The sequence below is a fragment of the Geodermatophilus sp. SYSU D00758 genome (assembly GCF_054049955.1).
This window is the reverse complement of record NZ_JBJGYK010000027.1, coordinates 1-53,331: the sequence shown is the minus strand read 5'-3', so window position 1 is coordinate 53,331 and position 53,331 is coordinate 1. Positions and strand designations below refer to the sequence as shown.

General features: G+C 76.2%; 47 protein-coding genes and 1 pseudogene. 16 read left to right on the top strand and 32 right to left on the bottom strand.

Annotated elements, in window-relative coordinates:
• Positions 1–91 precede the first annotated feature (91 nt).
• The gene (locus ACI8AC_RS18130) at positions 92–643 is read left to right on the top strand and encodes an alpha/beta hydrolase (RefSeq protein WP_456899227.1); all 552 of its coding nucleotides are present in this window, start codon (positions 92–94) and stop codon (positions 641–643) included.
• A 76-nt stretch (positions 644–719) separates the two neighbouring features.
• Here the strand turns inward: ACI8AC_RS18130 and ACI8AC_RS18125 are convergent.
• Both ACI8AC_RS18125 and ACI8AC_RS18120 read right to left on the bottom strand, forming a co-directional pair.
• A pseudogene (locus ACI8AC_RS18125) lies at positions 720–929 on the bottom strand (DUF2254 family protein); the annotation flags it as partial.
• A 274-nt stretch (positions 930–1,203) separates the two neighbouring features.
• Complete coding sequence (locus tag ACI8AC_RS18120; RefSeq protein WP_456899226.1) at positions 1,204–2,628, bottom strand: NAD(P)/FAD-dependent oxidoreductase; 1,425 nt, start codon at positions 2,626–2,628, stop codon at positions 1,204–1,206.
• 120 nt (positions 2,629–2,748) lie between these two features.
• Between ACI8AC_RS18120 and ACI8AC_RS18115 the strand changes: the two genes are divergently transcribed.
• From ACI8AC_RS18115 to ACI8AC_RS18085, 7 genes are all read left to right on the top strand, one after another.
• A complete protein-coding gene (locus ACI8AC_RS18115; protein ID WP_456899225.1) occupies positions 2,749–3,426 on the top strand; it encodes an alpha/beta fold hydrolase in 678 nt (225 codons plus the stop codon).
• Between the two features lie 28 nt (positions 3,427–3,454).
• Positions 3,455–4,621 carry an ROK family protein gene (locus tag ACI8AC_RS18110; protein ID WP_456899224.1) on the top strand — a complete coding sequence of 389 codons (1,167 nt, stop codon included), beginning with the start codon at positions 3,455–3,457 and terminating at the stop codon, positions 4,619–4,621.
• A gap of 114 nt (positions 4,622–4,735) precedes the next feature.
• A complete protein-coding gene (locus ACI8AC_RS18105) occupies positions 4,736–6,301 on the top strand; it encodes a sugar ABC transporter ATP-binding protein (protein ID WP_456899223.1) in 1,566 nt (521 codons plus the stop codon).
• Entirely contained in the window at positions 6,298–7,476 is a 1,179-nt protein-coding gene (locus ACI8AC_RS18100; protein WP_456899222.1) for an ABC transporter permease, read from the top strand. The genes ACI8AC_RS18105 and ACI8AC_RS18100 overlap by 4 nt, the downstream gene beginning before the upstream one ends.
• Positions 7,477–7,576: 100 nt before the next feature.
• On the top strand, positions 7,577–8,635 hold the full coding sequence (locus tag ACI8AC_RS18095) for a substrate-binding domain-containing protein (RefSeq protein ID WP_456899221.1): 1,059 nt from the start codon (positions 7,577–7,579) through the stop codon (positions 8,633–8,635).
• Between the two features lie 65 nt (positions 8,636–8,700).
• Positions 8,701–9,870, top strand: a complete 1,170-nt coding sequence (locus tag ACI8AC_RS18090; protein ID WP_456899220.1) for a Gfo/Idh/MocA family protein — start codon at positions 8,701–8,703, stop codon at positions 9,868–9,870.
• Between the two features lie 2 nt (positions 9,871–9,872).
• Positions 9,873–10,880, top strand: a complete 1,008-nt coding sequence (locus ACI8AC_RS18085) for a sugar phosphate isomerase/epimerase family protein (protein WP_456899219.1) — start codon at positions 9,873–9,875, stop codon at positions 10,878–10,880.
• A gap of 34 nt (positions 10,881–10,914) precedes the next feature.
• On the opposite strand, the gene ACI8AC_RS18080 is transcribed toward ACI8AC_RS18085, so the two are convergent.
• From ACI8AC_RS18080 to ACI8AC_RS18070, 3 genes are all read right to left on the bottom strand, one after another.
• Positions 10,915–11,448: a cupredoxin domain-containing protein gene (locus ACI8AC_RS18080; RefSeq protein WP_456899218.1), complete on the bottom strand. Its 534-nt coding sequence runs from the start codon at positions 11,446–11,448 to the stop codon at positions 10,915–10,917.
• A gap of 82 nt (positions 11,449–11,530) precedes the next feature.
• The gene (locus ACI8AC_RS18075; RefSeq protein ID WP_456899217.1) at positions 11,531–12,454 is read right to left on the bottom strand and encodes an alpha/beta hydrolase family protein; all 924 of its coding nucleotides are present in this window, start codon (positions 12,452–12,454) and stop codon (positions 11,531–11,533) included.
• 23 nt (positions 12,455–12,477) lie between these two features.
• Complete coding sequence (locus ACI8AC_RS18070) at positions 12,478–12,825, bottom strand: hypothetical protein (RefSeq protein ID WP_456899216.1); 348 nt, start codon at positions 12,823–12,825, stop codon at positions 12,478–12,480.
• Between the two features lie 76 nt (positions 12,826–12,901).
• Between ACI8AC_RS18070 and ACI8AC_RS18065 the strand changes: the two genes are divergently transcribed.
• The gene (locus ACI8AC_RS18065; RefSeq protein WP_456899215.1) at positions 12,902–13,444 is read left to right on the top strand and encodes a helix-turn-helix domain-containing protein; all 543 of its coding nucleotides are present in this window, start codon (positions 12,902–12,904) and stop codon (positions 13,442–13,444) included.
• 6 nt (positions 13,445–13,450) lie between these two features.
• Here ACI8AC_RS18065 and ACI8AC_RS18060 read toward each other — a convergent pair whose 3' ends face one another.
• The 3 genes from ACI8AC_RS18060 to ACI8AC_RS18050 form a co-directional block, all read right to left on the bottom strand.
• Positions 13,451–13,876 carry a hypothetical protein gene (locus ACI8AC_RS18060; RefSeq protein WP_456899214.1) on the bottom strand — a complete coding sequence of 142 codons (426 nt, stop codon included), beginning with the start codon at positions 13,874–13,876 and terminating at the stop codon, positions 13,451–13,453.
• Between the two features lie 79 nt (positions 13,877–13,955).
• A complete protein-coding gene (locus tag ACI8AC_RS18055; protein ID WP_456899213.1) occupies positions 13,956–15,557 on the bottom strand; it encodes a DEAD/DEAH box helicase in 1,602 nt (533 codons plus the stop codon).
• Between the two features lie 246 nt (positions 15,558–15,803).
• Positions 15,804–16,838: a GlxA family transcriptional regulator gene (locus ACI8AC_RS18050; protein WP_456899212.1), complete on the bottom strand. Its 1,035-nt coding sequence runs from the start codon at positions 16,836–16,838 to the stop codon at positions 15,804–15,806.
• 72 nt (positions 16,839–16,910) lie between these two features.
• Here ACI8AC_RS18050 and ACI8AC_RS18045 point away from each other — a divergent pair, with 72 nt between their 5' ends.
• Entirely contained in the window at positions 16,911–18,239 is a 1,329-nt protein-coding gene (locus ACI8AC_RS18045; RefSeq protein ID WP_456899211.1) for an MFS transporter, read from the top strand.
• Positions 18,240–18,293: 54 nt separating this feature from the next.
• Here ACI8AC_RS18045 and ACI8AC_RS18040 read toward each other — a convergent pair whose 3' ends face one another.
• The 7 genes from ACI8AC_RS18040 to ACI8AC_RS18010 all read right to left on the bottom strand — a co-directional run bounded on the left by ACI8AC_RS18040 (position 18,294) and on the right by ACI8AC_RS18010 (position 27,280).
• Positions 18,294–19,283, bottom strand: a complete 990-nt coding sequence (locus ACI8AC_RS18040; RefSeq protein ID WP_456899210.1) for a hypothetical protein — start codon at positions 19,281–19,283, stop codon at positions 18,294–18,296.
• An 825-nt stretch (positions 19,284–20,108) separates the two neighbouring features.
• Positions 20,109–20,855 carry a hypothetical protein gene (locus tag ACI8AC_RS18035; protein WP_456899209.1) on the bottom strand — a complete coding sequence of 249 codons (747 nt, stop codon included), beginning with the start codon at positions 20,853–20,855 and terminating at the stop codon, positions 20,109–20,111.
• A complete protein-coding gene (locus ACI8AC_RS18030) occupies positions 20,852–22,504 on the bottom strand; it encodes an FAD-binding dehydrogenase (RefSeq protein ID WP_456899208.1) in 1,653 nt (550 codons plus the stop codon). Before ACI8AC_RS18030 ends, ACI8AC_RS18035 begins: the two co-directional genes overlap by 4 nt.
• Before the next feature lie 10 nt (positions 22,505–22,514).
• Positions 22,515–23,042, bottom strand: a complete 528-nt coding sequence (locus tag ACI8AC_RS18025) for a hypothetical protein (RefSeq protein ID WP_456899207.1) — start codon at positions 23,040–23,042, stop codon at positions 22,515–22,517.
• Between the two features lie 54 nt (positions 23,043–23,096).
• Positions 23,097–23,546 carry a hypothetical protein gene (locus tag ACI8AC_RS18020; protein ID WP_456899206.1) on the bottom strand — a complete coding sequence of 150 codons (450 nt, stop codon included), beginning with the start codon at positions 23,544–23,546 and terminating at the stop codon, positions 23,097–23,099.
• A 102-nt stretch (positions 23,547–23,648) separates the two neighbouring features.
• A complete protein-coding gene (locus ACI8AC_RS18015) occupies positions 23,649–25,508 on the bottom strand; it encodes an ABC transporter ATP-binding protein (RefSeq protein WP_456899205.1) in 1,860 nt (619 codons plus the stop codon).
• Positions 25,505–27,280 (bottom strand): ABC transporter ATP-binding protein, encoded by a 1,776-nt coding sequence (locus ACI8AC_RS18010; protein ID WP_456899204.1) that lies wholly within the window; start codon positions 27,278–27,280, stop codon positions 25,505–25,507. Before ACI8AC_RS18010 ends, ACI8AC_RS18015 begins: the two co-directional genes overlap by 4 nt.
• A gap of 105 nt (positions 27,281–27,385) precedes the next feature.
• On the opposite strand from ACI8AC_RS18010, the gene ACI8AC_RS18005 reads away from it, so the two are divergent.
• Positions 27,386–27,985, top strand: coding sequence for a TIGR03085 family metal-binding protein (locus ACI8AC_RS18005; protein WP_456899203.1), 600 nt, complete (start codon positions 27,386–27,388; stop codon positions 27,983–27,985).
• An 18-nt stretch (positions 27,986–28,003) separates the two neighbouring features.
• On the opposite strand, the gene hisF is transcribed toward ACI8AC_RS18005, so the two are convergent.
• The 4 genes from hisF to ACI8AC_RS17985 are packed head-to-tail and all read right to left on the bottom strand — an operon-like array spanning position 28,004 to position 30,850.
• Complete coding sequence (gene hisF, locus ACI8AC_RS18000; RefSeq protein ID WP_456899202.1) at positions 28,004–28,798, bottom strand: imidazole glycerol phosphate synthase subunit HisF; 795 nt, start codon at positions 28,796–28,798, stop codon at positions 28,004–28,006.
• Positions 28,795–29,187 carry a RidA family protein gene (locus ACI8AC_RS17995; RefSeq protein WP_456899201.1) on the bottom strand — a complete coding sequence of 131 codons (393 nt, stop codon included), beginning with the start codon at positions 29,185–29,187 and terminating at the stop codon, positions 28,795–28,797. The genes hisF and ACI8AC_RS17995 overlap by 4 nt, the downstream gene beginning before the upstream one ends.
• Positions 29,184–29,915 carry a bifunctional 1-(5-phosphoribosyl)-5-((5-phosphoribosylamino)methylideneamino)imidazole-4-carboxamide isomerase/phosphoribosylanthranilate isomerase PriA gene (gene priA / locus ACI8AC_RS17990; protein ID WP_456899200.1) on the bottom strand — a complete coding sequence of 244 codons (732 nt, stop codon included), beginning with the start codon at positions 29,913–29,915 and terminating at the stop codon, positions 29,184–29,186. Before priA ends, ACI8AC_RS17995 begins: the two co-directional genes overlap by 4 nt.
• 20 nt (positions 29,916–29,935) lie before the next feature.
• Positions 29,936–30,850, bottom strand: coding sequence for an SDR family oxidoreductase (locus ACI8AC_RS17985; RefSeq protein ID WP_456899199.1), 915 nt, complete (start codon positions 30,848–30,850; stop codon positions 29,936–29,938).
• Between the two features lie 105 nt (positions 30,851–30,955).
• Here ACI8AC_RS17985 and ACI8AC_RS17980 point away from each other — a divergent pair, with 105 nt between their 5' ends.
• Both ACI8AC_RS17980 and ACI8AC_RS17975 read left to right on the top strand, forming a co-directional pair.
• A complete protein-coding gene (locus ACI8AC_RS17980; protein ID WP_456899198.1) occupies positions 30,956–31,555 on the top strand; it encodes a nitroreductase family protein in 600 nt (199 codons plus the stop codon).
• A 36-nt stretch (positions 31,556–31,591) separates the two neighbouring features.
• Complete coding sequence (locus ACI8AC_RS17975; protein ID WP_456899197.1) at positions 31,592–32,356, top strand: SDR family NAD(P)-dependent oxidoreductase; 765 nt, start codon at positions 31,592–31,594, stop codon at positions 32,354–32,356.
• A 372-nt stretch (positions 32,357–32,728) separates the two neighbouring features.
• On the opposite strand, the gene hisH is transcribed toward ACI8AC_RS17975, so the two are convergent.
• The 5 genes from hisH to hisD form a co-directional block, all read right to left on the bottom strand.
• The gene (gene hisH / locus ACI8AC_RS17970) at positions 32,729–33,364 is read right to left on the bottom strand and encodes an imidazole glycerol phosphate synthase subunit HisH (RefSeq protein WP_456899196.1); all 636 of its coding nucleotides are present in this window, start codon (positions 33,362–33,364) and stop codon (positions 32,729–32,731) included.
• Positions 33,365–33,549: 185 nt separating this feature from the next.
• Complete coding sequence (locus tag ACI8AC_RS17965) at positions 33,550–33,726, bottom strand: hypothetical protein (protein ID WP_456899195.1); 177 nt, start codon at positions 33,724–33,726, stop codon at positions 33,550–33,552.
• Positions 33,727–34,338 (bottom strand): imidazoleglycerol-phosphate dehydratase HisB, encoded by a 612-nt coding sequence (hisB, locus tag ACI8AC_RS17960; RefSeq protein ID WP_456899194.1) that lies wholly within the window; start codon positions 34,336–34,338, stop codon positions 33,727–33,729. It abuts the gene before it with no gap.
• 5 nt (positions 34,339–34,343) lie between these two features.
• Positions 34,344–35,450 carry a histidinol-phosphate transaminase gene (locus ACI8AC_RS17955; RefSeq protein WP_456899193.1) on the bottom strand — a complete coding sequence of 369 codons (1,107 nt, stop codon included), beginning with the start codon at positions 35,448–35,450 and terminating at the stop codon, positions 34,344–34,346.
• The gene (gene hisD / locus ACI8AC_RS17950; RefSeq protein ID WP_456899192.1) at positions 35,447–36,751 is read right to left on the bottom strand and encodes a histidinol dehydrogenase; all 1,305 of its coding nucleotides are present in this window, start codon (positions 36,749–36,751) and stop codon (positions 35,447–35,449) included. The genes ACI8AC_RS17955 and hisD overlap by 4 nt, the downstream gene beginning before the upstream one ends.
• Before the next feature lie 141 nt (positions 36,752–36,892).
• Here hisD and ACI8AC_RS17945 point away from each other — a divergent pair, with 141 nt between their 5' ends.
• Positions 36,893–37,705 (top strand): LON peptidase substrate-binding domain-containing protein, encoded by an 813-nt coding sequence (locus ACI8AC_RS17945; protein ID WP_456899191.1) that lies wholly within the window; start codon positions 36,893–36,895, stop codon positions 37,703–37,705.
• A 60-nt stretch (positions 37,706–37,765) separates the two neighbouring features.
• Here ACI8AC_RS17945 and ACI8AC_RS17940 read toward each other — a convergent pair whose 3' ends face one another.
• From ACI8AC_RS17940 to lspA, 6 genes are all read right to left on the bottom strand, one after another.
• Positions 37,766–38,461, bottom strand: a complete 696-nt coding sequence (locus ACI8AC_RS17940; RefSeq protein ID WP_456899190.1) for a DUF2567 domain-containing protein — start codon at positions 38,459–38,461, stop codon at positions 37,766–37,768.
• 132 nt (positions 38,462–38,593) lie between these two features.
• Positions 38,594–42,160 (bottom strand): DNA polymerase III subunit alpha, encoded by a 3,567-nt coding sequence (gene dnaE / locus ACI8AC_RS17935; RefSeq protein ID WP_456899189.1) that lies wholly within the window; start codon positions 42,158–42,160, stop codon positions 38,594–38,596.
• 248 nt (positions 42,161–42,408) lie between these two features.
• On the bottom strand, positions 42,409–42,840 hold the full coding sequence (locus ACI8AC_RS17930; protein WP_456899188.1) for a GNAT family N-acetyltransferase: 432 nt from the start codon (positions 42,838–42,840) through the stop codon (positions 42,409–42,411).
• Positions 42,837–43,625, bottom strand: coding sequence for a CPBP family intramembrane glutamic endopeptidase (locus tag ACI8AC_RS17925; RefSeq protein WP_456899187.1), 789 nt, complete (start codon positions 43,623–43,625; stop codon positions 42,837–42,839). The genes ACI8AC_RS17930 and ACI8AC_RS17925 overlap by 4 nt, the downstream gene beginning before the upstream one ends.
• Positions 43,626–43,633: 8 nt before the next feature.
• Positions 43,634–44,581: an RluA family pseudouridine synthase gene (locus tag ACI8AC_RS17920; protein ID WP_456899186.1), complete on the bottom strand. Its 948-nt coding sequence runs from the start codon at positions 44,579–44,581 to the stop codon at positions 43,634–43,636.
• A 93-nt stretch (positions 44,582–44,674) separates the two neighbouring features.
• The gene (gene lspA / locus ACI8AC_RS17915; protein WP_456899185.1) at positions 44,675–45,331 is read right to left on the bottom strand and encodes a signal peptidase II; all 657 of its coding nucleotides are present in this window, start codon (positions 45,329–45,331) and stop codon (positions 44,675–44,677) included.
• Positions 45,332–45,514: 183 nt separating this feature from the next.
• Here lspA and mqo point away from each other — a divergent pair, with 183 nt between their 5' ends.
• Complete coding sequence (gene mqo, locus ACI8AC_RS17910; protein WP_456899184.1) at positions 45,515–47,005, top strand: malate dehydrogenase (quinone); 1,491 nt, start codon at positions 45,515–45,517, stop codon at positions 47,003–47,005.
• Between the two features lie 45 nt (positions 47,006–47,050).
• Here mqo and ACI8AC_RS17905 read toward each other — a convergent pair whose 3' ends face one another.
• Together ACI8AC_RS17905 and ACI8AC_RS17900 are read right to left on the bottom strand one after the other, a co-directional pair.
• Positions 47,051–48,160 (bottom strand): ABC transporter ATP-binding protein, encoded by a 1,110-nt coding sequence (locus ACI8AC_RS17905; protein ID WP_456899183.1) that lies wholly within the window; start codon positions 48,158–48,160, stop codon positions 47,051–47,053.
• 142 nt (positions 48,161–48,302) lie between these two features.
• Positions 48,303–49,814 (bottom strand): potassium/proton antiporter, encoded by a 1,512-nt coding sequence (locus ACI8AC_RS17900; RefSeq protein ID WP_456899182.1) that lies wholly within the window; start codon positions 49,812–49,814, stop codon positions 48,303–48,305.
• A gap of 115 nt (positions 49,815–49,929) precedes the next feature.
• On the opposite strand from ACI8AC_RS17900, the gene ileS reads away from it, so the two are divergent.
• On the top strand, positions 49,930–53,148 hold the full coding sequence (gene ileS / locus ACI8AC_RS17895) for an isoleucine--tRNA ligase (protein ID WP_456899181.1): 3,219 nt from the start codon (positions 49,930–49,932) through the stop codon (positions 53,146–53,148).
• The last annotated feature ends 183 nt before the right edge of the window (positions 53,149–53,331 follow it).

Genomic DNA, 53,331 nt, shown 5'->3' with positions numbered 1-53,331 from the left:
CCCCCCCGCCCCGCCCCCGGCCCGCCCCCCCCCCCCCCCCCCCCGCCCCCCCCCCCCCCGCCCGCCCCCCCGCCCCCCCCCGCGGCTGGCCGTGCCGCCCGGGCCGGCGCGGCCCCGCCCGCTGCTCGTGTTCTTCCACGGCGCCGGCGGCTCCGCGGCCTCCGCCCTCGACGCGGTCGGGGACCCGGCCGGCGAGCGCGGCGCCCTCCTGCTCGCCACCACCTCGGTCGCCGCGACCTGGGACCTCGTGGCGGGCGGTCTCGGCCGGGACGTCGCCGTCCTGGACGCCGCCCTCGAGCAGGTCCTGGCCCGCCACCCGGTCACCGGGGTGGCGCTGGGCGGCTTCTCCGACGGGGCGTCCTACGCGCTGTCGCTGGGCCTGGCCAACGGCGACCTCGTCGAGCACGTCCTCGCGTTCTCGCCGGGCTTCGCCCTGCCGCCCCGCCGCCAGGGCCGCCCGCGGGTGTGGGTGACGCACGGGACCGCCGACCGGGTGCTCCCGGTGGCGCGGTGCGGGCGGCGGGTGGCCGCCCAGCTGGCCGGCGAGGGCTACGACGTCGTCTACGAGGAGGTGCCCGGCGGCGGGCACGAGGTGACGCCGGGCCTGGCCGGCGCCGCCTTCGACGCCTGGCTGGGCAGCTGACCGGGTCGGCCGCCCGGGCCACCTCGGCGCGCTGGTTCTCGTCCCGGCAGGCGCGGGTGACGTCCCGCAGCATCCGCAGCAGCGCGATGAGCACCGAGGGTTCCCCGGCACCGAAGCGGCGCAGCTGCCCGCAGCACAGGTCCGGGCAGTAGCGCAGGTCCCGGTCGGGGACGACGACCCGCCCGACGCCGTCCTCGTCCTCGTGCAGGGTCGGGCCCAGGCGGTAGCCGGTCAGCCGCACCAGCAGATGGGCCATGTGGCCGACCGCGGCCGCGGCGGTGGCCACGCCGGACACGGTCGGCCAGGGCCACAGGGGCGTGTGGCCGCGCTCGGCGCTCCCGCCGGGGGTGGTGGTGGTCACCTCGTGCCGACTGCCGGCGTGGGTGGGTGGGAACGGCTCGCGGGGTCTCCAGGTGGCGGCGCGTCGACGCGGTCCCGGATCGACGGCAGCGCCGCGCCCTCGTCTCGAGCGCTCCACGGCCCCGGTGCCCGCACCTCGCGGCACCCGCACGTGCTCCCGCGCCCGTCCTCCGGTCGGGGGACAGGTGCGGGATGGCCCCTCAGGCGGACTCGCGCTCGGTGACGTCCTCGCCGGTGTCGACGGCGTCCTTGGGGCCGCCGGTCTTGGAGGCGGAGAACTCCGGCCCGAGCTTCTCCAGCGCCAGGCGCCCGTAGACCTGCTGCTGGGTGGCGACCCGCTGCGAGCGGCCGCGGCCGAGGAAGCTGACCGCCCAGTGCAGCACGGTGGTGACCCGGCTCTTGAAGCCGATGATGTAGAAGAGGTGCACGACCAGCCAGAGCACCCAGGCGACGAAGCCCTCGAACTTGGCGCCCTTGATGTCGGCGACGGCGGAGAACCGGGAGATCGTCGCCATGTTGCCCTTGTCGCGGTAGCGGAAGGGCCCCTGCGCGGGCTTGCCCTCGATGCGGCGCGTGATCGCCTCGGCCGCGTACCGGCCGCCCTGGATGGCGACCTGGGCCACGCCCGGCAGCTTGTCGAGGCTGGCCATGTCACCCACGACGTGGATCTCGGGGTGCCCGGGCAGGGTGAGGTCGGGCTGCACGCTGATGCGCCCGGCACGGTCGACCTCCGCCCCGGTCTGCTCGCCGAGCAGCCGACCCAGCGGTGAGGCCTGCACCCCGGCCGCCCACACCTTGGTCGCCGCCCGGATCCGGCGGACCTGCCCGTCGGCGTCCTTGACCTCCAGGCCGTCGGCGTCGACGTCGGTGACCATCGCCCCGAGCTGGACCTCGACGCCGATCCGGTTGAGGTGCCGGCGGGCGCGGTCGCCGAGCTTCTCCCCGAAGGTGGGCAGCACGACGGGGGCGGCGTCGAGCAGCACGATCCGGGCCTGGGTCGGGTCGATGCTGCGGAAGTCCCGCCGCAGGGTCCGGTGGGCCAGCTCGGCGATCTGCCCGGCCATCTCGACCCCGGTGGGGCCGGCGCCGATCACGACGAAGGTGAGCAGCCGGTCGATCTCCTCCGGGTCGGTGGCGAGCTCGGCCAGCTCGAAGGCGCCGAAGATCCGGCCGCGCAGCTCCAGGGCGTCGTCGATGCTCTTCATGCCCGGGGCGAACTCGGCGAAGCGGTCGTTGCCGAAGTACGACTGCCCGGCACCGGCGGCGACGACGAGCTCGTCGTAGGGGTGCACCGTGGTGCGACCCAGGATCGTGGAGGTGACCGTGCGCGCGGCCACGTCGATGTCGGTGACCTCGCCGAGCACGACCCGTGCGTTCTCCTGGCGGCGCAGCACCTCACGGGTGGGCGGGGCGATCTCGCCCTCGGAGAGGATGCCCGTGGCCACCTGGTAGAGCAGCGGCTGGAACAGGTGGTGGCCGGTCTTCGCCACCAGGGTGACGTCGACGGGCGCCCGCTTGAGGGCCTGGGCGGCGAACAGGCCGCCGAAACCCGACCCCACGATGACGACCCGCGGCCGTCCGGACGGGGCGGTGCCGACGGGCGCGGTCTCAGGTGATGTCGTCATGATGAATCCAGTCTCCCACTCCGGCGTCTCCCGACCGAGTGCAGCCCGGGCGACCCGGGCCACAACCAGGCCTCCTACCCGCGCGTGCGCGGCTCACGCGGCGCGGTGCACCCTGCGGTCGTGTCCTCCGATGTGGTGCTGGTCCCCGGGCTCGGCCTGGACGGCCGGTCCGCGGCCGGGCTGCGCGACCTGCTGCCGGCCCACCTGCTGCCCGTCGACGTCCTCCTCCTGCCGGGGGCGGGCCTGCGGGCGCCGGTGCCCCCGCTGCCGGACCTGGCCGCGCGGGTGCGCGCCGCCCTGGGGCCGGGCCCGGTGGTGCTGGTCGGCCACTCGCAGGGCTGCCAGGTCGCCGCCGCGGCCGCCGGCGACCCGCGCGTGGCGGCCCTGGTGCTCCTCGGGCCGACGACCGCCCCGGGGCTGCGCTCACCCCTCCGCCTGGCCGCGCGCTGGATCGCGACCGCGCTGGGCGAGCCGTGGTGGCAGGTGCCGCGGCTGGTCACGCAGTGGCTGACCACCGGTCCGCGGGCCATGCGGGCGCTGTGGCGGGCGGCCTCACCGGACCGGCTCGACGCCCGGCTGCGGGGGATCGGGGTGCCGGTGACCGTCGTCCGCGGCACCCGCGACCGGCTCTGCCCGCCGGGCTGGGCCGCCGCGCTCGCCGCGGCGGCACCGCGGGGGCGGCTGGTCGAGCTGCCCGGTGCCGGGCACATGGCGGTCCAGACGCACCCGGCCGCGGTGGCCGCCGTGCTGCGCGCGGTCCACGCCGACGTCGCGCCGCCGGGGGACGACAGGCGGTGAGGGCGGCCCGGCGTGTCACCATGGCGCCGTGCCCTCCGCGTCCACCTCGGCCGGCGCGCTGCTGCGCCACGTGCGGACGGGGCGTGCGCGCAGCCGGGCGGACCTCGTCGCGCTGACCGGTGCCTCGCGCAACACCGTCAGCGCGCGGGTGGACCAGCTGATCGCGGCCAACCTGCTCGAGGAGGGCGGCCGCGGGTGGAGCACCGGGGGCCGCCCGCCCACGCTGCTGCAGTTCAACGCCCGGGCCGGCTGCGTGCTCGCCGTGGACCTCGGGGTCACCAGCGTGGACGTCGCCGTCACCGACCTCTCCGCGCGGGTCCTGGCGACCGCCGGTCACCCCATCGACATCGCCGTGGGCCCCGAGCCGGTCCTGGCGGAGGTCGACCGGCTCGGCCGGCTGGTGCTGGAGGAGGCCGGCCTGGACGCGTCCGCGGTCCGCGCGGTCGGCGTCGGGGTCCCCGGGCCGGTCGAGTTCTCGACCGGCCGGCCGTCCCACCCGCCGATCATGCCGGGCTGGCACGACCACCCCATCCCCGAGGCCTTCGCCCGCTACGGCTGCCCGGTCGTCGTCGACAACGACGTGAACGTGATGGCGCTCGGCGAGATGGGCGTGGCCGGCTCCGAGCAGGACGTCCTCGTGGTCAAGGTCGGGACCGGCATCGGCTGCGGGGTGATCGTCGAGGGGCGCGTCTACCGGGGGGCGCAGGGCAGCGCCGGCGACATCGGGCACATCTACGTCGCGCCGCCGGACGGGCGGACCGTGATCTGCCGGTGCGGCCAGGAGAACTGCCTGGAGGCGATCGCCGGCGGGGGCGCGCTGCTGCGCGACGCCCGGGCCGCCGGTCTGCCGGTGCGCACCACCCGGGACGTCGTCGAGCTGGCCGCCCAGGGTGACGGCCCGACGCTGGAGCTCGTCCGCGGTGCCGGCCGGACGATCGGCACCGTGCTGGCCGCGCTGGTCAACTTCTTCAACCCGCACCGGATCGTGATGACCGGCGGGGTGGCCCGGGCCGGGGCCCCGCTGCTGGCCGGCATCCGCGAGGCCGTCTACGGGCGGTCGATGCCGCTGGCCGCGCGGGCGCTGGAGATCACGGTGAGCGACGCCCCGGACCTCTCCGGCCGGGTCGGTGCCGCGCTGATGGCGATCGAGGAGTTCCTCGGCGAGGACGCCGTCCACCGCGCGCTCACCCGCTGACCGTCTCGTTTCGGTAACCCCCGCCCTCCGTTCTTGACCTGACGTGACGCCGGACATACGTTCTCGCCTGATCGGACTTGTGGTCAGTGCTGAGCAGAAGTCGGGAGGTGGCCGGTGACCGCGCCGCTGCTGGAGATGCACGGGATCGTCAAGACGTTCCCGGGCGTCCGCGCGCTCGACGGCGTGGACCTCGACGTCCGGGCCGGCGAGGTGCACTGCCTGCTCGGTCAGAACGGCGCCGGGAAGTCCACGCTGATCAAGGTGCTGGCCGGGGCCCACCAGCCCGACGCCGGGCAGATCAGCTGGCGCGGCGAGCCGGTGCGGCTGAGCACCCCGCAGGCGGCCATGGGGCTCGGCATCGCGACCATCTACCAGGAGCTCGACCTGGTCTCCGGGCTCACCGTGGCCGACAACGTGTTCCTCGGCCGGGAGCCCGCCCGCCTCGGGCTGACCCGCGCCGCCCGGGCCAACCGGGCCACCGCGGAGCTGCTGGCCCGCCTCGGCCACGACGAGATCCGGCCCTCGGCGGAGGTCGGGTCGCTGCCGGCCGCCGCGCAGCAGATGGTCAGCATCGCCCGGGCCCTGTCGCAGGACGCGAAGCTGATAATCATGGACGAGCCGTCGGCCGTCCTGGACACCGAGGAGGTCGAGCGGCTCTTCGGCGTCGTCCGGGACCTCACCGCCGACGGCGTCGCCGTCGTCTACATCTCCCACCGGCTCGAGGAGATCCGGGAGATCGGCGACCGGATCACCGTGCTGAAGGACGGCCGCACCGTCGCCACCGGCCTGCCGGCCCGCGAGACCCCCACCCGCGAGGTCATCACCCTGATGACCGGCCGGGACATCGAGTACGTGTTCCCCGACCGCCCGGCCCCCCGCGCCGGGGCCGCCCCCGTGCTCGAGGTCGAGGGCCTGGCGCTGCGCGGCCGGTTCTCCGGGGTCTCCTTCGACGTGCGCCCCGGCGAGATCGTCGGCCTGGCCGGGCTGGTCGGCTCCGGGCGCTCGGAGATCCTCGAGACCGTCTACGGGGCGCGCCGTCCCTCGGCCGGCACCGTCCGCGTCGACGGCAAGCGGCTGCGCCCCGGGGACGTGGCCGCGGCCGTGGCCGCCGGCGTGGGCCTGGCCCCCGAGGAGCGCAAGAGCCAGGGGCTGCTGCTCGGCGACTCCGTCGCCCGCAACATCGGCATCGCCAGCCTGGCCCGCTTCGCCCGCGCCGGCTTCCTCTCCGGTGCCGCCGAGCGCGCCGCCGCCCGCGAGCAGGTGGGCGCGCTGGACGTGCGGCCGGCCGACGAGACCCGCGAGGTCCGCACGCTCTCGGGCGGCAACCAGCAGAAGGTCGTCCTGGCCCGGTGGCTGCTGCGCGACTGCCGGGTGCTCCTGCTCGACGAGCCCACCCGCGGCGTGGACGTCGGTGCCCGGTCGGAGATCTACGCGCTGGTGCGCGAGCTCGCCGACCGCGGGGTCGCCGTCGTCGTGGTCTCCAGCGAGATCCCCGAGGTGCTCGGCCTGGCCGACCGGGTCCTCGTCATCGGTGACGGCCGGGTGCTCACCGAGCAGCCCGCCACCGAGCTCGACGAGCACCGCGTGCTCGACCTGGTCATGGAGGACGCGGCCGCCCACTCCGGGACCCACCGCACATCACGAGCAGCGCACGGACAGCACGAAGGGGACGTGGCATGAGCGGCAGCACGACCGCGACGACGGGGGCCGGTGCCCCGGGGACCACGGCGGCGTCCGGCCGCGGCACCGGGCGGGGTCCAGGGCTCCTGGCCGGGCCGGTCGGGCGCAACCTCGGCCTGGTCGTCGCGCTGGTCGTCCTCTGCGTCATCGGCACGGTCACCGCCCCCGAGCGCTTCGTCGACGTGGACAACGTCCTCACCATCCTCCGGCTGGCCGCGGTCATCGGTGTGGTGAGCATCGGCATGACGTTCGTGATCATCGGTGGTGGCATCGACCTGTCGGTGGGCGCGCTGGTCGCCCTGTCGTCGGTCTGGGCGACGACGCTGGCCACCCAGCAGATGGCCGAGGACGTCCACTGGATCGTCATGGTCTTCACCGCGCTGGCGGTCGGCGCCGGGGCGGGGCTGGTCAACGGCGTCGTCATCGCCTACGGGAAGCTGGTCGCCTTCATCGCGACCCTGGCGATGCTCGCCTCGGCCCGCGGGCTGGCGGAGATCATCGCCAACCGGCGCACCCAGATCGTGCAGAACCGGGACTTCCTGGCCTTCTTCTCCGGTGACGTCCTCGGCGTGCCCACCCTGGTGATCATCTTCGCCCTGGTCGCCGTCGCCGGCTGGGTGCTGCTCAACCGGACGACGTTCGGCCGGCGCACCTTCGCCGTCGGCGGCAACGCCGAGGCCGCCCGGCTGGCGGGCATCCGGGTGCAGCGGCACACCATGTGGCTCTACGTGCTCTCCGGGGTCACCTGCGGGATCGCCGCGGTCATGCTCATGGCCCGCACCACCACCGGCAGCTCCACGCACGGCACGCTCTACGAGCTCGACGCGATCGCCGCGGTGGTCATCGGCGGCACCCTGCTCATCGGCGGCCGCGGCACGATCGTCGGCACCGTGCTCGGCGTGCTGATCTTCACCACGCTCGGCAACGTCTTCACGCTGAACAACCTGTCGAGCTCGGCCCAGGCGGTGGCCCGCGGCGTGATCATCGTGATCGCCGTCCTCCTGCAGATGCGCCTGGCCACCGGCAGCTTCAGCCTCCGCCGGCTCGGCAGGGGACCGGGTCCCGCCGGCCCCGCGGCCCCCGGGTCGCCCGCCGGCGCCGTCGCCGGCGGCGCGGCACCCGGCGCGCCCGGGGGCGACCGCCCGGGCGCGCCGGGCACCGGCAAGCGGCTCTGACCCGCGCCCGCCCGAGAGGCACCACCCCGAACCGCACCACCCCGCACCACCCCGTCCGATCTCCCGGCGACCGCCGGGGAGGCGACCCCGAGGAGAGAACATGTCTGCAGCGAGGCAGCGCCCCTTCCGCCGCCTGACGTCCACCACGGTGGCCCTGCTCGGCGCCGGCGTCCTCATCGCCGGGTGCACGAGCAACACCCCCGAGAGCTCCGGTGGCGGCGGGGGCGGGGGCGGCAACGCCGCCAGCTCCAACGACGAGCCCGGCGAGACCGTGCGCATCGGCTTCTCCGCCCCGGCCGCCGACCACGGCTGGATGGCCGGCATCACCGAGGCGGCCCGGGCGACCGCCGAGCAGTACGAGGACGTCGAGCTCACGGTGGCCGAGGGGACCAACGACGTCAGCACCCAGATCAGCCAGGTCGAGACCTTCATCAACGAGGGCGTCGACGCCATCGTGCTGCTGCCGTTCGACGGCGCCGCGCTCACCCCGGTGGCGCTGCAGGCGATGGAGGCGGGCATCCCGGTCATCAACGTCGACCGCGAGTTCAACAGCCCGTTCGCCGCCCGGGCCACCATCCTCGGGGACAACTACGGCATGGGGGTCTCGGCCGGCCGCTACATCTGCTCGCAGCTGGGCGACCAGCCCGACGCCGTCGTCGCCGAGATCGCCGGCATCGACTCGCTGCCGCTGACCCAGGACCGCAGCCAGGGCTTCGCCGACGCGCTGTCGGAGTGCGGGCTCAACGTCGACAACCGCGTCGCCGCGGAGTTCACCGTGGAGTCCGGCGAGGAGGCCGCGGCCAACCTGCTGCAGGCCGCGCCGCAGATCGACGCCCTGTGGAACCACGACGACGACCAGGGGGTCGGCGTCCTGGCCGCGATCAACAACGCCGGCCGCGACGAGTTCATCATGGTCGGCGGCGCCGGCTCGGCGAACGCGATGCGGGAGATCCAGTCCGGCGAGTCGGTGCTCGAGGCGACGGTCATCTACCCGCACACCCAGGCCGCGGACGGGATCGCGCTGGCCCGGCTGATCGCGCAGGACAAGAGCATGTCCGACCTCGTCTCCCAGGCGGTGCCGCAGCGGATCGTGCTGAACGCGCCGGTCGTGACCGCGGAGAACGTCGACCAGTACATCGACGCCGCCTTCGAGTCCTGACCCGCTGACACCGGTGGCGGGGGAGCGGACGACGCTCCCCCGCCACCCCACCCCTGGAGAGACCCGTGACCCGCTCCCTCGGTGTCGGCCTCGTCGGCCACGCCTTCATGGGCGCCGCCCACTCCCACGCGTGGCGGACCGCCCCCCACTTCTTCGACCTCCCCCTGCGCCCGGAGCTCGCCGTGCTGGCCGGCCGCGACCCCGGCCGCGTGGCCGAGGCCGCCGCCCGGCTGGGCTGGGCGGCCACCGAGACCGACTGGCGGCGCCTGCTCGAGCGCGACGACGTCGACCTCGTCGACGTCTGCACGCCGGGGGACACCCACGCCGAGATCGCCATCGCGGCGCTCGAGGCCGGCAAGCACGTGCTGTGCGAGAAGCCGCTGGCCAACTCCGTCGCGGAGGCCGAGGCGATGGCCGAGGCCGCGGCCCGCGCCGCCGCGCGCGGGGTGCGCTCCATGGTCGGCTTCACCTACCGCCGGGTGCCGGCGATCGGGCTGGCCCGGCAGCTGGTCGCCGAGGGGCGCATCGGCGAGGTCCGGCACGTGCGCGCCCAGTACCTGCAGGACTGGATCGCCGACCCGGCCGCGCCGATGTCGTGGCGGCTGGAGAAGGACAAGGCCGGCTCGGGCGCCCTCGGTGACATCGGGGCGCACGTCGTCGACCTCACCCAGCACATCACCGGGCAGACGCTGACCGGGGTCAGCGCGGTGCTCGAGACGTTCGTCAAGAAGCGCCCCCTGCCGGTCTCCACCGGCAGCCTCTCCGGGGTCGGCGGCACGGGGACCGGCGAGGTCACCGTGGACGACGCCGCGGCCTTCCTCGGCCGGTTCTCCGGCGGCGCGATGGGGGTCTTCGAGGCCACCCGGTTCGCCCTCGGCCGCAAGAACGCCATCCGCATCGAGGTCAACGGGTCGGCGGGCAGCCTGGCCTTCGACTTCGAGGACATGAACGTCCTGCACTTCTACGACGGCACCGAGCCCGCGGCCACGGCCGGCTTCCGCCGGATCGTCGTCACCGAGCCCGAGCACCCCTGGGTCGCCGCCTGGTGGCCGGCCGGGCACGGCCTCGGCTACGAGCACGGCTTCACCCACCAGGTCGTCGACCTGGTCCGCGCCATCGCCGCCGGGGAGGACCCCGCACCGTCCTTCGCCGACGGGCTGCAGGTCCAGCGCGTGCTCGACGCGGTCGAGCGCAGCGCGGCGGACCGCTCCACCTGGACCGAGATCAAGGAGTAGCGATGCCCCGTCCCGTCACGCTGTTCACCGGCCAGTGGGCCGACCTGCCGTTCGAGGAGGTGTGCCGGCTGGCCTCCGAGTGGGGCTACGACGGCCTGGAGATCGCCTGCTGGGGCGACCACCTCGACGTCGAGCGCGCCGCGAACGACGACTCCTACGTGGCCGAGCGCCTGGCGCTGCTGGACAAGTACGGCCTGAAGGTCTGGACCATCTCCAACCACCTCAACGGCCAGGCCGTCTGCGACGACCCGATCGACGAGCGGCACCGCGGCATGGTGCACCCCCGGGTGTGGGGCGACGGCGACCCCGAGGGGGTGCGGCAGCGGGCGGCCGAGGAGATGAAGACCACCGCCCGGGCCGCGGCGAAGCTGGGGGTGAAGACCGTCGTCGGGTTCACCGGCAGCAAGATCTGGAAGACCGTGGCGATGTTCCCGCCGGTGCCCGAGTCGATGGTCGCCGACGGCTACGCCGACTTCGCCGCCCGGTGGAACCCGATCCTCGACGTCTTCGACGAGGTCGGCGTGCGGTTCGCCCACGAGGTGCACCCGAGCGAGATCGCCTACGACTACTGGACCACGGTGCGCACCCTGGAGGCGATCGGGCACCGCGAGGCCTTCGGGCTCAACTGGGACCCGTCGCACTTCGTGTGGCAGGACCTGGACCCGGTCGGGTTCCTGTGGGACTTCCGGGACCGGATCTACCACGTCGACTGCAAGGACGCGAAGAAGCAGGTCGGCAACGGCCGCAACGGCCGGATGGGCTCGCACCTGCCCTGGGCCGACCCGCGCCGGGGCTGGGACTTCGTCTCCACCGGCCACGGGGACGTGCCGTGGGAGGCCTGCTTCCGGATGCTGAACACCATCGGCTACGACGGGCCGATCTCGGTGGAGTGGGAGGACGCCGGGATGGACCGGCTGGTCGGGGCGCCCGAGGCGCTGGCCTTCGTCCGCCGACTGGCCTTCGACCCGCCGTCGGCCGCCTTCGACGCCGCCTTCTCCAGCGGCGCCTAGGCGGGACGCCCGGTGGCCGGGTGGGCGGGACCGCTCACCCGGCCACCGTCACCGCCGTCTCCATGCCCTGGGCCCGGTGGTTGCCCACGGAGCAGTAGAAGGCGTAGTCCCCGGCCTCGAGCGCGACCTCCAGGGTCGCCGACTCGCCGGGGCGCAGGACCGGGGTGGCGGCGACGTCCGCGCCGTCCCGCTCCACGACGAAGTCGTGCGGCATGTTGCCGGAGTTGGTGACCTCGAAGGTGTAGGTGCCGGGCGAGTACGAGTCCTCGGAGAGCGCGTAGGAGAACTCGTCCGCCGTCACCGACACCGTCTCGGCCGCGGGCGCAGGAGCCGGGGCCTCGGTCGTGGTGCCCGGGGTCTCGGTCGTGGGGCCCGGGGTCTCGGTCGTGGTGCCCGGGGCCTCCGTCGTCGTGGTCGGGGCCGGGGAGGACGTCGCGCCGGTCGTGGTGGCCGCGGGGTCGGCGGCCTCCGCCCCGCCGTCCCCGGAGCAGGCGGTCAGGCCGCCGAGCGCGAGCGCCAGGACGGCGGCTGCGATCCGGCGGGTGGAACGGGTCGTCGCAGGGTTCACGGGTCCTCCTCGGTGGGCGGCGGTGCCGTCGGGAGGGATCCTGCGGTGTCACCGGACCCGGCGGTACCCCTTCCCGGCTGGTTCACGGGCCGGGTTCGCCGGCGACCCGCCGGCACCAGCCGACGACGGTGTCGAGCACCGCGGGGTCGACCGGGGAGCGCAGTTCGCTGCGGTAGGCCCGCAGCGACGCCGGGCCCGGCTGGCGGCGCAGCGTGTGGGTGAGGTCGGGGACGGCGTGGACCTCGACCGGGCCGGGGACGACCGCCTCCACGGTGCCGAGGTCGGCGACCGGCACCTGCAGGTCCTTGGTACCGGTCAGGGCCAGCACGGGGGCGGTGAGCCGGGCGAGATCGGTGCGCGGGTCGTGGGCGAGGAACTCCCGGTGCCAGCGGGCGTTGATGCGCGCGCCCCCGATGCGGGCCACGTCGGTGGTGGTCGCCTCGATCCGGGCGTGGTTGGCCGCGACCTTGCGCTCGAGGTCGGTGCGGGTCAGCCGGAGCAGCAGCCGCACCGGGGCGGGCAGCGTCGGCCCGATCTGCCGGGCCTGCCAGCGCAGCAGCTCCCGGCCGGGCGTCGCGCTCATCGACAGCAGCACGACGCCGGCCACGGGCGCGCCGCGGGCGGCGAGCGCCGCGGCGAGGACCGCACCCTCGCTGTGCCCGGCGACGAACACGCGCTCGGGGTCCACCTCCGGCTGCGCCCGCAGGACGTCGAGGGCGCGGCCGAGGTCGTCGACGTTGTCGGTCAGCCCGGCGGCGCGCCAGTCCCCGGGCGTCGCGCCGACGCCGCGCTTGTCGTAGCGGTAGGAGGCCAGCCCGCCGGCGGCCAGGGCGTGCGCGAGGTCCCGGGACACGGTGAACCGCATCCGCCGCACGTTCGAGTCGCGGTCCAGCGGCCCCGAGCCGCCGGCGAGCAGGACGGCGGGGGAGCGGCCCCCGCCGTCGGGGAGGGTGAGCGTCCCGGCGAGCTCCGGGTCGCCCGGCACCGCCAGGTCCCGCTCGCGCACGACCCGCGCCGTGCCCGCCCCGCTCACGGCCGGGCCGCCAGGCGGGCGGCGAGGGCCTCGGCGTCGTCGGCGCCGATGAGCAGCGTGTCGAAGCGCTGGCCGGTCAGCCGGACCCGCACCGCGCCCTGCCCGCGCCGGACGGAGACCAGCGTCTTCTCGCCGTGCCCCCGCCAGGTGCCGATCTTGCGGACCCCGGGCACCCCCAGGCCGGGGGCGCGCAGCCCCCGCGTGGCCGCCAGCCCGTCCGGCACCGCCTCGACCGACCGCACCGCCGAGCGCGGCACGCGCAGGTCGCGGAGCAGGCCGAGGACCTTCTCGGCGGGGGAGAGGAGGACGGTCAGGGTCTCGGGAGTGGTGCGGACGGTCGCCATGCCCGTATTGTTATCACCGGCGATACCGATGTCAACTATGAGAACGATGTGGCGACCACGAGGACGGAGCGCGTGGATGGCGACGGCGGACCTGCTCCTGCACCCGGTGCGGCTGCGCGTGGTGCAGGCGTTCCTCGGGGACCGGGAGCTGACGACGGGCGACCTGCGGGGGGAGCTGGCCGACGTCCCCCCGGCGACGCTCTACCGGCACGTCGGGGTGCTCGCCGAGGCCGGGGTGCTGGAGGTGGTGGCCGAGCGCCGGGTGCGCGGTGCGGCCGAGCGCACCTACCGGCTGGTGACCGAGGCGGCCTCGCTGGGCCCCGAGGAGGCCGCCGGGATGTCGGCCGAGGAGCACCGGCGGGCCTTCGCCACGTTCGTGGCCGGGTTGCTCGCCGACTTCGACCGCTACGTCGCAGGGGCCGGGAACGGCCGGTTGGACCTGGCCGCGGACGGGGTGGGCTACCGCCAGGTCGGCCTCTGGCTGGACGACGCGGAGTTCACCGAGCTGGTCGCGGACCTGCGCGCGGTGCTCGCGGCGCGGCTGGACCGCGCGCCGGAGGGCGCGGCCGGCGGCGGGCGGCGACGGCGGCTGGTCACCCAGCTGTTCCTGCCCGGCTGACCCGGGTCAGCGCGGGCGGTCGACGGTGCCCCGGGTCAGCAGCCCGACGCCGATGCCGAGCAGCCACACGTCCTTGGCCACCGCCAGGCCCTGCTCGGTGGGGGCCAGGCTGCCCGGCTTCCGCATGCCAGGCGTGTTGAGGTACAGGCCGAGCAGCCCGCCGGAGAACGCGGTCAGCGCCGCGCCGGCCACCGCCGTCGGCACGAACGGGGCGAGCAGCGCCGCGCCGATCACGATCTCCGCGGTGGACAGCGCCCTGACGAACTGCTGCGGCTGCACCTTGGACAGCACCGGGTAGGTGCCGGAGGCGAAGCCGTGCAGCCCGGCCGCGGTCTCGGCGTCCGCGCCGCGCTTGCCGAGGCCGCTGTTGAGGATGAAGGCACCGGCGGAGATCCGGGGGCCGATCTCGGACAGGGTGATGGGCAGTCGCACGGGGCACCTCGCGGTCGTCGTGGTGGTCCGGATCTCGACGACCACTCTGGTCGACCGCGCGACCGCCCACCACCCGGGCTCAGCGGCCGCCGCGGCGCGAGCGCCCGCTGAACGACGCGGCCGAGTGGGACCCGGCGCGGGCGGCCAGCTCGGCGCGGGTGCGCGCCGGGCCGGACGTCCGCCCGGCCCCGCCGGACGCCCGCCCGGCCCCGCCGGAGGTGCCGGTCCCGCCGCCCCCGCCACCGGAGGAGCGGCGCCGTCGGCCGCCCCCGCCGCCGCCCTGCGGCTGGGGAGCGGGCGCCGGTGCCGGCTCGACGTGGGGGGCGGCCGGCCCGGTGAGCGCGGCGATCTCCGGGGCGCCGGGGCGCACCACGCTGACCGTGGGGGTGATCCCGGCCTGCCGGGCCAGGGTGCGCACCTCGGCGGACTGGTCCGGGGTGCTGACCGTCACCACGGTGCCCCCGGCCCCGGCCCGCGCCGTCCGGCCGGAGCGGTGCAGGTAGGCCTTGTGCTCGGCCGGCGGGTCGACGTGGACGACCAGCGCCACGTCGTCGACGTGGATGCCGCGGGCGGCGATGTCGGTGGCGACCAGCACCCGGGTGTCGCCGGCGCTGAAGGCCTCGAGGTTGCGCTCCCGGGCGTTCTGGCTGAGGTTGCCGTGCAGGTCGACCGCGGGCACGCCGGCGGCGGTCAGCTGCTTGGCCAGCTTCTTGGCCTGGTGCTTGGTCCGGGTGAACAGCACGCTGCGGCCCAGGCCCGAGGCGAGCTCCCGGACGACGGCGGCCTTGTCGCCGGCCTCGACCCGCAGCACGTGGTGGGTCATGGTCGCGACGGGGGCGACCGCCGGGTCGACCGAGTGGGTGGTCGGGTTCGTCAGGTAGCGCTTCACCAGCACGTCGACCCCGTTGTCGAGGGTCGCGCTGAACAGCAGCCGCTGCCCGTCGCCCGGCGTCCGGTCCATGATCCGCTTGACGCCCGGGAGGAAGCCGAGGTCGGCCATGTGGTCGGCCTCGTCGAGGACGGTGACCTCGACCGCGCCGAGGTCCGCGTGGCCCTGGCCGATGAGGTCCTCCAGCCTGCCGGGGCAGGCGATGACGACGTCGACGCCCCGCGACAGGGCCTGCACCTGCGGGTTCTGACCGACGCCGCCGAAGACGGTGGTCGCCGACATGCCGAGGGCCCGGGCGAGCGGGTCGACGACGGCGAACACCTGGTTGGCCAGCTCGCGGGTCGGGACCAGCACGAGCGCCCGCGGGCGGCGGGGGGTCCGGCGGGTGCCGGAGGCCGCGAGGCGGGCGACCAGCGGCAGGCTGAAGGCGAGCGTCTTGCCCGACCCGGTGCGGCCGCGGCCGAGCACGTCCCGGCCGGCCAGCGAGTCGGGCAGCGTGGCGACCTGGATCGGGAACGGCGCGCTGATGCCACTGGCGCCGAGCACCTCGACCAGCGGGGCGGGGACGCCGAGCGCGGCGAAGGTGGTGTCGGTGGGCAGCACGGTCGGCGCGTCGCCGGCCGGGACGACGGCGACGGGCACCGGGTCCGGGCGCGGGGCGGCCGGCCGGGGCTGCGCCGCAGCCGGGGTGCGGTGCTGCTCGGAGCCGGCGGGGCGGCCGCGGCCGCGGCTGCCGCGACGGCGGCGGCCGCCGGTCTCGCGGGCGGGGGTGGTGGGGTCGTGCGGGGTCACAGGGAGGTCCTCACGGTCCTGGTTCGCCGCCGTCGGTCCCCTCGACCGCGGGCCCCGGCGTCCTGCGCTCGGCAGGGCGGGACCTCTCGTCGTCGGCGGGACGTCGGACAGCTGGGCGCGCCTCGGTGGCGCTGCCGCAGCCCGACGTCGAGTCCCGCGCTCCGGATGAGCGGCGGGGCGGCGCCGGTACACCCCACTCAACCAGACGGGGGGCCCGGCTGTGCCGACACGCGGGGGAGTCCCGCGTCACACCCCCCGGTACGTGCGCCGGTAGGCGCCGGGTGAGACGCCGATGCTGGCCCGCAGGTGCGCGCGCAGCGAGGCGGGCGTGCCGAAGCCGGCCTGGACGGCGACCCGGTCGACGGGTGCGTCGGTCGACTCCAGCAGGTGCCGGGCGAGGGCCAGCCGCTGGCCGGCCAGCCAGCGCAGCGGGGACTGGCCGGTCTCCTCGCGGAAGCGCCGCGTGAAGGTGCGCACGCTCATCCGGGCGTGCGCGGCCAGGTCGGCGAGGGTCAGGGGCTCGTGCAGCCGGTCGGCGGCCCACGCGCGGGTGGCGGCGGTCCCCGCGCCGCCGGCCTCGGGCAGGGGGCGCTCGACGAACTGTGACTGGCCGCCCTCCCGCCAGGGGGCGACGACGTTGCGCCGGGCCACGCGGTTGGCGACCTCGCTGCCGTGGTCGCGGCGGACGAGGTGCAGGAGCAGGTCGATGCCGGCGGCGTTGCCGGCCGAGGTCAGCACCTCGCCGTCGTCGACGAAGAGCACGTCGGGGTCGAGCCGGACGGCCGGGAACAGGCTCCGGAAGGCGGCGGTGTGCATCCAGTGCGTGGTCGCCGGGCGCCCGTCGAGCAGGCCCGCGGCGGCGAGGACGAAGGCGCCGGTGCAGATGGAGACCATCCGGGCGTGGGCGGCGGCGTCCCGCAGGGCGGTGGCCAGCTCGCCGGGGACCGCGCCCTCGCTCATCGCGGGGCCGCCGTACACGCCGGGGACCACCACGGTGCCGGCCGTGGCCAGGATCGACCCGTCGTGCTCCGGGAGCACCGCGTAACCGGCCGAGGTGCGCACCGGGCCGCCGTCGAGGGACGCCACCCGCACCCGGTACAGGCGGCGCCCGTCGGCGCCGACCGCCGAGGACAGCAGGCGGTGCGGGAGGCCGAGCTCGAAGGCGATGGTGTTCGGCAGGGCGAGGACGGCGACCTCGTGCGGTCGCGGGGCCTCGAGCGGTGCCGGGCCGTCACCCGGTGGGGCGGCCTCGAGCGGTGCGGCCCCGGCAGTCCTGGCCATGGCCGGATCGTTGCACATGTTGGCCGTCGGGCCACTGTCGTCGTCGGCGGCCGTCCCGGCATGCTGTCCGCCGTGACCGCCCCCGGCCTGATCCGCACCCGCCGCGTCCACCCCGCGTGGTGGGTCGCTGCCGTGACGTTCGTGGCCCTGGTCGGGGCCGCCGCGTTCCGCGCGGTGCCGGGGGTGCTCATCGACCCGCTGCGCGAGGAGTTCGGCTGGTCGGTGTCGACGATCTCGGCCGCGGTGGCGGTCAACATGGCGCTGTACGGGCTGACGGCTCCTTTCGCGGCGGCCCTCATGGAGCGCTTCGGCGTCCGCCGGGTGGTGGTCGGGGCGCTGCTGCTGACCGCGACCGGCAGCGGGCTGACGGTCTTCATGACCGCCAGCTGGCAGCTGGTGCTGCTCTGGGGGTTCCTGGTCGGGCTGGGCACCGGCTCGATGGCGCTCTCGCTGGTGGCGACGGTGACCGGCCGCTGGTTCGTCGCCCGGCGGGGGTTGGTCTCCGGGGTGCTGACGGCCGGGGGGGCGACGGGGCAGCTGGTGTTCCTGCCGCTGGTGGCCTGGGCGGACGCGACGGCCGGGTGGCGGGCGGCGTCGCTGGGGACGACGGCGGCCGCGCTGGCCGTCGTCCCGTTCGTCGCCTGGCTGCTGCGGGACCGGCCCCGCGACCTCGGGGTGGCGCCCTACGGCGGGACCCCGGCCGACGACGTCGACCCGGTGCGGGCCGGCGCGGCACGGACGGCGCTGCGGGCGCTGACCGGGGCCGCCCGCACCCGGCCGTTCTGGTTGCTGGCCGGTGGCTTCCTCATCTGCGGGATGTCGACCAACGGCCTCGTGCAGCCGCACTTCATCCCCGCGGCGCACGACCACGGGATGCCGGTGACGACCGCGGCGGGGCTGCTCGCGGTGGTGGGGATCTTCGACATCGCCGGGACGGTGCTGTCCGGGTGGCTGACCGACCGCGTGGACCCCCGGCTGCTCCTGCTGGCCTACTACGGGCTGCGCGGGCTCTCGCTGTTCCTCCTGCCGCCGCTGTTCGGGCCGGAGCTGCACGTCAGCATGGTGGCCTTCATCGTGTTCTACGGCCTGGACTGGGTGGCCACGGTCCCGCCGACCCTGGCGCTGTGCCGGGAGCACTTCGGGGCCCGGGCGCCGGTGGTGTTCGGCTGGGTCTTCGCCTCGCACCAGGTCGGTGCCGCGATCGCCGCCTTCGGGGGCGGGGTGATCCGCGACGTGACGGGCTCCTACGACCTGGCCTGGTTCCTCGCCGGGGCGCTGTGCGTGGCGGCGGCGGCGATGTCGGTGTCGATCCGGCGCAACCGGCCGGCTCCGGCTGCTGCGGACGACCCGGGGCTGCCGCCCTCGCCGACGCAGGCCGCGGCCGGTACGTCGCACGGCTGAGCCCGGCGTTGGTTCCCCTCGGATGTCAGAAGGGGGGTGGGTCGGTGGTGGCGGTCAGGCCGGTGGGGGTGGTGACGGTGAGCACGGCGTCGCCGGTGAGGGTGTAGGTCCAGCCGGGGCCTGGTGCTTGCCGCGGTGGTGGCCGGTGCAGAAGCCGGCCAGGTCGGCCGCGGCGGTGGGCCCGTCGGGATAGCGGACGCGGTGATCGAGCTCGCCGCCGCGGGGTGTCCCGCCGCGGGGGACCGGGCGGCGGCAGCCGGGGAAGCGGCAGCGGCGGTCGCGGGCGCGCAGGAACCGGGCCAGGGCGGCGGTGGGCCGGTAGCCGGGAGCGGGCCCGGGCGCGCCCAGCCCGGGGCGGGCGCCCAGGTCGTGCGGGCAGGTTCCGGCCGGGGCGCGGCGGCAGGCCGCCCGCCGGCAGCGGGCGGTGCGGCGGCAGGCGGGCAGGTCGGTGAGGGCGGTCAGGGCGCCGGTGAGGGCGTCGGTCAGGGTCAGGCGGGGGCGGTCGGCCAGCCCGCCGCCGGCGGTGCGGGCCAGCAACGCCCCGAGGGCGGCGCGGTCGGCGGCCGCGGCGGCGGCGAGGGCGGTCAGGGTGTCGGGGGCGGTGTCCAGGCCGGCGGCGGGGCGGGTACGCCAGGTGTGCTCGTCGGCGGCGTCGGCGCCCTCGGCGGTGCGCACCAGCCGCCGGGCCCGCCCGAGGGCCAGCAGCGCCTCGTGGGCGGCCTGGGCGGCGTCGGTGACCGCGGCGTCGGCCGCTGCCCACCAGCCGCCCCCACCCGCCGCCGCATCCGGCGTCTCGCGCGACGTGGTGAGGTCCGGCGGCGACTCCTCCGGCGGGCACCCCTCCGGAGGGCACCCCTCCGGAGGCCCGGGGTCGGTGCGGTGCTCCTCGACCCGGTGTTCCTCGACCCGGTGCCCCCCGGTGCCGGTCTCGTCGGCGTCGCAGGCGTCGGCGACGCCGGAGAAAGCTCCGCCGTCGTCGCCGGACATCGGTTCCCGACCATCAACCTCGTCGTCGCCGAAGACCTCGCTTCGCGGTCGGCCCACCAGCGGGCCTCGGCCGCGGCCAGCGCCGCGCGCTGGGCCGGGGTCAGGGCCGGGTCCAACGCGGGGTCGTCCTCGCCGGCCCAGGCCAGCCACCCCGCGTCGGCCTCACCCTCTCCCTCGCCCCCGGCCTCGGCCTCGCCCCCGGCCTCGGCGTCGAGTTGCGCGGCGGGGCCACCCTCGCCGCCGGTAGAACTGTCGGTGGCGGGCTGCTCATGCCCGGCGGTGCTGGCCTGTTCGTGCCCGGCGGTGTCGGTGTCGGTGAGCAGCCGCAGCAGCGCGCGGACCATCTCCGCGGGCACCACCTGCCCGTCGAGCTCCCCGGGGGCGTTGCCGCCCAGCGCGGTCTCGAGCGAGGCGACCAGGGTGAGCACCGCCTGCACCGGCGGCCGGTCGGACTCCCCGGGGCGCAGCACCAGGTCCAGCAGGCAGTCGGCCATCCGCTCGGCCCGCGAACGGGTATCGCCGGGATCGGCGGGCAGGGCGTCGACGTAGCCGCCCAGCGCGGCGTGCACCGCCCGCGCCTCGGGCAGGGTCAGCAGCGCACTCAGCGACGCCATCCCCGCGGTGCGCTCGCCGCGCACCGACACCCCGCGCTGCCGGATGGCCCGGGCCAGCTCCTGGGCGGCCTGCCGCAGCCCGCGCCTCAGCAGCACCCGGCGGATCCGCGCGCGCAGCTGCGCCGGGGTGGTGATCCGCCCCCCCCCCCCCCCCCCCCGGGCGGCGCCCCCCGCCCCCCCCCCCCCCCCACGGCGGGGTCCAGGACCGGCTCGGCGGCGGGGGCGGCGGGCATGCGCCGATCGTCCCACCCGGCCGCGACCGCCCCGCTCACCGCCCGGCGGGTCCCCCGCCCGGGAAGGCCGCGGATCCCCCGCCCGGGAAGGCCGCGGGTCCCCCGCCCGGGGACCCCGCGGGTCCCGCGCCCGAGAACCAGGCGCGGGCCGGGGCGCCCACGAGGAGGCCCAGCCCGACGGCCGGCATGGCGGCGAAGCAGAGCACGGCCACTAGCAGCACCCCGGAGGCCTCCGGGCCGACGGCCGCCCGGGCCAGCGAGACCAGGCGCACCCCCCAGTAGAGGGCCAGGGCCACCTGCACGCCGTGGGCGGCCAGCAGGCTCCCCCGGGCGGCCCCGCCGCGGCGGGTGAGGGCCAGCGCCCCGGCCACGACGAGGAGCACCACGGAGCCGATCTGCACCGCGGCCAGCACGGTCGCCTCGGTGGCCAGCGCCCCGGAGTCCCACGGGAACGCGGGGTCGCCCTCGGCGAGGGTGAACACCGAGGCGGCGAGCAGCACGTAACCCGAGGTCAGCCCGACGAGGGCGGCCTGCACGAAGGCGAGGACGGCGGCGGCCACCACCTGGCCCGGGCGGCGCGGGCCGGCGGGGGGTGGCCAGCCGGGGGCCGCCCACCCGGGCGCCACCGGCGCCCAGCCGGGGGCCGCCGGTGCCCAGCCGGGTGCCGGTCCCGAGCCGGGTGCCCAGGCCGGCCGGGGCGCCGTGGCCGGGGGGCCGGCGTAGGGCGCGCCGGGCGCGGTGTCGGTGGCGGGGTCGGCCCAGGGGTCGCGCGGTGCGCTCACAGCGCCGCGACCAGCGCGCGGCCGGCCACCCGCCCGGAGAACAGGCAGCCGCCGAGGAAGGTGCCCTCGAGGGAGCGGTAGCCGTGCACCCCGCCGCCGCCGAACCCGGCGACCTCGCCGGCGGCGTACAGCCCGGGGAACACGGTGCCGTCGGGGCGCAGCACCCGCCCGGACAGGTCGGTCTCCAGCCCGCCGAGGGTCTTGCGGGTGAGCAGGTTGAGCCGGACGGCGACCAGCGGGCCGGCGGCGGGGTCCAGCAGCCGGTGCGGCGGGGCCACCCGGATCAGCTTGTCGCCCAGGTAGCCGCGCGCGCCCCGCACCGCGGTGAGCTGGAGGTCCTTGGTGAACGGGTTGCCGACCGCCCGGTCGCGGGCGACGACCTCGGCCTCGACGGTGGCGAGGTCGAGCTCGGGCTCGCCACCGGTGACCCGGTTCATCCCGGCCACCAGCTCCGGCAGGGTTCGGGCGACGACGAAGTCCTCGCCGCGGTCGAGGAAGGCCCGCACCGGCTCGGCGACCCCCGCGCGGACCCGGGTGAGCAGCAGCCGCAGGTCACGGCCGGTGAGGTCGGGGTTCTGCTCGGACCCGGAGAGCGCGAACTCCTTCTCCACGATCTTGTGCGTGGCGACGAACCAGGTGTGCTCGTGGCCGGTCGTCCCGATGTGGGCGAGGGTGCCGAGGGTGTCGAAGCCGGGGAACAGCGGTACCGGCAGCCGCCGGCCGGTGGCGTCCAGCCAGAGGGAGGACGGCCCGGGCAGGATGCGGATGCCGTGGCGGTCCCACACCGGGCTGTGGTTGGCCACGCCCTCGGTGTAGTGCCACATGCGGTCGGAGTTGATGACGTGGGCGCCGGCGGCCTCGGTCGCCTGGAGCATGCGGCCGTCGACGTGCGCGGGGACGCCGGAGAGCAGCCGCCGCGGTGGCGGGCCCAGGCGCTGCGGCCAGTTCCGCCGCACCAGGTCGTGGTTGCCGCCGATGCCGCCGGAGGTCACGACGACGGCCTGGGCGCGCACCTCGAACGGGGCGGTCTCCACCCGGGAGCTGGCCTCGCCGCGGGCGGCGTCGCTGGGCTCGAGCACGGCGCCGCGCACGCCGGTGACCGCGCCGTCCTCGACCACGAGCGCGTCGACCCGGTGCCGGAACCGCAGCTGCACCAGCCCGCGGTCCACCGCGGCGCGCACCCGGCGGGCGAACGGCTCGACCAGCCCGGGGCCGGTGCCCCACACGATGTGGAAGCGCGGCACCGAGTTGCCGTGGCCGGTGGCGGTGTACCCGCCCCGCTCGGCCCAGCCGACCACCGGGAAGAAGCCGACGCCCTGCTCGCGCAGCCAGGCGCGCTTCTCCCCCGCGGCGAACTGCAGGTAGGCCTCGGCCCAGCGGCGCGGCCAGTGGTCCTCGGGGCGGTCGAAGCCGGCCGTGCCGAACCAGTCCTGGCGGGCCAGCTCCAGGGAGTCGCGCACCCGCAGCCGGCGCTGCTCCGGGGAGTCGACGAGGAAGAGCCCGCCGAAGGACCACCAGGCCTGCCCGCCCAGGGACGCCTCCGGCTCCTGGTCGAGCAGCACGACCCGGCGGCCCGCCTCGGCCAGCTCGGCGGTGGCGACCAGCCCGGCCAGCCCCGCACCCACCACGACGACGTCGGTCTCCGTCACGGTCCGCACGCTAGCGGGCGCGGGCCGCCGTCCGGGGTGGCCCGGGCCGACGCGTCGCCCGGCGGGGTGCGGTCCACTCCCGGACCGGGCGACGGGTGGCCAGCACCAGCGCCCCGACCGGGCCGACGAGCAGGAGCAGCGCCCACAGCAGCGCCCGCCCGCCACCGAGCACCGCGAACAGCCCGGCCAGGCCGAGCAGCCCCAGCAGCGGGAGGACCGCGGCCACGGCGAGCACCTGCCAGCCCCGGGGCCGGCCCCGCCAGACCATCGCCGCGCCGAGGGCGGACAGCGCCACCAGCAGGGCCACGACCACCAGGTACCAGTGCCAGCCGGGCTCGGGCTCCCACAGCAGGTAGGCGAGGTGGATCTCCTCCGCGGCCACGAGCACCCCGAAGGCCGCGGCGAAGGGGGCCGCCTGCGGCCGTCCGGCCTCGGCGGGCGGCGGGCCGACGACCGGGCGGGGCACCGGGCGGGGGGAGCGCCGGGTCCCGGCACGGGTGCGCGCGCGGGACGACCGCGTGCCCGGTCCCACCGCCATGCCCGGGACCGTAGTGCCCGCGGACCGCCGGGCGGGCCCGCCGGCACCGGCAGGTCAGCCCTGCGTGCGGCGCGGCCGGCCGGCCACCCAGCGGCGCACCCGGGGCGTGGCCGCCAGCACGGCCGCGCCCACCGGTGCGACGAGCAGCATCAGCGGCCAGCCCAGGCCGGAGGGCTCGGCCGCCTGGGCCGCGGCCCAGATGACCCCGCCGGCGAGCAGCCCCACCGGCAGCACGGCCAGGACCACCGGCAGCCAGGCGCGGCGGGCCAGGAGCAGCACCGCCGAGACCACCTGGACGACCGGGACGGCCAGGAGGAGGTACGTCCAGGGGTCGGGGCCGGTGTCGGCGGTCAGCCCGCCGAGCGCCACGGCGAGGAGGGCGACGAAGGCCGGCGGCAGCGCCCCGGCGAAGCCCAGGACGACGGCACCGATCGCGGCGCCCGGCATCCGGGGGTCGGCCGGCGGGACGTCGCCGCGGGTGCTGCGGCCGGTGGAGGGGGGCACGGGTCGAGAGGCTAGGGGCAGCCGCCGCGCGGCGGGCGGGGCGCGCCGCGCCGGCGGCCACCACGGCGTCCGGGCCGGGACCGGTCGGGCCGGCCCGGCGGGTCAGCCGGCGGGCCGGGCCTCGCCCGCGGACGACCGGCGCCAGGAGGCGTGCAGCCGGGCGTAGGGCCCCTCGGCGTGCACCAGCTGCGCGTGCGTGCCGCGCTGGACCACCCGGCCGCCGTCGACGACGAGCACCTCGTCGGCCCGCTCGGCGGTGGACAGCCGGTGCGCGATGGTGAGCGTCGTGCGGCCGGCGGTGAGGGCGTCCAGGGCCCGGGTCAGCCGCTGCTCGGTGGCCGGGTCGACCGCGCTGGTCGCCTCGTCGAGCACCAGCAGGTCGGGCTCGGCGACGTGGGCGCGGGCCACGGCGACCAGCTGGCGCTCCCCCGCCGACAGCGACTCGCCGCGCTGGCCGACCCGGGTGGCGACGCCGTCGGGCAGCCGCTCGACCCACCCGGTCAGGCCCAGCTCGTCGAAGGCCGTGCGCACCGCGTCGTCGGTCAGCCCCGGCCGGCCGTAGCGGACGTTGTCGGCGATCGAGGCGTCGAGGAGGTAGCCGTCCTGGGGCACCATGACCACCCGCTCGCGCAGCGAGTCGAACGCCACCTCGGCCAGGGGCACGCCGCCGATGAGCACCCGCCCCTCCCCGGGGTCCATGAGCCGGGTGACCAGCTTGGCGAACGTCGTCTTCCCCGAGCCGGTCTCGCCGACGATCGCGACCCGGCGGCGCGCCGCGATCTCCAGGTCGACGTCGACCAGCGCCGGCCGGGCGTCGGGGGCGTAGCGGAAGGTGACGTGCTCGAAGCGCACGCCGAGCGGGCCGGGGGGCAGCGCGCGGGCGCCCGCGGGGTCGACGACGGCGGGGTCGCGGATGTCGGGCTCGAGCTCCAGGACGTCGAGGACCCGGCGGAAGCCGGCGACGGCGTTCTGGGCCTCGTTGAGCACCTCGGTGGCGGTCTGCACCGGGGCGACGAACAGCGTGACCAGGAAGAGGAAGGCCACGAGGGTCCCGGCGGTGAGGTCCCCGCCCACGCCGAGCAGCACGCCGACCACGACGACGGCGATGTTCGCCAGCGCCGCGACGAACTCGCCGCTGACGAACACCGCGGCGGTGACCCGCTGGGCGCGCACCTGGCTGGCGTAGTGCCGGCCGACGGCGCGGTCGATGCGGGCGGCGGTGCGCTCGCCGATGCCGTAGGCGCGCACCGTGGCGGCGCCGACCACCGACTCCGACACCGCTGCGAGCAGGTCGCCCACCCGCTCGCGGACCACGCCGTGGGCCTCGGCCAGCAGGCGGGCGAAGTGGCGGACCGCCACGGCCAGCGGGACGAAGCAGACGAGGACGAGCAGGGTCAGCTGCCAGGAGTAGACCGCCATGACGACGCTGGCCACGAGCAGCTGGCCGAGGCTCACCACGCCCAGCACGCCGCCCCACTGCATGAAGGTGGAGAGCTGGTCGACGTCGCTGGTCACCCGGGAGACCAGCGAGCCCCGGCGCTGCCCCTGCTGGTGCAGGACGGACAGGTCGTGCACGTGCCGGAAGGCGCGCACCCGCAGGCCGGCCAGCGCCGTCTCCGTCGTCCGGAACAGCCGGACGTTCATCCGGTACACCGCCACTGCGGTGACGACGACGACCAGCGCGCTCAGCAGGACGACGTCGCGGACGAGGTCCAGGTCGGGGCCGCCGGGGCCGGACAGGCCGCGGTCGATGACCTGCTGGACGGCGACCGGCACCACCACCCGGCCCGCCGTGGCGACCAGGGCGAGGGCGAACGTGGCGGCCAGTCCCCGGCGGAACTCCGGCATCATCGCCAGCCCCCGCCGCAGGGTGGCCAGCGCCCCCTCGGTGCGGTGCGCCGCCGCCGGCCCGGCCGCCGGGTCCACCGCCGGATCCGCGGCCGGGGCAGCGGTGCGGGTCACGCCGCCACCTCCGCCTGGCCGTAGGCCCGGACCAGCGCCGCGTAGCCGGGGACCGAGGCGAGCAGCTCCTCGTGCGAGCCGCGGGCGGCCACCCGCCCCCCGGCCAGCCACACCACCTCGTCGGCGAGGGCGATGGTGGCCTGCCGGTAGGCGACCACCACGACCGTCGTCGGGTGCTCGCTGTCGCGCAGCGCGTCGAGGATCCGGGCCTCGACGGCGGGGTCGACGGCGCTCGTGGCGTCGTCCAGCACGAGCAGCCGCGGCCGGCGCACCACCGCGCGGGCCAGGGCCAGGCGCTGGCGCTGGCCGCCGGAGAGCGTCGCGCCCCGCTCCCCCACCCGGGTGTCGAGGCCCTCGGGCAGCCGCGCGACGAAGCCGTCCGCGGCGGCGGCCCGCAGCGCGGCCCACACCTCCTCGTCGGGCAGGTCCGCCCCGAGGGTGACGTTGCCGCGCACCGTGTCGTCGAACAGGAAGGTGCCCTGCGCGACCAAGGCGGCCTGCCCGCTGACCTCGCCCTCGCGCAGCGCCCGCACGTCCACGCCGTCGAGCAGCACCGCGCCGCTCCCGGGGTCGACCAGGCGGACCAGGAGCCCGGCCAGCGTCGACTTGCCCGAGCCGGTGGGCCCGACGACGGCGACCGTGCTGCCCGCGGCGACGTCGAAGGTGACGCCCTCGAGGGTGGGCCGCTCGACCCCGTCGAAGCGGAACGCGAGGTCCCGGACGGCGAGGTCCGCGCCGCCGTCGGCCGTGGCCGCCGGGCTGTCCCCGTGCACCGTCTCGCCGGTCGCGTCGAGCACCGGCGTCACCCGGTCGAAGCCGGCGAGGGCGCGCGGCAGGTCGGCCAGCACCCAGCCGATCGCGCGGATCGGGAGCGCGAGCAGCGTGAACAGGTAGGCGATCGAGACCAGGGCGCCGGCGTCGGTGGCGCCGTCGGCGACCCGCCCGGCGCCGATGAGCAGGACGGCGAGGGTGCCGAGGTTGGGCAGCGCCTCCATGAGCGGGTCGAACAGCCCGCGCACCCGGCCCACGGCCACCAGCCCGTCGCGCAGCTCGGTGGCGCGGGCGGCGAACCGCCGGGCCTCGACGTCCTCCCGGCCGAGCGTCTTGACCACCAGGGCGGCGTCGAAGCTCTCGTGGGCGATCTCGCTGACCTCGGCGCGCAACTGCTGGGCCCGTGCCATCCGCGGGGCCATCACCTGCGAGTACACCGCGTTGACCAGGAACACCAGGGGGAACACGACCAGCCCGACCAGGGCCAGCCACGGGTCGGTGGCCACCAGGGCGGCGACGGTGATGGCGATCATGACGAGGGCGCCGCAGGCGAAGGGCAGCGGTGCGACGAAGAACCAGGCCGCCTCGACGTCGGAGTTGGCGTTGGACAGCAGCTGGCCGGTCGGGTGGCGCTGGTGCCAGGACAGCGGCAACCGCAGGTACTGGGCGGTCACCCGCCGCCGGTAGGAGGCCTGCAGCCGGTAGCTCATCACCCCGGCGAACAGCCGCCGGCCCAGGATGCCCAGGATCTTGAGGACGGCGACGCCCAGGACGGCCGCCGCGGCGAGGGTGAGCGCGGCGGCCGTCGTCGCCCCGCGCTCGAAGGCCGGGAGGACGACCCGGTCGGTGACCTCGCCGATCACGTAGGCGCTGGCGACGGTCATGGCGCCGTAGAGGCTGCTGGCGGCGAAGGCCAGCGCGAACATGCCCGGCTGCTCGCGGACGGCGCGGGCGACGTGGTGCATCCCTCGCCGGAGCACGGCGTCTCGGCGGCGGGGCACGGGTCTCCTCGGTGCTCGTGGCGGGCGGTGCCGACCCACTCTACTTAGGTCGGCTAAGCGATCGCCTCCGGTTTCCCGGGCCCGCCCCGTCGGTAACCCCGTCCGGTGACCGATGCTTCCCGGCCGCTGGACCAGCGCGAGCGTGCCGCCCTCGCCGACCTGCTCGACCGCACGGGACCCGATGCCCCCACCTGCTGCGCCGGCTGGACCACCGCCCACCTCGCCGCCCACCTGGTGGTCCGCGAGCGCCGGCCCGACGCGATGCCCGGGTTCGGCCTGGAGCAGGTCGGGCCGGCCCGGCCGCTCACCGAGCACGCGCACCGGCTGGAGGACCGGCTGCGGGAGCGCACGCCCTACCCGCGGGTGGTCGCGGCGGTGCGGTCGGGCCCACCGGCCTGGTCCCCGCTGGCCTGGCCGCCGGTGTCGCGCCTGGTGAACACCGCGGAGTTCGCCGTCCACCACGAGGACGTCCGGCGGGCGCAGCCGGGCTGGTCCCCGCGGACGCTGACCCGCGCCGACCAGGACGCCCTGTGGCCGGCCGCCGTCCTGTTCGCCCGGCGGCTGCCCGGTGGGGCGGTGCTGCGCCGCAGCGACGTGCCGGGGCGCGAGAAGCGTGTGGGGGCCGGGCGCACCACCGTCACCGGGGAGCCGCTGGAGCTGCTGCTCTGGGCCTCGGGCCGGCGCGACGTCGCACGCGTCGGGTGAGGGCCCTCCGGCCGGGGTTCAGCGCAGGGGCGTGTCCGCCTCGGCGCGGACGGGGACGCCGGCGCCGGCCAGCGAGGCCTTGACCTCGCCGATGCGCATCTTCCCGAAGTGGAAGACGGTGGCGGCCAGGACGGCGTCGGCCCCGGCCGCCACGGCCGGCGGGAAGTGGTCGGGCCGCCCGGCGCCGCCGCTGGCGACGACCGGCACGGTGACCTCCCGGCGCACCGCCCGGATCAGCTCGAGGTCGAAACCGGCCTCGGTGCCGTCGGCGTCCATCGAGTTGAGCAGCACCTCCCCGACCCCGCGGGTGGCGGCCTCCACGACCCACTCGACGGCGTCGCGGCCGGTGCCGCGCCGCCCGCCGTGGGTGGTGATCTCGAACCCGGATCCGGTGACCGCGCCGTCGCGGCACCGGCGGGCGTCGAGCGAGAGCACGAGCACCTGGTTGCCGAAGCGGTCGGTGATCTCGTCGATCAGCTCCGGGCGGGCGACGGCGGCGGTGTTGACCGCGACCTTGTCCGCCCCGGCCCGCAGCAGCCGGTCGACGTCGTCGGCGCTGCGCACGCCGCCGCCGACGGTGAGCGGGATGAACACGCTCTCGGCGGTGCGGCGGACGACGTCGTAGGTGGTCTCGCGGTCACCGGAGCTGGCCGTGATGTCGAGGAAGGTCAGCTCGTCGGCGCCCTCCGCGTCGTACACGCGGGCCATCTCCACCGGGTCGCCGGCGTCGCGCAGGTCGACGAAGTTGACCCCCTTGACCACCCGCCCCGCGTCGACGTCCAGGCACGGGATGACGCGCACGGCGAGGCTCATGCCGGGACCCCCCGGACCGCGTCGGCCTCGACCTCGACCAGCATCGCCGGGTCGATCAGCGCGGCGACCTGCACCATCGAGGTGGCCGGGCGGATGTCGCCGAAGACCTCCCCGTGGGCCCGGCCGACCTCCTCCCAGCGGGAGATGTCGGTGACGTACAGCCGGGTGCGGACGACGTCGGCGACGGTGAAGCCGGCCCGCTCGAGCGCCTCGGCGAGGTTGACCAGCGCCTGGCGGGTCTGCGCCCCGGCGTCCCCGGGGTGGACGACGGCACCGGCGACGGTGGCCGTGGTGCCGCTGACCCAGGCCATGTCGCCGTGGACGACGACGCGGCTGTAGCCGACGACCGCCTCCCAGGGCGTGTCGGAGCCGAACCGGACGACGGTCACGCCAGCTCCTCGGTCACCCGCAGCGCCTCGGGCAGGGTGAAGGCGCCGGCGTAGAGGGCCTTGCCGACGATGGCACCCTCGACGCCGACCGGGGTGAGCGCGGCCAGCGCGCGGATGTCGTCCAGGGAGCTGACCCCGCCGGAGGCGACCACCGGCCGCGGCGTGGCGGCGCACACCTCGCGCAGGAGGTCCAGGTTGGGCCCGCGCAGGGTGCCGTCCTTGGTGATGTCGGTGACCACGTAGCGGGCGCAGCCCTCGGCGTCCAGCCGGGCGAGGGTCTCGTAGAGCTCGCCGCCCTCGCGGGTCCAGCCCCGCGCCGCCAGCCGGGTGCCGCGCACGTCGAGGCCGACGGCGATGCGGTCACCGTGCTCGGCGATGGCGCGGGCGCACCAGTCCGGGGACTCCAGGGCCGCCGTGCCCAGGTTGACCCGGCGGCACCCGGTGGCCAGCGCCGCGGCCAGCGACTCGTCGTCCCGGATGCCCCCGGAGAGCTCGACGTCCACGTCCAGCTCCCCCACCACCCGGGCCAGCAGCTCCCGGTTGCTGCCCCGCCCGAACGCGGCGTCGAGGTCCACCAGGTGCACCCACTCGGCGCCGTCCCGCTGCCAGGTGAGCGCGGCCTCCAGCGGGTCGCCGTAGGCGGTCTCGCTGCCCGCCTCCCCCTGGACGAGACGGACGGCCTGGCCGTCGGCGACGTCGACGGCGGGGAGCAGCTGCAGCTTAGGCACGTCCACAGGCTAGTGACCGCTCACCTGTAGCCCTCGTCACCGGCGGGGCGGCCGGCGTCCTGCACCTCGACGACGTAGCGCCACGCGTCCGGCTGCGTGCCGTCGGCGTCGCGGAAGCCGTACACCCGGGCCAGCTCCCCGCTGGAGGTCGACCGGCCCGACCAGCGGGCGCGGTCGGGGTCGCCGGCCAGCGCGGCGACGGCGCGGCCGGTGTACAGCGGGCTCTCGGAGATGCAGAAGTGCGGGTGGGCGGCGCAGGCCTGCCGCCACGTCGCCTCCGTCACGCCGTACTCGTCGAGCATCATCTCCGAGCGCAGCCAGCCCGGGGTGAGGGCGACCGCCGTGCCGCCGTGCGGGCGCAGGTCGTGCGCCTGCGAGACCGCCAGCCGGAGCACCGACCACTTCGCCAGGTCGTAGAAGGCGTTCACGCGGACGGTGGCCGCGTTGTACGCCGCCGTCCCGTCGGTCACCTCGACGACCAGCCCGCCCGGGCGGCGGACCAGCAGCGGCAGGGCGGCGGAGCTGGTGACCAGGTGGGTCTCGACGCCGAGGCGCAGCAGCCGCAGCCCGCGGTCGAGGTCGTGCTCCCAGAGGGGGACCTCCCACTCGAACAGCAGCTCGCCGCCCCACACGTCGTTGACCAGGACGTCGAGCCGGCCGCACTCCGCCTCGATGCGGGCGACCAGGGACCGGACCTGCGCCGGGTCGAGGTGGTCGACGACCGCGGGGACCCCGCGGCCCCCGGCGGCGGTGACCAGCTCCGCGGTCTCCTCGATCGTCTCGGGGCGGCCGTACTCCGACGGCCGGCCGGCGGTGCTGCGCCCGGTGCACCAGACGGTGGCGCCCGCCTCGCCCAGGGCCCGCGCGATGCCCCGGCCGGCGCCGCGGGTGGCGCCGGCGACGAGGGCGACTGCGCCGGACAGGTCGGGGGTCATGCCGGTCACCCTGCCGGGCATCACCGACAGGACCCGCCGCGCCCGCCGGTGCGGTGGGGACGGGCCGGTCGCCGGGTGCCCGCCGGGCGGTGACAGGCTGCCTCCGTGGAGTTCGCCGAGGTGGTCCGCAGGCGGCGCATGGTCCGCGACTACGACCCCGGCCGGCCCGTGCCGCCCGAGGTGCGCGAACGGCTCCTCGAACACGCGCTGCGCGCCCCGTCGGCCGGGTTCAGCCAGGGGTGGGCGTTCCTGGTCCTGGAGGACCCGGCCGACCGGGAGCTGTTCTGGTCGGTGACCGCGGGCGAGGGCGCCCCGGACGCGTGGCTGACCCGGATGCGCCGCGCCCCGCTGCTCGTCGTCCCCCTGTCGTCGAAGGCCGCCTACCTCGACCGCTACGCCGAACCCGACAAGGGCTGGACCGACCGCGACGAGGCGCGCTGGCCGGTCCCCTACTGGGACGTCGACGCCGGGATGGCCGCGCTGCTCGTGCTGCTCACCGCGGTCGACGAGGGGCTCGGCGCCTGCTTCTTCGGCATCCCCGGCGACCGGGTGGCGGCCTTCCGGGCCGCGTTCGGCGTGCCCGACGACCACCGCCCCGTGGGGTGCGTCTCGGTCGGCTACCCGGGGGACGACGACCGCCGCTCCCCCTCGCTGCGCCGGGGCCGCCGGCCGGTGGCCGAGGTGGTGCACCGCGGGCGGTGGTGACGCGGGCCCGCGGCACGGCTGGTTGACTGCACCGCCGTGGCAGACGAGCAGACGTCCCGGCCGGTGCTGGTCACCGGCGCCTCGCGCGGCATCGGGCGGGCGGTCGCGCACGCCTTCGCGGCCGCCGGTGACCGGGTGGCGGTGCACTGGGGCGGCTCCCGGGAACGCGCCGAGCGGGTGCTGGCGGAGCTGCCCGGCAGCGGGCACGTGCTCGTGCAGGCCGACCTGGCCGACGCCGACGCGGTGGGCCGGATGGTGGACGAGGCGGCCGAGCGGCTCGCCGGGCTCCGGGTGCTGGTCAACAACGCCGGCGTCTTCACCGCCCACCCCCCGCTGCGCGTCTCCTACGCCGAGTGGCAGGCCGCGTGGTCGCGCACGCTGGCGGTCAACCTGGTGGGTGCGGCCAACGCCACCTTCCGCGCCGTGCCGCACCTGGTGGCCGCGGGCGGCGGGGCGGTCGTGAACGTCTCCAGCCGCGGCGCCTTCCGCGGCGAGCCGGAGACGCCCGCGTACGGGGCCTCGAAGGCCGGCCTCAACGCCTTCGGCCAGTCGATGGCGGTCGCGCTGGCCCCGCACGGCATCGCGGTGGGCACCGTGGCCCCGGGGTTCGTGCAGACCGAGATGGCCCGCGAGGTGCTCGACGGGCCGGGCGGGGACGCGGTGCGCGCGCAGTCGCCCTACGGGCGGGTGGCCCGGCCCGACGAGGTGGCCGCGGCGGTGCTGTGGCTGGCCAGCCCGGGCGCCCGGTTCGCGACCGGCACGATCATCGACGTCAACGGCGCCTCCTACCTGCGCAGCTGAGCCGGCGCGTCCGAGGAGCCGAGCAGGACGCCGCACCGCCGGTCACCACCGCCCGGCCGGCGGGCGCTCCGGCCGATGACGTGCACCTGCGGCGCACCTCCGGCCGCACCCTGCGCCGCGGCCGCACACGACCCACCTCTCGGCGGCCGGGAACGGCACGTGACCGCGGTGCGCCCGGGAGGAGCGGGGCCCGCAGGGTCCCCGACGAGCGGAGCGGGCGCAGGGCTCAGCCGCGGCCGGGAACGGCACGTGACCGCGGTGCGCCCGGGAGGAGCGGGGCCCGCAGGGTCCCCGACGAGCGGAGCGGGCGCAGGGCTCAGCCGCGGCCGGGAACGGCACGTGGTCGCGGTGCGGTCCGGTAGGACCGCGATGTCACAGCGTCTGCAGCCAGTTGGTGAGCAGTTGCGCCCCGGCGTCCCCGCTCTTCTCGGGGTGGAACTGGGTCGCCGACAGGGCGGCGTTCTCCACCCCGGCGACGAAGCGGTCGCCGTGCTCGGCCCAGGTGACCACCGGCGGGGCGAGCGGTGAGGGCGGGCCGTCGGCGCCGAGCGGGAAGTTCCGCACCCCGTAGGAGTGCACGAAGTAGAACCGCTGGTCGGCCAGCCCGTCGAACAGCACGCTGCGCTCGGGCACCTGCACGGTGTTCCAGCCCATGTGCGGCAGCACCGGCGCCTCGAGCGGCTCCACCACGCCGGGCCACTCGCCGCAGCCCTCGGCGTCCCGGCCGTGCTCGACGCCGCGCTCGAAGAGCACCTGCATGCCGACGCACACCCCGAGCACCGGGCGGCCCCCGGCCAGCCGGCGGCCGATCACCCGCGGGCCGTCGACGGCGCGCAGGCCGGCCATGCAGGCGGCGAAGGCACCGACGCCGGGGACGACGAGGCCGTCGGCCTCCAGCGCCGCCTCGCGGTCCGAGGTGACCGTGACGTCCGCGCCCACCCGGGCCAGGGCCCGCTCCGCCGAGCGCAGGTTGCCCGACCCGTAGTCGAGGACGACGACCTTCTTCACGTTGCCCACGCTACCGACCAGCGTTCCCGGCGCTGACCGTGTTCCGGCCGGCTGCCGCGTGCGGCAGCCGTCACACCGGGCGGCGGGCGGCGGGCGCCGCCGGGCGCGCCCCGCCGCACCGGCGTCTGCCCGCGGCCGCCGTGGTGCTCACCGCCGCGCCGCAGGAAACCGGCGGAGGACCGGGGTCAGAACAGCCGCAGGATGCCGGCCGCGGTCGCCAGCACGGCCGCGACGAGGAGCACGACCGTGAAGGCCACCTGCGGGCCGGTGCGACCGTCGGTGTCGGAGTCGGCCTTCCAGATGCTCCACGCACCGCCGAGCAGGAAGCCGCCCACGACGAGCAGCAGGACGGCGAAGGTCACCTACAGCGCGCCCTTGGTCGAGGGCACGTCGGTGACCCGCGGGTCGAGGGCCACCGCGGCCCGCAGGGCCCGCGCCAGCGCCTTGAACTGGGCCTCGACGATGTGGTGGGCGTCCCGGCCGGCGTAGAGCACCCGCACGTGCAGGCTGATCCGCGCGTTGAACGCGAAGGACTCCAGCACGTGCCTGGTGAGCGACGTCGGGTAGTCCGGCCCGATCACCGGCGTCATGTTCTCGGGCTCGGCGTGCACGAAGTACGGCCGGCCGGAGAGGTCGACCGCGGCCTGCGCGAGGACCTCGTCCATGGGGATGGTCGCGTCGCCGTAGCGGGTGATGCCCTTCTTGTCCCCCAGCGCCTCGGCGAACGCCTGTCCGAGGGCGATGGCGACGTCCTCGACGGTGTGGTGGGCGTCGATGTGCAGGTCGCCGTCGGCGCGGACGGTGAGGTCGATGCCGCTGTGCCGGGACAGCGAGGTCAGCATGTGGTCGTAGAAGCCGACGCCGGTGCTGATGGAGCTGGTGCCGGTGCCGTCGAGGTCGAGCTCGACGACGAGCTTGGTCTCGCTGGTCTCTCGCTCGACGCGGGCGGTGCGGGCCGTGCCGTTACGGGCCATGGTGGTCAGTCTCCCAGGCGGTGGTCGGGGGCGATCTCACCCAGCGCGGTGAGGAAGGCCTCGGTCTCCTCGGCGGTCCCGGCGGTGACGCGCAGCCAGCCGGGCAGCCCGACGTCGCGCACGAGGACGTCGCGGTCGAGGAGCGCGCGCCAGGCCGTGCCGGCGTCGGCGAACCGGCCGAACAGCACGAAGTTCGCGTCGCTGGGCACGCTGGTCAGCCCCAGGCCGGGCAGCGCGGCGACGATGCGGTCGCGCTGGTCCTTGACCGCGGCCACGGTGGCCAGCAGGGCGTCGGTGTGCGCCAGCGCCGTCCGGGCCGCGGCCTGGGTCAGCGAGGACAGGTGGTAGGGCAGGCGGACCAGCTGCAGCGCGTCGACGACCGCGGGGTCGGCGGCCAGGTAGCCCAGCCGCAGCCCGGCCATGCCGAACGCCTTGCTCATCGTGCGGCTGACCACGAGGCGGGGCCGGCCGGGCAGCAGCGTGAGCGCCGACGGGGTGCCGGTGCGGGCGAACTCCGCGTACGCCTCGTCGACGACCACCACGCCCTCGGTGGCGTCGTAGAGCTCGGCGACCGTGTCCAGCGCCACGGCGGTGCCGGTCGGGTTGTTCGGGCTGGTCACGAACACCACGTCGGGCCGCGCGTCGCGCACCTGGGCCGCCGCGGCGGCGGGGTCGATGGTGAAGTCGGGACGCCGGTGCCCGTCGACCCACGCCGTCCCCGTGCCCGCGGAGATGATCGGGTGCATCGAGTAGGAGGGCGTGAAGCCCAGGGCCGTGCGCCCCGCCCCGCCGAAGGCCTGCAGGAGCTGCTGGAGGACCTCGTTGCTCCCGTTGGCCGCCCAGACCTGCCCGGCCGCCACCGGTTCGCCGGTGGTGCGGGTCAGGTACGCCGCGAGGTCCGCGCGCAGGCCGACGGCGTCCCGGTCGGGGTAGCGGTTGAGCTCCAGCGCCGCCGCGCCCAGCGCCGTCCCGAGGTCGGCGAGCACGGCGTCGGGCAGCGGGTGCGGGTTCTCGTTGGTGTTGAGCCGGTACCGGGCCGGCAGCTGCGGGGCGCCGTAGGGCGTGCGGCCGCGCAGCTCCGGCCGCAGCGGGAGCTCCTCCAGCGACGTCATGCGCGCTGCCGGGCCCGGACGGCGGCGGCGTGCGCGGGGAGGTCCTCGGCGCCGGCGAGGGCATCGATGTGCCCGGCGACCTCGGCGAGGGCCTGCTCGTCGTACTCGACGACGTGGATGCCGCGCAGGAAGGACTGCACGGACAGCCCGCTGGAGTGCCGGGCGCAGCCGCCGGTGGGCAGCACGTGGTTGGACCCGGCGCAGTAGTCCCCCAGCGACACCGGGGACCACGCGCCGACGAACACCGCGCCGGCGTTGCGCACCCGCCGCGCGACCTCGCGGGCGTCCCGGGTCTGGATCTCCAGGTGCTCGGCGGCGTAGGCGTCGACCACCCGCAGGCCGGCGTCCACGTCGTCGACCAGGACCACGCCGGACTGGCTGCCGGACAGCGCCGTGGTGATCCGGTCGGCGTGCTTGGTGGCCGCCACCTGGCCCGGGACGAGCTCGAGGACGGCGTCGGCCAGCGCCTCGCTCGTGGTGACCAGGACGGCACCGGCCAGCGGGTCGTGCTCGGCCTGGCTGATCAGGTCGGCGGCCACGTGCACCGGGTCGGCGGTGTCGTCGGCGAGGATCGCGACCTCGGTCGGCCCGGCCTCGGAGTCGATGCCGATCAGCCCGCGCAGCAGCCGCTTGGCCGCCGTCACGTAGACGTTGCCCGGCCCGGTGACCATGTCGACCGGCTCGCAGGACCCCGCGCCGTAGCCGAAGACGGCGATCGCCTGCGCCCCGCCGACGGCGTAGACCTCCTCGACGCCCAGCAGCGCGCAGGCGGCCAGGACGCCGGGGTCCGGGAGGCCGCCGTGGTCGCGCTGCGGCGGGGAGGCGACGGCGATGGACTCCACCCCGGCGATCTGCGCCGGGACGACGTTCATGACGACGCTGGACAGCAGCGGGGCCAGCCCGCCGGGGACGTAGAGCCCGACCCGCCGCACGGGCACCCACCGCTCGGTGACGGTGCCGCCGCGGACGACCTGGGTGGTGACGTCGGTGCGCGCCTGGTCGGCGTGCACCCGCCGGACCCGGGCGATGGCCTCCTCCAGCGCGGCGCGCACGGCCGGGTCGATGGTCTCCAGCGCCCGCGCGATCGCCGCGGGAGGGACCCGGGGGTCCTCCAGGTCCACCCCGTCGAGCCGGGCGGTGATCTCCCGGACCGCCTGCGCACCGCGGACCCGCACGTCCTCGCACAGCGGCCGGACCGTGGCCAGCACCGAGTCGACGTCGGTCGCCGCCCGCGGCAGCAGCGCGGCGAGCTCCCGCGGGCCGGGGAGGGCGGATCCACGCAGGTCGATGCGGGCGAGCACGGGCGGACCTCCGGAGCGGGGCGGTGGGCGCGCGACGGTGCGCGGGGACTGACGCGGGAACACCCCAGGATAGCCGCCGGGCCGCCCACCATCCGGGGCCGGACCCCGGGCCGGGGACCGCCGCCCCCGTAGGCTCGGCCCGTGGGCGACACCATCCCGCTGTTCCCGCTGGGGACCCCCCTCTTCCCCGGCGTGGTGCTGCCGCTGCGCATCTTCGAGCCGCGGTACCGGCGGCTGGTGCAGGACCTCCTCGCCCGGCCCGAGGGCACCGGCCGCTCGTTCGGGGTGGTCGCGATCCGCCAGGGGTGGGAGGTCGAGCAGGTGGCCCCGGCCGAGGCCCTCTACGACATCGGCTGCACCGCCCGCCTGCAGACGGTCCGCCCGCAGCCCGACGGCGGGTTCGTGGTGGTCGGCGTGGGGGGCGACCGGTTCCGCCTCCTCGACGTCCTGGTCGGCGGGGACGCGGCCGACGACCCGCCGTACCTGCGCGCCGAGGTGGAGTGGCTGGCCGAGGAGGAGGCCGCGGAGGAGGCCGCCGGTGACCAGGAGGTCCTGGTCGGGCACCCGGTGCACGCCGCTGACGCCGAGGAGCTGGCCTCCGCGGTCGCCCGCGGGTCGATGGCCGTGCTGGTGCGCGGGGTCGGGAACCTCTTCGCCCGGTACGTCACCGCGGTGGCCGGGCTGCGCGCGGAGGTGCCGGCGCCGGAGGCCGAGTCGGCGGCCGGGGAGCTGCTCGGGTCGGTGGCCGGGGACCCGCGCGCGCTGTCCTACCTGGTCGCCTCGGCCGCGCTGCTGACCACCGAGGACCGCCAGGCGCTGCTCGCCGAGTCGGCGACCCGGCGGCGGCTGGTGGCCGAGGCGCGGCTGCTGCGCCGCGAGCTGACCCTGCTGGAGACGCTGGGGGCGGTCCCCGTGCCGCTGCAGGAGCTGGCCGCGTCGCGCGGGGTGAACTGAAGGACCCCTCGGTCCCGCGCCGCGCACGCTCGGCGCGGGACCCCGCGGAGGGCCGCCGTCCTACCCGCCGGTCGCGGGTTCGCGGCTGGGCGCCGCGGGGTGCCTGCCCGGGACGGGGCCGACCCCGCCGGGCAGCGGGCCGGCGGCCGCGGGAGCGGGCCGGACCGGGTCGGGCCGGTCGAGGTCCTCGGCCGGGGAGAGCAGCGCGGCGACCAGGTAGGCCAGGACGGCGACGAAGGGGCCCACCGCCAGCGCCGGGAGCGAGGCCAGGTCGACGCCCGTCGTGAACCGCCCGCCGACCTCGGCCACCTGCTCCGGCGTGGGGCCGGGCGCCAGCAGCTCCCCCAGCTGCCATGCGACCAGCGCGGCGAGCAGCGTGCCGGACGCCAGCCCCAGCAGCGTGCCCACGCCGCGGCGCGACCGCCACCACCACGCGCCCACCCCGGCCAGCAGCCCGAGGCCGGCCAGCACGAGGGTGAATACGGCGTCGGCGGCCACCAGCAGCTCGGCGGAGGGCCGGCCGACGACCACGGGGCCGTCGGCGGTCACGTCGAAGCGGGCCCGCGGGGTCAGCACCACCCAGAGGACCCCGGCCGGCAACCCCGCCAGGGTCAGCGCGGTGGCCAGCAGCAGGGCGGGACGCCGGTCGGCGCGCAGCTCCGCGGTGCCCGGCCGGCGCCGGCCGCCCTGCCCGCGGGCGCGCCGGGCCGCGCGCCCGGGCGGGCCGTCGCCGACCGGGACGGGAGGAGGGGTCACCGGACCAGTGAACCCCGGCGGGCCCGGCGCGCGCCGCGCAGCCCCTCCCCCGCGACCCGCCGGTGGGCCCGGGCGCGGCCCCGGGACGCGGCCGCCCCGGGGCTCACGGCCGCGCACCCCCGGCGAGGCGGTTCACAGCAGGGCCACGCTGGTCGGCCCGAGCAGGGCCTTGATGTCGCCCATGAGGGCGGTGCTCGGGCGGACCCGGAGGCCCTGGTCGAGCCGGAGCACCGTCTCCCGGCTGCCGTTGACGAGCTTGAGCTGCACCTCGGTCGTCCCGGGGTGACTGCCGAGCACCTCGCGCAGCCGCTCGACCACGGGGGGCGTGCAGCGGGCCGCCGCCATCGACACCAGCACCGGGCCGCGGGGCCCCTCGGTGAGCTCGGGGATCGTGACCTCGGACCCGAACAGCGAGGGCTGGTCGTCGCGGCGGCTGATCCGGCCCTTGACCACGACGATCTGGTCGCGGACCACCTTCTCCGACACCTCGGCCCAGGTCTTCGGGAAGAAGAGGACCTCGATGCCGGACTCGAGGTCCTCGAGGGTGGCGATGGCCCAGGGCGCGCCCTGCTTGTTGGTGCGGGGCTGCACCGAGGTCAGGATGCCGGCGATGGTGACGTTCGCGCCGTCCTCGACCCCGCCGGCGTTGATCTCGGCGATGGGGGTGTCGGCGTTGGCCGCCAGCACGTGCTCGACCCCGTGCAGCGGGTGGTCGGAGACGTAGAGGCCCAGCATGTCGCGCTCGAACACCAGGCGCTCGGACTTCGACCAGTCGGCCGTGGGGATGGCGATGTCCAGCGCCCCACCGAACGGGTCCTCCGCACCGTCGCCGCCGGCTCCGAAGCTGCCGAACAGGTCGAACTGGCCCTCGGCCTCCTTGCGCTTGAGGGCCATCGCCGAGTCGACCGCCTGCGCGTGGACGGCGACGATGCCCTGGCGGGAGTGGCCGAGGGAGTCGAACGCCCCGGCCTTGGCCAGGGACTCGATGACCTTCTTGTTGCAGGCCACCGTGTCGATCTTGCGCAGGAAGTCGGCGAAGTCCTTGAAGGCGCCCTTCTCCTCGCGGGCCCGGCGGATCGAGTCGACGACGTTGTGCCCGACGTTGCGCACCGAGGCCAGGCCGAAGCGGATGTCGGTGCCCACGGCCGTGAAGTCCCAGGACGACTCGTTGACGTCCGGCGGCAGCACCTTGATGCCCATCCGCCGGCACTCGGCCAGGTAGATCGGCCGCCGGTCCTTGTCGTCGCCGACGCTGGTGAGCAGCCCGGCCATGTACTCGGCCGGGTAGTTGGCCTTGAGGTAGGCCGTCCAGTAGGACACCAGGCCGTAGGCCGCCGAGTGCGCCTTGTTGAACGCGTAGTCGGCGAACGGGACCAGGATGTCCCACAGCGTCTTGATCGCCGCGGCGGAGTAGCCGCGCTCCTTCATGCCGGCCTCGAAGCCGACGAACTCGGCGTCCAGGACCGACTTCTTCTTCTTGCCCATCGCCCGGCGCAGCAGGTCGGCCTTGCCGAGGGAGTACCCGGCGACCTTCTGCGCGATCGCCATGACCTGCTCCTGGTAGACGATCAGGCCGTAGGTCGTGCCGAGGATGTCCTCCAGCGGCTCGGCCAGCTCCGGGTGGATCGGCGTGATCTCCTGCTGGCCGTTCTTGCGCAGCGCGTAGTTGGTGTGCGAGTTCGCGCCCATGGGGCCGGGCCGGTAGAGCGCGCCGACCGCGGAGATGTCCTCGAAGTTGTCCGGCCGCATGAGCCGCAGCAGCGAGCGCATCGGGCCGCCGTCGAACTGGAAGACCCCGAGGGTGTCGCCCCGGGAGAGCAGCGCGTAGGTGGCCGGGTCGGTGAGGTCCTTGCTGATCTCGTCGAGGTCGATCGGCTCCTTGCCGTTGGCCACGATGTTGCGCAGCGCGTCGTCGATGACCGTGAGGTTGCGCAGGCCCAGGAAGTCCATCTTCAGCAGGCCGAGCGTCTCGCAGGTCGGGTAGTCGAACTGCGTGATGACCGCGCCGTCGGCCTCGCGCCGCATGATCGGGATGCTGTCGATCAGCGGGTAGCGACCGATGATCACGCCGGCGGCGTGCACGCCCCACTGCCGCTTCAGCCCCTCGAGCTTGCGGGCCTGGTCGACGACCTCGGCCGCACCGGGGTCGGACTCGTAGCGGGCCCGGAACTCCGCGGCCTCCTTGTAGCGCGGGTGCGCCGGGTCGAAGATCCCCGACAGCGGGATGTCCTTGCCCATGACCGCCGGCGGCATCAGCTTGGTGAGCTCGTCGCCGACCGAGAACGGCCGGTCGAGCACGCGGGCGGCGTCCTTGATCGCGGCCTTGGCCTTGATGGTGCCGTACGTGACGATCTGGCTGACCCGCTCCTCGCCGTACTTCTGCGAGACGTACTGGATGACCTCGCCGCGCCGGCGGTCGTCGAAGTCGATGTCGACGTCGGGCATCGAGACGCGCTCGGGGTTGAGGAACCGCTCGAAGATCAGCCCGTGCGCCAGCGGGTCGAGGTCGGTGATGCCCATGGCGTAGGCGGCCAGGGAGCCCGCGGCCGAGCCCCGGCCGGGGCCGACCCGGATGCCGTTGTCCTTGGCCCAGTTGATGAAGTCGGCGACCACGAGGAAGTACCCCGGGAAGCCCATCTGGGTGATGATCCCGACCTCGTAGTCGGCCTGCTTGCGCACGTGGTCGGGGATGCCGTTCGGGTAGCGCTTGTGCAGCCCGCGCTCGACCTCCTTGACGAACCAGGAGGTCTCGTCCTCCCCCGGCGGCAGCGGGAACCGGGGCATGAGGTCGGCGCCCTCGGTGAAGGACACCTCGCACATCTCGGCGACCAGGAGCGTGTTGTCGCAGGCCTCGCGCAGGTCACCGGGGAACAGCGCGCGCATCTCCTCGGCGCTCTTGAGGTAGTAGCCGTCGCCGTTGAACCGGAAGCGGTTGGTCTCGTTGAGCCGCGACCCGGTCTGGATGCACAGCAGCGCGTCGTGGGCCTCGGCGTCCTCCTTGCGCGTGTAGTGCAGGTCGTTGGTGGCCAGCAGCGGGATGCCGAGGTCCTTGGCGATCGCCAGCAGCTGCGGGCGGGTCTTCTGCTCGATGGCCAGGCCGTGGTCCATCAGCTCGGCGAAGAAGTTCTCCTTGCCGAAGATGTCCTGGAAGTCGGCCGCGGCCTGGCGGGCCTTGTCCTCCTTGCCCGCCCGCAGCCACATGTTCACCTCACCGGACGGGCAACCGGTGGTGGCGATCAGGCCCGTGCCGTAGCGCTCGAGCAGGTCGCGGTCGAAGCGCGGCTTGCGGTACTGCCCCTCCAGGCTGGCCAGCGAGGAGATGCGGAACAGGTTGTGCATGCCCTCGGTGGTGCGGGCCAGCAGGGTCATGTGGGTGTAGGCGGCCTTGCCGCGCGAGGAACCGCCCTCGCCGTCCTCGTCGATGAGGTTGTCGCCGAAGTCGAACGGGGCCCGGTCGAAGCGCGACCCGGGGGTGTAGTAGCCCTCCATGCCGATGATGGGCTCGACCCCTGCGCCCTTGGCCTGCTTGTAGAAGTCGTAGGCGCCGAAGACGTTGCCGTGGTCGGTCATCGCCAGCGCCGGCATCCCGTACTCGGCGGCGGCCGCGGTGACCTCCGGCAGCTTCGCCGCACCGTCGAGCATCGAGTACTCGGTGTGGACGTGCAGGTGCACGAACGAGTCGGGTGACGGGGTGCTCACGTGCTCAGGGGCTCCTCACGGGTCGTGCGTGCCCGGCCGCCGGGGACGCGGCGGGCGACCGGCGGGGAAGACCGGCGGCGGGGTGGTGCTCGGCGCGCCGGGCCGGGCGGTCGTCGCCGCCGGAGCCGTCGCACCGGCCGCCGGGTCGACCTCGGCTCGGTGGGGTCGATCCTCGCACCCTGCGAGGTCTACCCCGGGGGACCGACAGTCCGTGTCGCCCGTGTCCGGACCGCTCCGTCACACCCCGCTCACGGCAGGGCCCGGCGCATCGTGACGTGCGCGATACCGGCCTCCTCGTACTCCTCCCCGACGGCGGTGTAGCCGGCCCGCTCGTAGAAACCGCGGGCGCTCACCTGGGCGTGCAGCTCGACCTCGGCCAGACCGCGGGCGAGCGCCTGGCGGTGCAGCACGGCGAGGACCGCGGCGCCGAAGCCGCGCCCCCGGGCGGCCGCGTCCACGGCCATCCGCCCCACGACGGCCACGCCCCCGCGCTCCACCAGCCGCCCGGTGGCCACCACCCGGCCGCGCTCGTCGCGCGCCAGCGCGTGCACCGCCGTGGCGTCGAGCGCGTCGCGCTCGACCTCCGCCGGGACGCCCTGCTCCTCTACGAACACGCGGGTGCGCAGCGCGGCGACCTCGGGCAGGTCGGCCGGCGTGGCCACGGTGCCGGACGGCCTCACCGGGGCACCGCCGGCAGTACGCGGGCCGGCACGAGGAGGAACCGCAGGTCGACCAGGACGTGCAGGACGACCGGCAGCAGCAGCGAGCCGGTGTCGACGTAGAGCCAGGCGAACACCCCGCCGAGGATGCCGGTGGCGACCACCCCGGCGACGCCCTGGTAGGCGTGCGCCAGGCCGAAGGCGACCGCGCCGGCGACCACCAGCACGACCGCCGGCGGGCTGCCGAGGACGGCGGCCACGACGGCGAGCAGGAAGCCGCGGTAGAGCCACTCCTCGCAGATCCCGGCCGTGATGCCGACGAGGGTGAACAGCCGCCGCTCGGCGCGGGTGCGGGGCAGCAGGGCCAGCGTGGCGTGCACCGACGGCTCGGCGTGCCGGCCCCGGGTGGGCGGGGAGTGACCCGGCCGCCGCTGCACCGGGTCGGCCACCGCACCCGACCGCAGGGCCCGGGTCGACACGACGACCAGCACCAGCACGGCCAGCCCGGCCACGGCCGCCGCCGGACCGGGCGCCGACACCGGCCAGCGCAGCCCCACCGCCCCGGCGTCCACCCCCGGGGCGGCCAGCCACACCAGCAGGGCCACCAGCGCCAGCCCCCACTCGAGGACCAGCAGCCGGCGGTAGAACGAGCGGCGGGCGCCGGGGTCGGTGCGCAGCCTGCCCTCGAAGCGGCGGTGCAGGACGGCGCCGACCACCGGCTCGCCCAGCACCAGGTACCCGGCCACGACCACCGCCGACAGGGCGGCCGGCCCGAGGTCGGCCGGGGAACCGGGGAGGCCGTCCACCGGCGGCCTCAGGCCTCGGCGCGCAGGATGTCGAGCGCGCCGGCCAGGTCGGGCGGGTACGGGCTGGTGAACTCGACCCAGGAGCCGTCGGCCGGGTGCGGCAGACCGAGGCGGACGGCGTGCAGCCACTGCCGGGACACCCCGAGCCGGGCGGCCAGGGTCGGGTCCGCCCCGTAGGTCGTGTCCCCCACGCACGGGTGGCGCAGGGCGGAGAAGTGGACGCGGATCTGGTGGGTGCGGCCGGTCTCGAGCCGGATGTCGACCAGGCTGGCGGCCGGGAAGGCCTCGACCACCTCGTAGTGGGTCACCGAGGGCTTGCCGCCCTGGACGACGGCGAAGCGCCAGTCGTGCCGCGGGTGCCGGTCGATCGGGGCGTCGATGGTGCCGCGGGAGGGGTCGGGGTGGCCCTGCACCAGCGCGGCGTAGCGCTTCTCGACGGTCCGCTGCTTGAACGCCGCCTTGAGCGCGGTGTACGCCCGCTCGCTCTTGGCCACCACCATGAGCCCGGTGGTGGCGGCGTCCAGCCGGTGCACCACGCCCTGCCGCTCGGCGGCGCCGGAGGTGGAGATGCGGTAGCCGGCCGCGGCCAGGCCGCCGACCACGGTCGGGCCCTCCCAGCCGGGGCTGGGGTGGGCGGCGACACCGACCGGCTTGTCGACCACCACGATGTCCTCGTCGTCGTGGACGACGGTCAGCCCTGGGACCGGTTCGGGCGCCGGCGGCTCCCCCGGCGGCGGGGGCAGCTCGACCTCCAGCCAGCTGCCGCCGGTGACCCGGTCGCCCTTGCCGCGCACCCGGCCGTCGAGGAGCACGCCACCGGCGTCGGCGAGGTCGGCGGCCGCGCCGCGGGAGAGGCCGAACAGCCGCGACAGCGCCTGGTCGACGCGCTGCCCCTCCAGCCCGTCGGGGACCGGGAGCGCCCGGTGCTGACCCGCGGTGCTGCTCACGCCCTCCATCGTGACAGAGGGGGGACCCCGTCCTCCCCGCCCCTCGCGGGCTCGCGGCGAGCCTCTGGACGGGGCCGACCCGGAGGGGTCGGGACGCCGGCGCTAGGGGCGCGCCCGGCCGCCGTCGCCGACCTCGCGACCCCGGGCGGGCCGGGAGCCGTCGAACTCCACGCCGCGCAGCGCGAGCAGCACGCCGAGCACGCCGCCGCAGACGATGGCGGAGTCGGCGAGGTTGAAGATCGGGTAGACGCGGCCGTCGGGGGCGAAGACGGACAGGAAGTCCACGACCCCACCGCGCAGGAAGCCGGGGTCGCGGAAGACCCGGTCGACGAGGTTGCCCACCGCCCCGCCCAGCACCAGGCCGAGCGCCACGGCCCAGCCGGTGGAGTGCAGCCGGCGCGCGGTGCGCACGATGACCACCGCGACCACGGCGGCGATCAGCGTGAAGACCACGGTGAAGCCCTCGGCGAAGGAGAAGGCCGCGCCGGTGTTGCGCGCGTGCGTCAGGTAGAGCGCCCCGCCGAGCAGCCGGATGTTCTCGCCGCGGTCGATGGTGGCGACCACCAGCAGCTTGGTGGCGAGGTCGGCCAGCAGGACGAGCACGGCGATCGCGGCCAGCAGCCGGGTGCGGGCACGCCGGGCGGGCGGCGTCCCGCCGGCCGGGGTGTCCCGGGCCCCGCCGGCCGGGGCGCTGCGGTCGTCGCGCGGCTCGTCCAGCGGGGGCTCCTCGGGTCGTGGGGCGCGGCGGGTGCGCCGCACGGCATCCCCGCCGACGATAGCCGCGCGGGACGGGCGGGCGGCTCCGCGGCGGGGGTGCGACCCCGCTCGTGACGCCTCTCACAGCGGAGTGCGACGAATCTCACCACTCCCGGTGACATGTCCGGGCCGGGATTGACCGAGGTTGGAGGGAGCCGTTCACCCCGCCGTCACGGAAGGCCGTACGTGTCCCCCGAACTCGCGTCCTCGACCGACCCCGACGTAGTCCTCGTCGGAGGCGGGATCATGAGCGCGACCCTCGCCTCGCTGCTCGGCATCGTCGCCCCCGGGTGGAGCACGGTCGTCTTCGAGTCCGGGCCCTCGGTGGCCGGGGAGAGCAGCGGCCCTTGGAACAACGCCGGCACCGGTCACGCCGCCCTCTGCGAGCTGAACTACACCCCGGCCGCCCGGGACGGCTCGGTCGACGTCTCCAAGGCCGTCACGATCAACGAGCAGTTCCAGGTGTCGCGGCAGTTCTGGTCCCACCTGGTGCGGGCGGGCCTGACCGGCTCGCCCAAGGACTTCATCGCGCCGGTCCCGCACGTCAGCTTCGTGACCGGGGACGCCGGGCGCCGCTACATGCGCACGCGCTGGTCGGCGATGACGGCCCAGCCGCTCTTCGAGGGCATGGAGTACACCGACGACCCGGCCGAGCTGGCCTCCTGGGTACCGCTGATGATGGCCGGCCGCGACCCGTCCCAGACGGTGGCGGCGACCCGGTCGGCGGCCGGGACCGACGTGGACTTCGGCTCGCTGTCCCGGCTGCAGTTCGCCGCCGCCGAGGCGCACGGCGTGCAGGTGCACACCGGCCAGCGGGTGACCGGCCTGGCCCGCCGGGACGACGGCCGGTGGGACGTCACCGTGACCGACCGCGCCGGGGAGCGGCGCCGGCTGCGCGCCCGCTTCGTCTTCGTCGGCGCCGGCGGGGGCGCGCTGCCGCTGCTGCAGGCCTCGGGGATCCGCGAGATCCGCGGCTTCGGCGGCTTCCCGGTGAGCGGCCGGTTCCTGCGGACCCGCTCCCCCGAGCTGGTCTCGGCCCACCAGGCGAAGGTCTACGGGCAGGCCGCCGTCGGGGCGCCGCCGATGTCGGTGCCGCACCTGGACCTGCGGCTCATCGACGGCGACCACTCGCTGCTCTTCGGCCCCTACGCCGGCTTCTCCCCGCGCTTCCTCAAGGCCGGGAAGCTGTGGGACCTGCCGCTGTCGGTCAAGCCCGGCAACGTGGGCTCGATGCTGGGCGTGGCGCGCACCGAGCTGGGGCTGACGCGGTACCTGATCAGCGAGCTGCTCAAGGGTTCGAAGGCCCGGCACGCGACCCTCGGCGACTTCGTGCCCGAGGCCCGCGCCCGGGACTGGGAGCTCATCACCGCCGGGCAGCGGGTGCAGGTCATCAAGCGCGACCCCGCCACCGGCCGGGGCGTCCTGCAGTTCGGCACCGAGCTGGTCGTCGGGGCCGAGGGCACCATCGCCGGCCTGCTCGGGGCCTCCCCCGGCGCCTCCACCGCGGTGTCGGCGATGCTCGCCGTCCTCGAGCGCTGCTTCCCCGACCGGATCGAGGGCTGGCGCCCGGCGCTGCAGGAGGCCATCCCTTCCTACGGGCGCCGGCTCTCCGACGACCCGCGCCTGCTGGCCGAGGTCCGCGCCGAGACGATGCAGACCCTGGAGCTCAACGGCTGACCCGGCCGGGTGCCGCACCCCGCGGTGCGGCACCCGTCCCGCGGGTCAGCGCTCGTCGGCCGAGACCCGCCGGCCGCTCTCGCTGGAGAAGACGTGGCCCTCCCCGGCCCGGATCGCCACGTGCACGGTCTCCCCCTTGGCCGGCGGCTTGCGGGGGTCGACGCGCAGGGTGAGCAGCGGGTCGACGGTCTCCCCGGTCGCGGTGGTCAGCCGGCCGTAGGCGTAGGCGTCCGAGCCCAGCTCCTCGACGACCACCACCTCGACGGGGAAGCCCTCGCCGGCGTGCACCAGCTCCACCGACTCGGGGCGGAAGCCCAGCGTCGCGGTGCGCCCGCCCTCGTCGGCCAGCGCCGCGACCGCCGAGCGCTGCAGCGGGACGGTGTGCCCGCCCAGCCGCGCCCCGCCGTCGGTCAGCTCCACGTCGACGAGGTTCATCGCCGGGGAGCCGATGAAGCCGGCGACGAAGGCGTTGGCCGGCTTGTCGTAGAGGTTGCGCGGGGTGTCGACCTGCTGCAGGAAGCCGTCCTTGAGGACGGCCACCCGGTCGCCCATCGTCATGGCCTCGACCTGGTCGTGGGTGACGTAGACGGTGGTGACGCCCAGCCGGCGCTGCAGCGCGGCGATCTCGGTGCGGGTCTGCACCCGCAGCTTGGCGTCGAGGTTGGACAGCGGCTCGTCCATCAGGAAGGCCTGCGGGGAGCGGACGATGGCCCGGCCCATCGCCACCCGCTGGCGCTGCCCGCCCGACAGCGCCTTGGGCTTGCGGTCGAGGTAGGGCTCGAGGTCGAGGATCTTGGCCGCCTCGCGGACGCGGGTGCCGATCTCGTCCTTCTTCATGCCGGCGATCTTGAGCGCGAAGCCCATGTTGTCGGCCACGGTCATGTGCGGGTACAGCGCGTAGTTCTGGAACACCATCGCGATGTCCCGCTCCTTCGGGGGCAGGTGCGTGACGTCGCGGTCCCCGATGCGGATCGTGCCCTCGGTGACGTCCTCGAGGCCGGCGAGCATGCGCAGGGACGTCGACTTGCCGCAACCGGAGGGGCCGACGAGGACCAGGAACTCGCCGTCGGCTATCTCCAGGTCCAGCGCGTTGACCGAGGGCCGGGTGGCGCCCGGGTAGGTCAGCGTCGCGTGGTCGTACGTGATGGCGGCCATGGGGTCCTTCCTCGTCCCGGCACAGGTCGGGCACGACTGTGACACGCACGACGTGCCTCCGCCACGGTCCGGTGACCCATTGGGGGCCGATCCGTTACCGGCCGGGCACGGACGGGTGACCGGCCCACCCGGACGGGCGCGGTCAGTCCGCGTCGGTGGGCCGGCCGGTCTCCCCGCGCCAGGTCGCCAGCCGGCCGGCCCGGCTCACCGCGCGCAGCCGGCGCTCGGCCTCCGGCCGCGACTGCCGCGCCGAGACCAGCAGCGCCTGGTCGCCGCGCATGAGCCGCGTGGTGGGGCCCGGGACGAACGCCCGGCCGTCGCGGACGACGAGCACCACCGCGGCGTCCTCGGGCAGCCGCAGCTCGGGCAGGTAGACGCCGTGCAGCCGGGAACCCGGCGGCACCCTCAGCTGCATGAGCTCCGCGTCGAGCTCCTCGAGGGGGGCGGCCTCCACCTCGATGTCGCGCGGGGTGACCGGCGCGGTGATGCGCAGCAGCCGGGCGACCCACGGCAGCGACCAGCCCTGGAGCAGGGTGAAGACCACCACCAGCACGAACACCGTGTCGAAGATGCGCAGCCCGCCGTCCACGCCCGCGGCGACGGGGAAGGTGGCCAGCACGATGGGCACCGCCCCGCGCAGCCCCGCCCAGGAGAGGAACGCCTGCTGCCGCAGGGGCATGCGGAACCACACGACGCTGAGCAGGACCGACAGCGGCCGGGCCACCAGCAGCAGCGCCCCGCCCACCAGGAGCGCCGGCAGCACCGCCTCCCCCAGCCGGGACGGCGAGGCCAGCAGGCCCAGGAGCACGAACAGCCCGATCTGGGCCAGCGAGGCCATGCCCTCGGCGAACCCGAGGCTGGCGGCGCGGTGCGGCAGGGTGGCGTTGCCGAGCACCAGGCCGCACAGGTAGACCGCGACGATGCCCGAGGTGGCGGCCAGCGTGGCCGCCGCGAACGCCAGCACGCACAGCGCGAGGGTGGCCAGCGGGTAGAACCCGGCCAGGGGCAGCGCCACCCGCCGCAGCAGCCAGGCACCCGCCACGCCCAGCGCCAGGCCCACCGCAGCGCCGCCGACGAGCTGGACCACCACGTCGACGGCCACCCACCACCAGGAGTCCGCCGCGCCGGTGGTCAGCTGGACCGAGAGCACCGTGACCAGCAGGATCACCGGCGCGTCGTTGAGGCCGCTCTCGGCCTCCAGGGACGCGGCCAGCCGGCGCGGCAGCGGCAGCCGGCGCAGCGTGGCGAAGACGGCGGCGGCGTCGGTGGAGCTGACCACGGCGGCCAGCAGGACGGCGAACCCCCACGACAGGTCGAGCAGCCAGACCGAGATGGCCGCCGTCACCCCGACGCTGACCGCGACGCCCACGGTCGCGAGGGTCAGCCCCGGCCCCACCGCCCGCCGCAGGTCGCCCCACCGGGTGGTGAGGCCGCCCTCGGCGAGGATGACCACGAGCGCGGCCACGCCCAGGGTCTGGGTGAGGTCGACGTCCTCGAACTCGATGCCCAGGCCGCTCTCCCCGAGCAGCAGGCCGAGGGCCAGGTAGAGCAGCAGGCCGGGCAGCCCCACGCGGTCGGCCAGCCGCAGCGCGACCGCGGCGACGAGGACGACGAGGGCGCCGATGGCGAGCGCGAGGGTGACCGTCGTGTTCACCTGCGCCGCCCGTCCACCTGCACAGTCTCCCGTACCGGCCGGCCGCCCCCGGGCGGCGGCGGCGGGTGCCGGGCGCGCCCGCCGCCGGGGGTCGGCCGGGTGGGAGGATTCGGACGTGAGTTCTCCCGGCCCCTCCAGCGCAACGCCCCCCGGGCGCTTCCGCGCCCTGCCGCCCCAGGTCGACCTGCCCGCCCTCGAGCAGGAGATCCTGCGGCGGTGGGAGGCCGACAAGGTCTTCGCCCGCTCGCTCGAGGCCTCGGCCGGCCGGCCGCAGTGGAACTTCTACGAGGGCCCGCCGACCGCCAACGGCCGCCCGGGGACCCACCACATCGAGGCGCGGGCGTTCAAGGACGTCTTCCCCCGGTTCAAGACCATGCAGGGCTGGCACGTCCCCCGCCGCGCCGGCTGGGACTGCCACGGCCTGCCGGTCGAGATCGCCGTCGAGCAGGAGCTGGGTTTCGCCGGCAAGCCGGACATCGAGCGCTACGGCATCGCCGAGTTCAACGCCCGCTGCCGCGAGTCGGTGGAGCGGCACGTCGCCGACTTCTCCGAGCTGACCCGGCGCATGGGCTACTGGGTCGACCTGTCCACCGCCTACTGGACGATGGACCCCTCCTACGTCGAGAGCGTCTGGTGGTCGCTCAAGCAGGTCTTCGACAAGGGCCTGCTGGTCGAGGACCACCGGGTCGCGCCGTACTGCCCCCGCTGCGGCACCGGCCTGTCCGACCACGAGGTCGCCCAGGGCTACGAGTCGATCACCGACCCGTCGGTGTACGTGCGGCTGCCGGTCACCAGCGGGGAGTGGGCCGGGAAGGCCGACCTGCTCGTCTGGACGACGACGCCGTGGACGCTGCCCTCGAACACGGCGGTCGCGGCCAACCCCGACGTCACGTACCTGGTGGTCCGGACGACGCACGGCGACGAGGAGCGCACGGTCGTCGTCGCCGAGCCCCTCGTCGACGCCGTCCTCGGCGCGGAGGCACCGCGCGAGGTGCTGGCCCGCACCACCGGCCGGGACTGGGAGCGGGTGCACTACCGGCGGCCGTTCGAGCTCGTCGACTTCCCCGAGGGGCAGGACACCCACTTCGTCGTCCTGGCCGACTACGTGACCACCGACGACGGCACGGGCCTGGTCCACCAGTCCCCCGCGTTCGGCGCCGACGACCTCGCCGTCTGCCGGGCCTACGGCCTGCCGGTGGTCAACCCGGTCGACGCGACCGGCCACTTCCTGCCCGAGATCCCCCTGGTCGGCGGGCACTTCTTCAAGGCCGCCGACCCCGCGCTGGTCGAGGACCTGCAGGCCCGCGGGCTGCTGTGGCGCGAGCAGCGCTACGAGCACAGCTACCCGCACTGCTGGCGCTGCCACACGCCGCTGATGTACTACGCGCTGCCCTCCTGGTACATCCGCACCTCGGCGGTCAAGGACCAGCTGCTGGCCGAGAACGAGCGCACGCACTGGTACCCGCAGACCATCCAGTGGGGCCGCTACGGCGACTGGTTGCGCAACAACGTCGACTGGGCCCTGTCCCGCGACCGCTACTGGGGCACGCCGCTGCCGGTCTGGCGCAACGACGCCGACCCGTCGAGGGTCGTCGCGGTCGGCTCCCTGGCGGAGCTGTCGGAGCTGGCCGGGCGCGACGTCTCCACGATCGACCCGCACCGCCCGTTCATCGACGAGGTCACCTTCACCCTGCCCGGCGAGGAGGGCACCTACCGGCGGGTGCCGCAGGTCATCGACGCCTGGTACGACTCGGGCTCGATGCCCTTCGCCCAGTGGGGGGCGCCCTACCGCAACCAGGCGGAGTTCGAGGCGGCCTACCCGGCGCAGTTCATCTGCGAGGCGATCGACCAGACCCGCGGCTGGTTCTACTCGCTCATGGCCGTCGGCACCCTGGTGTTCGGGCGCAGCTCGTACGAGAACGTGCTGTGCCTGGGCCACATCCTGGCCGAGGACGGCCGGAAGATGAGCAAGCACCTGGGCAACATCCTCGAGCCGATCCCGCTGATGGACCGGCACGGCGCCGACGCCGTCCGCTGGTTCATGCTGGCCGGCGGTTCCCCCTGGTCGGCCCGCCGGGTGGGGCACGAGACGCTCTCCGAGGTGGTCCGCAAGGTCCTGCTCACCTACTGGAACACCGCCAGCTTCTTCACCCTCTACGCCGAGACCAACGGGTGGGCCGGGCCGGGCGCGGACGTGCCGGCGCGGGCCGACCGGCCGCTGCTGGACCGCTGGGCGCTGGCCGAGCTGGCCGCGGTCACCGAGGGCGTCACCGCGGCGCTCGAGGACTTCGACACCGCCGGGGCCGGCCGGCTGCTGGCCGGGTTCGTCGACGACCTGTCCAACTGGTACGTGCGCCGCTCCCGGCGGCGGTTCTGGGACGGCGACCCGGCGGCGCTGGCCACGCTGCACGAGGTGCTCGACGGGCTGACCCGCATGATGGCGCCCTTCACCCCGTTCGTGACGGAGGAGGTCTGGGCCCGCGCGGTCGCCCCCGGGCTGACCGCCGCCGGGGTCGGCGAGGTGCCCGACTCGGTGCACCTGGCGTCCTGGCCGGCCGTCGACGACGCGGCCCGCGACCCGCGCCTGGTCGAGCAGGTCGACCTGGTGCGGCGGCTGGTCGAGCTGGGCCGCTCGGCCCGGACCTCGGCGAAGGTGCGCACCCGGCAGCCCCTGGCCCGCGCGCTGGTCGCGGCACCGGGCTGGGCCGGGCTGCCGCGCGACCTCGTGGCCGAGGTGGCCGACGAGCTCAACGTGGCCGAGGTGCTGGACCTCCCCGCGGTCGAGGGCGAGCTGGTCGACGTCCGGGTGAAGGTCGACTTCCGGGCGGTCGGCCGCCGCCTCGGCGGGCAGGTGCAGGCCGTCGCCCGGGCGGTCGCTGCGGCCGACCCGGCCGAGCTGGTGGCCGCCTACCGGGCGGGCACGGCGAGCGTCGAGGTCGACGGCGCGACGGTGCCCCTGGCCGAGGGCGACCTGGTGGTCACCGAGACCCCGCGGGAGGGCTGGACCGTGGCCAGCGGCGCCGGGCTCACGGTGGCGCTGGACCTGGCGCTGACCCCCGAGCTCGAGCGGGCCGGGCTGGTCCGCGAGGCGGTCCGCCTGGTGCAGGAGGCGCGGAAGGCGGCCGGGCTGGCCGTCAGCGACCGCATCGAGCTGTGGTGGGACGCCGACGAGTCGCCGGCGGCCGCCCAGGTCGCCGAGGCCCTGTCCGAGCACGCCGAGCAGGTCGCGGCCGAGGTCCTGGCCGTCCGGGTGCACGCGGGGACGCCGGGCGCCGGCGAGCCGGTCGCGGGCCCCGGGGGCACCCGGTTCTGGCTGGCCCGGGCGGCCGGCTGAGCGCCTGCCCCGCTCGGGTCGCCGGCTGAGCGCGGTCCCGGCCCGAGCCGCCGGGTGAGCGCGGGCCCCGCCGGGGGCGGCGCCGGCCGGCCCCGCCGCGGCCCCGGCGGCGGGGCCCCGGCCGCGCCGAGACAACCCCGCCCAACGCCCCCCGGGGGATGCCCCCAGTGCGGGCGGCGGGCG

Excerpts from the sequence above, each read along its gene's own strand:
- ACI8AC_RS18120 (WP_456899226.1), bottom strand. The coding sequence starts at position 2,628 with ATGACGACATCACCTGAGACCGCGCCCGTCGGCACCGCCCCGTCCGGA.
- ACI8AC_RS18100 (WP_456899222.1), top strand. The coding sequence starts at position 6,298 with ATGAGCGGCAGCACGACCGCGACGACGGGGGCCGGTGCCCCGGGGACC.
- ACI8AC_RS18095 (WP_456899221.1), top strand. The coding sequence starts at position 7,577 with ATGTCTGCAGCGAGGCAGCGCCCCTTCCGCCGCCTGACGTCCACCACG.
- ACI8AC_RS18085 (WP_456899219.1), top strand. The coding sequence starts at position 9,873 with ATGCCCCGTCCCGTCACGCTGTTCACCGGCCAGTGGGCCGACCTGCCG.
- ACI8AC_RS18070 (WP_456899216.1), bottom strand. The coding sequence starts at position 12,825 with ATGGCGACCGTCCGCACCACTCCCGAGACCCTGACCGTCCTCCTCTCC.
- ACI8AC_RS18065 (WP_456899215.1), top strand. The coding sequence starts at position 12,902 with ATGGCGACGGCGGACCTGCTCCTGCACCCGGTGCGGCTGCGCGTGGTG.
- ACI8AC_RS18050 (WP_456899212.1), bottom strand. The coding sequence starts at position 16,838 with ATGGCCAGGACTGCCGGGGCCGCACCGCTCGAGGCCGCCCCACCGGGT.
- ACI8AC_RS18025 (WP_456899207.1), bottom strand. The coding sequence starts at position 23,042 with ATGGCGGTGGGACCGGGCACGCGGTCGTCCCGCGCGCGCACCCGTGCC.
- hisF (WP_456899202.1), bottom strand. The coding sequence starts at position 28,798 with ATGAGCCTCGCCGTGCGCGTCATCCCGTGCCTGGACGTCGACGCGGGG.
- ACI8AC_RS17985 (WP_456899199.1), bottom strand. The coding sequence starts at position 30,850 with ATGACCCCCGACCTGTCCGGCGCAGTCGCCCTCGTCGCCGGCGCCACC.
- hisB (WP_456899194.1), bottom strand. The coding sequence starts at position 34,338 with ATGGCCCGTAACGGCACGGCCCGCACCGCCCGCGTCGAGCGAGAGACC.
- ACI8AC_RS17955 (WP_456899193.1), bottom strand. The coding sequence starts at position 35,450 with ATGACGTCGCTGGAGGAGCTCCCGCTGCGGCCGGAGCTGCGCGGCCGC.
- ACI8AC_RS17920 (WP_456899186.1), bottom strand. The coding sequence starts at position 44,581 with ATGGAGGGCGTGAGCAGCACCGCGGGTCAGCACCGGGCGCTCCCGGTC.
- ACI8AC_RS17905 (WP_456899183.1), bottom strand. The coding sequence starts at position 48,160 with ATGGCCGCCATCACGTACGACCACGCGACGCTGACCTACCCGGGCGCC.